The organism is Paenibacillus herberti (assembly GCF_002233675.1).
GTDB lineage: Bacteria > Bacillota > Bacilli > Paenibacillales > Paenibacillaceae > Paenibacillus_O > Paenibacillus_O herberti.
The window spans coordinates 1-57671 of record NZ_NMUQ01000004.1; the positions used below are offsets into that span (position 1 = coordinate 1).

The 57671-nt window shown below is 50.5% G+C and carries 43 protein-coding genes (1 of these 43 running past the window's edge); 16 read left to right on the top strand and 27 right to left on the bottom strand.

Annotation, left to right across the window (positions count from 1 at the left end; all coding sequences use genetic code 11):
* Positions 1-204: 204 nt before the first annotated feature.
* Both CGZ75_RS22595 and CGZ75_RS22600 read right to left on the bottom strand, forming a co-directional pair.
* Complete coding sequence (locus CGZ75_RS22595) at positions 205-1056, bottom strand: aminoglycoside phosphotransferase family protein (protein ID WP_089526567.1); 852 nt, start codon at positions 1054-1056, stop codon at positions 205-207.
* 92 nt (positions 1057-1148) lie between these two features.
* Positions 1149-1637: a hypothetical protein gene (locus CGZ75_RS22600; protein ID WP_089526569.1), complete on the bottom strand. Its 489-nt coding sequence runs from the start codon at positions 1635-1637 to the stop codon at positions 1149-1151.
* Between the two features lie 174 nt (positions 1638-1811).
* On the opposite strand from CGZ75_RS22600, the gene CGZ75_RS22605 reads away from it, so the two are divergent.
* Complete coding sequence (locus CGZ75_RS22605; RefSeq protein ID WP_089526571.1) at positions 1812-2435, top strand: FMN-dependent NADH-azoreductase; 624 nt, start codon at positions 1812-1814, stop codon at positions 2433-2435.
* Between the two features lie 262 nt (positions 2436-2697).
* On the opposite strand, the gene tnpB is transcribed toward CGZ75_RS22605, so the two are convergent.
* Positions 2698-3795 carry an IS200/IS605 family element RNA-guided endonuclease TnpB gene (gene tnpB, locus CGZ75_RS22610; protein ID WP_089526573.1) on the bottom strand — a complete coding sequence of 366 codons (1098 nt, stop codon included), beginning with the start codon at positions 3793-3795 and terminating at the stop codon, positions 2698-2700.
* Between the two features lie 160 nt (positions 3796-3955).
* Here tnpB and CGZ75_RS22615 point away from each other — a divergent pair, with 160 nt between their 5' ends.
* The gene (locus tag CGZ75_RS22615; RefSeq protein ID WP_089526968.1) at positions 3956-4993 is read left to right on the top strand and encodes a CdaR family transcriptional regulator; all 1038 of its coding nucleotides are present in this window, start codon (positions 3956-3958) and stop codon (positions 4991-4993) included.
* 212 nt (positions 4994-5205) lie between these two features.
* Complete coding sequence (locus CGZ75_RS22620; protein ID WP_089526575.1) at positions 5206-5847, top strand: copper amine oxidase N-terminal domain-containing protein; 642 nt, start codon at positions 5206-5208, stop codon at positions 5845-5847.
* 152 nt (positions 5848-5999) lie between these two features.
* Here CGZ75_RS22620 and CGZ75_RS22625 read toward each other — a convergent pair whose 3' ends face one another.
* From CGZ75_RS22625 to CGZ75_RS22650, 6 genes are all read right to left on the bottom strand, one after another.
* A complete protein-coding gene (locus CGZ75_RS22625; RefSeq protein WP_089526577.1) occupies positions 6000-7142 on the bottom strand; it encodes a glycerate kinase in 1143 nt (380 codons plus the stop codon).
* Between the two features lie 24 nt (positions 7143-7166).
* Positions 7167-8465: a GntP family permease gene (locus tag CGZ75_RS22630; RefSeq protein ID WP_089526579.1), complete on the bottom strand. Its 1299-nt coding sequence runs from the start codon at positions 8463-8465 to the stop codon at positions 7167-7169.
* 174 nt (positions 8466-8639) lie between these two features.
* The gene (locus tag CGZ75_RS22635) at positions 8640-15425 is read right to left on the bottom strand and encodes a pullulanase (RefSeq protein ID WP_089526969.1); all 6786 of its coding nucleotides are present in this window, start codon (positions 15423-15425) and stop codon (positions 8640-8642) included.
* Positions 15426-15705: 280 nt separating this feature from the next.
* Entirely contained in the window at positions 15706-16668 is a 963-nt protein-coding gene (locus CGZ75_RS22640) for a 2,3-diaminopropionate biosynthesis protein SbnB (RefSeq protein ID WP_089526581.1), read from the bottom strand.
* Entirely contained in the window at positions 16665-17660 is a 996-nt protein-coding gene (sbnA, locus tag CGZ75_RS22645; RefSeq protein WP_342745711.1) for a 2,3-diaminopropionate biosynthesis protein SbnA, read from the bottom strand. The genes CGZ75_RS22640 and sbnA overlap by 4 nt, the downstream gene beginning before the upstream one ends.
* On the bottom strand, positions 17638-18867 hold the full coding sequence (locus CGZ75_RS22650; protein WP_245851084.1) for a phenylacetate--CoA ligase family protein: 1230 nt from the start codon (positions 18865-18867) through the stop codon (positions 17638-17640). Before CGZ75_RS22650 ends, sbnA begins: the two co-directional genes overlap by 23 nt.
* 185 nt (positions 18868-19052) lie before the next feature.
* Here CGZ75_RS22650 and CGZ75_RS22655 point away from each other — a divergent pair, with 185 nt between their 5' ends.
* The 4 genes from CGZ75_RS22655 to CGZ75_RS22670 all read left to right on the top strand — a co-directional run bounded on the left by CGZ75_RS22655 (position 19053) and on the right by CGZ75_RS22670 (position 23113).
* Complete coding sequence (locus CGZ75_RS22655) at positions 19053-19856, top strand: YheC/YheD family protein (RefSeq protein ID WP_089526585.1); 804 nt, start codon at positions 19053-19055, stop codon at positions 19854-19856.
* A 179-nt stretch (positions 19857-20035) separates the two neighbouring features.
* Entirely contained in the window at positions 20036-20173 is a 138-nt protein-coding gene (locus tag CGZ75_RS25505) for a hypothetical protein (protein WP_245851086.1), read from the top strand.
* A gap of 53 nt (positions 20174-20226) precedes the next feature.
* On the top strand, positions 20227-20865 hold the full coding sequence (locus CGZ75_RS22665; RefSeq protein ID WP_089526590.1) for a carbohydrate-binding family 9-like protein: 639 nt from the start codon (positions 20227-20229) through the stop codon (positions 20863-20865).
* 529 nt (positions 20866-21394) lie between these two features.
* Positions 21395-23113, top strand: coding sequence for a DUF4127 family protein (locus tag CGZ75_RS22670; RefSeq protein ID WP_089526592.1), 1719 nt, complete (start codon positions 21395-21397; stop codon positions 23111-23113).
* Between the two features lie 196 nt (positions 23114-23309).
* Here the strand turns inward: CGZ75_RS22670 and CGZ75_RS22675 are convergent, their stop codons facing one another.
* Genes CGZ75_RS22675 through CGZ75_RS22685 form a run of 3 tightly spaced genes read right to left on the bottom strand, consistent with a single transcriptional unit; the run spans position 23310 to position 26351 of the window.
* Positions 23310-24185 (bottom strand): carbohydrate ABC transporter permease, encoded by an 876-nt coding sequence (locus CGZ75_RS22675; protein WP_089526594.1) that lies wholly within the window; start codon positions 24183-24185, stop codon positions 23310-23312.
* Between the two features lie 12 nt (positions 24186-24197).
* On the bottom strand, positions 24198-25082 hold the full coding sequence (locus CGZ75_RS22680; RefSeq protein ID WP_089526596.1) for a carbohydrate ABC transporter permease: 885 nt from the start codon (positions 25080-25082) through the stop codon (positions 24198-24200).
* Between the two features lie 30 nt (positions 25083-25112).
* On the bottom strand, positions 25113-26351 hold the full coding sequence (locus CGZ75_RS22685; protein ID WP_089526598.1) for a sugar ABC transporter substrate-binding protein: 1239 nt from the start codon (positions 26349-26351) through the stop codon (positions 25113-25115).
* A 370-nt stretch (positions 26352-26721) separates the two neighbouring features.
* Between CGZ75_RS22685 and CGZ75_RS22690 the strand changes: the two genes are divergently transcribed.
* Positions 26722-30279, top strand: coding sequence for a GH36-type glycosyl hydrolase domain-containing protein (locus tag CGZ75_RS22690; protein ID WP_342745712.1), 3558 nt, complete (start codon positions 26722-26724; stop codon positions 30277-30279).
* 2 nt (positions 30280-30281) lie between these two features.
* On the top strand, positions 30282-31262 hold the full coding sequence (locus CGZ75_RS22695; RefSeq protein ID WP_089526599.1) for a LacI family DNA-binding transcriptional regulator: 981 nt from the start codon (positions 30282-30284) through the stop codon (positions 31260-31262).
* A 623-nt stretch (positions 31263-31885) separates the two neighbouring features.
* Here CGZ75_RS22695 and CGZ75_RS22700 read toward each other — a convergent pair.
* Complete coding sequence (locus CGZ75_RS22700; RefSeq protein ID WP_089526600.1) at positions 31886-33781, bottom strand: PrkA family serine protein kinase; 1896 nt, start codon at positions 33779-33781, stop codon at positions 31886-31888.
* A 245-nt stretch (positions 33782-34026) separates the two neighbouring features.
* Between CGZ75_RS22700 and CGZ75_RS22705 the strand changes: the two genes are divergently transcribed.
* The gene (locus tag CGZ75_RS22705; protein ID WP_089526602.1) at positions 34027-34764 is read left to right on the top strand and encodes a DUF2161 family putative PD-(D/E)XK-type phosphodiesterase; all 738 of its coding nucleotides are present in this window, start codon (positions 34027-34029) and stop codon (positions 34762-34764) included.
* Positions 34765-34848: 84 nt separating this feature from the next.
* A complete protein-coding gene (locus CGZ75_RS26310; RefSeq protein WP_281255133.1) occupies positions 34849-34983 on the top strand; it encodes a hypothetical protein in 135 nt (44 codons plus the stop codon).
* Here CGZ75_RS26310 and CGZ75_RS22710 read toward each other — a convergent pair.
* The gene (locus CGZ75_RS22710) at positions 34980-36017 is read right to left on the bottom strand and encodes a hypothetical protein (protein WP_089526604.1); all 1038 of its coding nucleotides are present in this window, start codon (positions 36015-36017) and stop codon (positions 34980-34982) included. The two genes, CGZ75_RS26310 and CGZ75_RS22710, sit on opposite strands and share 4 nt — an antisense overlap.
* 75 nt (positions 36018-36092) lie before the next feature.
* A complete protein-coding gene (locus tag CGZ75_RS22715; RefSeq protein WP_089526605.1) occupies positions 36093-37430 on the bottom strand; it encodes an ABC transporter substrate-binding protein in 1338 nt (445 codons plus the stop codon).
* A 353-nt stretch (positions 37431-37783) separates the two neighbouring features.
* On the opposite strand from CGZ75_RS22715, the gene CGZ75_RS22720 reads away from it, so the two are divergent.
* Positions 37784-38218 carry a hypothetical protein gene (locus CGZ75_RS22720; RefSeq protein WP_089526607.1) on the top strand — a complete coding sequence of 145 codons (435 nt, stop codon included), beginning with the start codon at positions 37784-37786 and terminating at the stop codon, positions 38216-38218.
* A 153-nt stretch (positions 38219-38371) separates the two neighbouring features.
* On the top strand, positions 38372-38830 hold the full coding sequence (locus CGZ75_RS22725) for a hypothetical protein (RefSeq protein WP_089526609.1): 459 nt from the start codon (positions 38372-38374) through the stop codon (positions 38828-38830).
* Positions 38831-38884: 54 nt separating this feature from the next.
* Here the strand turns inward: CGZ75_RS22725 and CGZ75_RS22730 are convergent, their stop codons facing one another.
* From CGZ75_RS22730 to CGZ75_RS22740, 3 genes are all read right to left on the bottom strand, one after another.
* Positions 38885-40138, bottom strand: coding sequence for an ABC transporter substrate-binding protein (locus tag CGZ75_RS22730; RefSeq protein WP_089526972.1), 1254 nt, complete (start codon positions 40136-40138; stop codon positions 38885-38887).
* Between the two features lie 244 nt (positions 40139-40382).
* A complete protein-coding gene (locus tag CGZ75_RS22735) occupies positions 40383-41213 on the bottom strand; it encodes a carbohydrate ABC transporter permease (RefSeq protein ID WP_089526612.1) in 831 nt (276 codons plus the stop codon).
* Positions 41213-42094, bottom strand: coding sequence for a carbohydrate ABC transporter permease (locus CGZ75_RS22740; RefSeq protein WP_089526614.1), 882 nt, complete (start codon positions 42092-42094; stop codon positions 41213-41215). Before CGZ75_RS22740 ends, CGZ75_RS22735 begins: the two co-directional genes overlap by 1 nt.
* Positions 42095-42328: 234 nt before the next feature.
* On the opposite strand from CGZ75_RS22740, the gene CGZ75_RS22745 reads away from it, so the two are divergent.
* Both CGZ75_RS22745 and CGZ75_RS22750 read left to right on the top strand, forming a co-directional pair.
* Complete coding sequence (locus tag CGZ75_RS22745) at positions 42329-44191, top strand: cache domain-containing sensor histidine kinase (RefSeq protein ID WP_089526615.1); 1863 nt, start codon at positions 42329-42331, stop codon at positions 44189-44191.
* On the top strand, positions 44188-45792 hold the full coding sequence (locus CGZ75_RS22750; RefSeq protein WP_089526617.1) for a helix-turn-helix domain-containing protein: 1605 nt from the start codon (positions 44188-44190) through the stop codon (positions 45790-45792). Before CGZ75_RS22745 ends, CGZ75_RS22750 begins: the two co-directional genes overlap by 4 nt.
* Positions 45793-46193: 401 nt before the next feature.
* Here the strand turns inward: CGZ75_RS22750 and CGZ75_RS22755 are convergent, their stop codons facing one another.
* A complete protein-coding gene (locus CGZ75_RS22755) occupies positions 46194-46442 on the bottom strand; it encodes an AbrB/MazE/SpoVT family DNA-binding domain-containing protein (protein ID WP_089526619.1) in 249 nt (82 codons plus the stop codon).
* Positions 46443-46641: 199 nt separating this feature from the next.
* Positions 46642-47106 (bottom strand): tRNA (uridine(34)/cytosine(34)/5-carboxymethylaminomethyluridine(34)-2'-O)-methyltransferase TrmL, encoded by a 465-nt coding sequence (gene trmL, locus CGZ75_RS22760; protein WP_089526620.1) that lies wholly within the window; start codon positions 47104-47106, stop codon positions 46642-46644.
* Between the two features lie 115 nt (positions 47107-47221).
* On the opposite strand from trmL, the gene CGZ75_RS22765 reads away from it, so the two are divergent.
* Positions 47222-47944: a response regulator transcription factor gene (locus CGZ75_RS22765; protein WP_089526622.1), complete on the top strand. Its 723-nt coding sequence runs from the start codon at positions 47222-47224 to the stop codon at positions 47942-47944.
* Between the two features lie 83 nt (positions 47945-48027).
* Here the strand turns inward: CGZ75_RS22765 and serC are convergent, their stop codons facing one another.
* The 7 genes from serC to CGZ75_RS22800 all read right to left on the bottom strand — a co-directional run.
* Positions 48028-49116 (bottom strand): 3-phosphoserine/phosphohydroxythreonine transaminase, encoded by a 1089-nt coding sequence (gene serC / locus CGZ75_RS22770; RefSeq protein ID WP_089526624.1) that lies wholly within the window; start codon positions 49114-49116, stop codon positions 48028-48030.
* Between the two features lie 258 nt (positions 49117-49374).
* Complete coding sequence (glnA, locus tag CGZ75_RS22775) at positions 49375-50799, bottom strand: type I glutamate--ammonia ligase (RefSeq protein ID WP_089526626.1); 1425 nt, start codon at positions 50797-50799, stop codon at positions 49375-49377.
* A 334-nt stretch (positions 50800-51133) separates the two neighbouring features.
* Positions 51134-52195, bottom strand: a complete 1062-nt coding sequence (aroF, locus tag CGZ75_RS22780) for a 3-deoxy-7-phosphoheptulonate synthase (RefSeq protein ID WP_089526628.1) — start codon at positions 52193-52195, stop codon at positions 51134-51136.
* A 471-nt stretch (positions 52196-52666) separates the two neighbouring features.
* Entirely contained in the window at positions 52667-54811 is a 2145-nt protein-coding gene (locus tag CGZ75_RS22785; RefSeq protein WP_245851090.1) for a glycosyltransferase family 39 protein, read from the bottom strand.
* A gap of 177 nt (positions 54812-54988) precedes the next feature.
* Entirely contained in the window at positions 54989-55528 is a 540-nt protein-coding gene (locus CGZ75_RS22790) for a DUF2062 domain-containing protein (RefSeq protein WP_245851092.1), read from the bottom strand.
* A 14-nt stretch (positions 55529-55542) separates the two neighbouring features.
* A complete protein-coding gene (locus CGZ75_RS22795) occupies positions 55543-56493 on the bottom strand; it encodes a 4-hydroxy-3-methylbut-2-enyl diphosphate reductase (protein WP_089526629.1) in 951 nt (316 codons plus the stop codon).
* 70 nt (positions 56494-56563) lie between these two features.
* Positions 56564-57671 carry the 3' portion of a sensor histidine kinase gene (locus tag CGZ75_RS22800; protein ID WP_089526631.1) on the bottom strand. It continues 368 nt past the right edge of the window, so the window shows 1108 of its 1476 coding nt (coding positions 369-1476); the start codon falls outside the window, past its right edge; the stop codon is at positions 56564-56566.

Genomic DNA, 57671 nt, shown 5'->3' on the forward strand with positions numbered 1-57671 from the left:
ACCAGGGAAATTCAGAGCAATCCTAAGAACAAGATCGAATAAGAGGTGTCTTGTCCATAATAAGGGGTTTTAACCGGTAAAAGCATTTCGTTTTGTTTATTCACTACGATCATGCAAGCTCCTGCCATTATCAGCGGCCTTGATCCTACAATTTGCCTTAAATCATGTATGTACCCCATTTTTCTCCCTCCTATTGAGTTACTTTCAAATCAATGTTTCATTCAAATGTACATTGTTCTTCAGTATATTTTGTACTCTAGCGATTGTCTCTTTTCCTTTAGGCAAAACAGCAATTCTATTGAGTAATACCCATCTTAAACATGCTATTGCCTCAAATAACTCTATTTCTTCTTTAGTATATCTACTTAAAAATGCTGAACGATAGACATCGCCGTATCTTTGACTAACATATATGCTGATTAATACAATTGACCAAGCAATATCATATCTTGGATCGCCCAATTGCCCATTCGTCCAATCAATGATTGTATACCTTCCTTCAATCTCTAAAATGTTCCCTAGATTATAGTCACCGTGAATTAGTTTATCTTGTTTCATATGACTAATATCCACAAGTTGTTTAATTAATAAATGAATGTCTTCATGCTCTTCAATTTCTGAGTAAAAATAATTTATAAAATCATGCTTATTGAATAGCGTATCCTCTAAACAATTCAATGGGAAATCATGAATGCTAGTTAGAATCTTTGCAAGACTAATTAGTTTAGACTCGTTTATTTTTGTGACAGCTGCTCCATTAAAACTCATTAACAACACTGAATTAGCTTCTTTATCTAAACCCCATCCATATGGTTGTGATACTGGTAGGCCTTCATCATATAGTGTTTTCAATAACTTGAATTGTTGTTCAATATTTGGTTTTGAAGACCTGTTCCATACTTTCAATACAAAACAGCTTTCCTCTAAACAAACTTTTGTTACCTCTGCCTCAAGCCCTGAATCTAAAGGAACTAAGATTAATTTATTTCTATTTTCTAAAAGTGTATTCACCACCTTGCTTTTAACTTTCCAATCAATTTCACTAATTGAATTCATGTTTTGCCGCCCTTTCGTGGCCATGATTCCACAGAGTTAGTTAATAAGTCAGCTTTTCATTTCAAAGTGCCTAGTTATATTCATCTCAATAATTATTCCACTTCCACCTTAAACGCGTAAGAAGCAGAATCTCCTGATGCCCAGCGGCCACTAAATTCATAATAATAGACGCCCGGTTTATCCGGCATTTGAAAAATCAGGCCTTTATTTGAAGATTTCTCTGGTTTATTTTCTCTAAACAGGGTCAGCCCGATCTCTTTTGGGTCTTTTCCAGGAAAGCTCGCGGTCAGCTCCTCACCCTTCTGTACGATGTCAGGCTCGTTATCTTTAAGCATGGTATCCGGTACGGCATAATCCGCACAAACATTCCCCCAGCAGTAACTACTTTGGTAAACCTTGATGATTCCACTTTCCGAGCTGATCTGGGGCAAAGGTGGCTCACTATCTCCTCCAAGCACACTCATCGAGCATGCAGAGAAAAGCACTACGGCGAGAATAAGAGCTACTGTTAATCCAAGACAACGTTGAAACTGCTGAGACCTGTACTCATTCGGATCTGCTGCCTTTTTTCCTATTCCCATGCTAAGCCCCCTCAAGTTCCAAAATTTTCCCTTCTACTAAACGAAATTTTCTTACTTTAGGTTGCTTGATGAATTTCTCATTAACTCCATAAAAGTTAGTTGCACATTTTTTGTTACCGGGTTATACTGTGACTATTCCAAACACACTTCAATTTTCGAGGAGAGATTATTCATATGTCTAACATTCTTTTTGTCAAAGCAAACGACCGTCCAGCAGAGCAGGCTATCAGCGTACAAATGTACAACACCTTCCTTGACGCATATAAAAGTGCCAACCCTACAGACACTGTAATTGAGCTTGATCTTTACACGGAAATCCTTCCTTTCTACGGCAATACGGCTATCACTGGCATGTACAAAGCCGCTCAAGGATACGAACTGACAGCTGAAGAGCAAACAGCAGTTGAGCTCGTTAACAAATACGTGAACCAGTTCCTCGAAGCAGACAAAGTTGTTTTTGCTTTCCCGCTCTGGAACTTCGCAGCTCCAGCTCCACTGGTCAACTATGTGGGCTACCTGGCGCAAGCCGGCAAAACGTTCCGTTACACAGCTGAAGGTCCACAAGGCCTCGTAACTGGCAAAAAAGCAATCCTGCTTAACGCTCGTGGCGGCGTCTACTCCGAAGGTCCAATGTCCGAAATCGAAGCTGCTATCCGCCCTCTCAAAGGCGCACTCGGCCTGTTCGGAATCCAAGCTGAAGAGCTTGTTATTGAAGGCCACAACCAATTCCAAGACCGCACGCAAGAAATCCTTCGCGATGGTTTGGACAAAGTTAAAGCAGTAGCAGCAGCATTCTAAGCTAACGCCCATACGTTTCGAGAATAGCCCTGCGGTCCTAGCGACCGAAGGGCTTTTTTCGTCCGTTTTAAGCGGGAAACTTTACACAGTTGACGATTATTGGTTACATGATAGAAGGGATCGCTTTTTCACATAAGTCATAAATGAGACAGGCATATTGAACACTCCCACCACCTATAGAGGTGGGGGATTCTTGCGAACAGAGAAGCAACCCTCTCTTTTTTAGCAAGCGATCTCTGCGGTTCCCGCAGTTCAGTTGACGTCACCCAACAAGCAAACGAAGACCTTCTTGCAGGATGTTCATACTGGCATTATGATCTCGGTCATGCTGCTTGCCACAATCGGAACAGCTCCATTCCCGTATGCCCAGCTGCTTGACTTCGGGATTGCGGAACCCGCAAACATGACACAGTTGGCTGGATGGATAGTTTTTCGCCACGACACTTAACTGGCGGCCATACCAAGTTGCCTTATAGGTCAACATCGCGCGGATCGTTGCCCAACTGACTTCCGCGATCGACTTGGCTAGCTTATGATTTTTCATTAAGTTCGTTACTTGCAAATCTTCCAAACAGATCGTTTGGTTTTCACGAATCCATTTGGTCGAGAGTTGGTGCAGAAAGTCCTGCCGACAGTTGGTGATTTTCTCATGTATACGAGCGATCCTTTGCTTCGCTTTTTGATAATTCGATCCGCCTGGTGTACGCCTAGATAAGCGACGTTGCCAAAACGCCAGTTTCTTTTCGTACGCGCGGAGGTGTTTGGGATTCGAAATGACCTCTCCGTTACTACAAACCGCAAAGGATTTGATGCCTAAGTCAACGCCAAGGACGGTGTCCAATTCCGGAAGAGGTTGTATGTCCACTTCGCATAGAATCGAAACAAAGTAGTTGCCGCTTGGGTTCTTCCTAATCGTAGCCGATAGGATTCGGCCCTTCACCTGTCTGGACTTAGCAAAGCGGATCCATCCCAGCTTCGGCAATTTTAAACGCTCGCCTTCAATGGCGATATTACCGTTTGTATATTTAGTGGTATAGCTTTGTACAGGATTCCGTTTCGATTTAAACCTTGGGGCCTCGTTCTGTTTCTGGTGAAAACGTGAAAAGGCATCCGCCAGATTCCGAACGGAGGATTGCAAGGCAATGCTGTCCACTTCTTTTAACCAGGGAAAGATGCTCTTAAGAGGCGGAATTCCCGTGGCGCAAGCGTGGTAAGATCGTGCTTTCCCTATCTCGGCTTGATTCCACTTATCCAGGAAATGGTTGAAGACGAAACGGGCGCAGCCAATCGTTTTCTGGATGAGCACGATTTGCTCTTGAGTCGGATAGATGCGGAAGCGAAAAGCTTTATGATGGTACAACCACCTTTCACCTCCGGTCCTCGAATTTGTTTTTATTTTAGCACGTATGTTCGGTTTTTACATCAAAAAAACACCGTTTCAACTCCCCCTTGTAGAAGAGGGAGTTGAATCGGCTATTTCAAGATAAAATGTGCAGCCACAGCACCTGAAAGGACTCCATATGTATCTGTTATCCCCAGCATTAGCTCAAGATATTGTCGATCGTATGATGAAGGACATTCCGTATAACATCAACATTATGAATGAACGCGGGGTTATTATCGGCAGCGGCAATGCAACACGCATTGGTACGGAACATAAGGGCGCCGTTAAAGCATTAGCTAGCGGTCAAATGGTTGAGGTGTGGGAGGATAAACAGAATGAAAAGAGGGGCACCAATGAGCCGATTGTAATCGGCAATGATCGGATCGGCGTTATTGGCATTTCCGGTAACCCGGAGGAAGTGCGTCCTTTTTGCAATATTGTACGAACGACCGTGGTGCTGCTGATTGAACAGGGACTGGCGCTGCAGACGATGCAGAACGAAGCCAATCGCAAAAGAGCTTTTCTTGAAGTTCTGCTCCATCATCAGGGGCCATATACACAAAAATTGAAAAAGGAAGCTCTAGCTTACGGGCTCGATCTATTGCTTCCCACGACAGTGGTATACGCCCAAGATCTCGATGTTTCCAATCTTCTTCAACCCAATGTACTCCTTTTGCATCCTGCCTTTATGATCGAGGACGATTGCTGCATGATCCTGGTCCAGGACGTCAAAGAAGTCAAAACTGTGCTTAAACAGCTGCTTCAAACTTACTCGAAAGTTAAGATAAGTGTATCCCGTCATGAAGTTTATATTGCCGACGGCTACGATCAGGCGAGAGGTGCTATGAATGTATGCCGCGCCCTTAAGCTGCCTCAGAAGATTACTTTATATGAAGAAACTGAATTCCTCGTGGAGCTGAGTCAGTCGGAGTTGTCGGGCTCTGTGCAGCTCATTACGAAGCTGGAGGATAAAGAATCAGCCGATTTGCTGGACACATTAAGGACATTCATTTATCACAATGGAAGCATGTCTGCAACCTCTGCTGAGCTAAATATTCACCGGAATAGCCTGCAGTATCGGCTCAAACGAATTCATGATTTAACCGGGAAAGATCCCCGTAATATGCTCCAGTTATTTGAATTAATGAATGGAATTCTAATGCGATATAAATAAAAAGAAAAAGCACTCACGGCTTTTTATAATACTATCCCCTTACGGTAGACAGTGAAAAAAGAGTTCATGTGATCATGGATCCCACACTGTTGAACAGAGGGGATTTTATTATGCCTCCACCCCCACCAACTACCATTATTAGTTATAAATAGAAACAAATTGGATTGAGAATGCGTCTAACCTATCATAATACAAGTGGAGGTGCATGATTGATGAAACGTGTCGTAAAAATCGGTTTGGCAGGTTTACTGCTCACATCTGTATTTGGTGCCGGCGCTTACGCTGCAACAACTGCCCCAAAAATGTTCGTACACGGCAATCTGGTTAAAACGGATGCGGCCCCTAAAATAATTAACGGAACTGTTTATGTGCCACTTCGCGCAATATCGGAAGGGCTTGGGGTCGATATCCAGTGGGATAATAAAAAGAAGACGGTTTATGTTAACTCCGATCCCAACTTTCAAAAGGAGACGAGTACTGATCTTTATGTAGGTGATCGGAATCTAGCTTTCCGATGGATTATGGGGTATGACGAAAGGGAATATAAGGATATTCTAGCTTTAGTCACACCTGATTTCAAAACAGATCTTTACGATCATCCTAGCGGCCTCCCTACTGGAGCATGGGGTAGCGTAAGTATTGTAGATATACGTCCTTTTGAATCGACAAATACTACTATGACCGTCCGTATTGTAAAGCGAGTCCCCTTCATGGATGAGTATAAAGTAAAAATGGAGGATTGGAAGTTTACATTTTCTGGACCAAATAAAATTAAGTCTGTCATGATTGTGCCGAAATCAACCAAGTATTTTGACCGATACACGTTATTCCCGGGAGCAACATTCGGAATATAGGTATTCATAAAACGGAGAATTACCGCAGCACCTCTTCGGAGTGGACGCTTCCAGAAAAAATGCGGCGACCGCTCACCGGTTGAGTACCGAATCGCAGTCGCCGCATAATTGCTGCTCTTATTATACGGTCTAATTGACGGGAGAAAGATCATTCAACAACTTAGTTTTATCAATCTACCAACATTCTCGGCTGCTCTTTCTACGTTTTTCGGCCCTTCTTTCAGTAGCTTTTCAAGATCCGAAGCGCCGGGTACGATGCCGAATATCGCATCAATTCCCTCCTCATACAGAACCTCTGCGCCTTCACCGATATAACCTGCCAGGGCAATGACTTTTTTGCCTTCCTGCTTAGCGGCTTTTGCTACGCCATGGGGCGTTTTGCCGAATTTGGTCTGAGCGTCCATCCCGCCTTCACCGGTCAGAACGTAATTTGCGGAAGTTAGCTTTTCGCGAAGCCCCGTATAGTTAATTATAATATCAATGCCCCGTTGAAGAGTCGCCTGCGTGAAAATAAGCAGTCCGGCACCAAGGCCCCCCGCTGCGCCAGCGCCTGGAACATCGCGGACATCTTTGTTCAACTGTTCGTTGACGACAGCTGCGTAATGGGCCAAGCTGGCGTCCAGCTTAAGCACCATCTCGGGTGATGCACCTTTTTGCGGGCCGAATATATGGGATGCTCCCGTTGGTCCGCATAGCGGATTCGTAACGTCGCAAGCAACGATGATTTCAACTTCGGCCAACCGAGCATCCAGTGCGCTAATATCCACCGTTGCCAGCTCTCCAAGACTGCCGCCTCCCCTTGGGAGCGTGTTGCCGCCCGCATCCAGGAACTTGGCGCCAAGCGCTTCTGCCATTCCAGTCCCGCCATCATTTGTAGCGCTTCCGCCAATTCCGATGATGATCTTTTTGATGCCTCGATGGAGACATTCCTTGATGAGCTCCCCTGTGCCATACGTAGACGTGATCAGCGGATTCCGGGTTTCCTTCGTGACGAGTTGAATGCCGCTTGCCGAAGCCATCTCGATTGCAGCGGTCATTCCGTCGCCCATAATGCCGTATTTAGCGATGACTGGCTGGCCGAGCGGTCCCGTGACTTCCTTTTCCAAAAGCTTGCCGCCGGTTGCATCAACAAGAGACTGGACCGTACCTTCACCGCCATCTGCCATAGGGACATGGATGTAACTCGCTTCGGGGAACGCTTTGCGAAGACCAGCTTCCATGGCCACACAAACTTCTTTTGCCGTCATGCTTTCTTTGAAGGAATCGGGTGCAAGTAAAAAGGTTGGTTGTGTCATTAAATCACCTCATAATAGAATTTATTAGAGTAAAAATCCGTAAAGCAGCGTCGAAACGACCGTCATTGTTCCACCGACGATGGCTTCATATGGAACGAGTCCCATCCGTTGTTTGATCGTCATATACATACTGCCTGCCGATACGTGGAAGTAGTTGCCTTGCGGCAAGGAGTCGATTACGGTAGCTCCGGTGTGTACCATCGCTGCTGCTGCGAGCGGTGCTGTGCCCATGTTCAAAATGGCTTCGCCAAACGATCCCGTCGCAAGAATAACTCCCGTAGAAGTGGACGCTGTTGCGGCGGCCATCAGGATGCCCGCGATTGGAGCCAGGAAAGTGCCGGAAATGCCGGCTGAGTCAATGATACTTACAACTTGTGTAGACAGATCCGAATTAGAGATCAGGCCGGCAATTCCCCCTGCGCCAAGCAGGATGAGCACGGTTGCAGTCATTTTATTGAGACCAGACGCGGAGTAATCTAGGATTTTGCTGGCTTTGCCCATTGCCAACATCCCGATGATGCCTGCGATTGGCAGAATGAACATGGCGTCTACTTTAAAGCTTTCCAAGAAGCCTATGCCGAGAATAGCTCCAATCGGGTTAAGCATAAGCAGTACAACCGCTACAAGTGGTGCAACAATCGCTGTTTTGAGCGGAGGATGCTTGGATGCATCTTCCGTTTCCTGATTCATCGCTTCTTCGTCGGTGACCATGATGCCTTTCTTTTTGAGCAAAGAAGCTACGAGAACGGTTACAGCAAGTCCGAACACCGCCGGAATAAAACCCGCCATCATCACCTGGCTCAGTTCAAGATTAAATCCGTTTGCTGCTGCAATTGTATTGGGATTTGGAGAAATAATATTACCGGCTTTGCCGCCTCCTGAAAGCGCAAGCAAAAGTGCGATCTTGGATATACCCATTTTGTTACCAACAGACAAGGCAATCGGCGCTACAATGAGAACGGCTACAGGAATAAATACTCCGACTGCGGTAATGATCATAGTTGCTAGCGCAAGCGCCAGAATGGCTTTGCCGCCGCCGAATTTCTTGACGATTGCTTTTGCTATCGTTTCGGCCGCTCCTGATTCCATCATCACTCCCGCCAGTACACCGGCTGCGAGCACGCGCAATACAGTACCCATGACACTTTGAGTGCCGCTGATTAACACTTTAATCGTTTCATCCAGGTTAGCTCCGCCGATCAATGCCCCGACGATTGCTCCTAGAAATAACGCATACACTGGATTCAGCTTTCTCAAAATAAGGATGATCGCAAGGGCAAGTCCAGCAAGCGCCCCGATCCAACTGATTGTTAATCCGTCCATGATGTCTGACCTCCTCGGCTAAACTGTATCTCGAAATCTTGAATACGCTTTCAGTATAGATAGATTTACAGAAAAGATATATTGAAGATCGGACGATATTTATTGTGCAAATGCACAAAAAGGCTTCTCTCAACCGGACTGAATCCGGAGAGAGAAGCCTTTTGTTGAGTTCGATTACAGTCCGAGCTTGCCCATCAGATTGAATACGGCTTGAGCGCTCTCCGCACGGTTCGCGGATGCATCAGGAGCAAACTTGCCGCTCTCATGCCCCTTCATCAGGCCGAGGGATAGAGCCTCTTGTACTTCTTTTACCGCCCAAGCGGACACTTCTTTTATGTCCTTCAGTACCGGAGCAGCGGCAGAATTAGAGGATCCCTGCTGCGCTCCGTAAGCACGAACGAGCATAAGCGCCATCTCTTCGCGGGTGATCGTAGCATTCGGCAGGAAGGTTTCCTTTCCTTTGCCCTTCACGATTCCGTGATAGGAAGCTGCCCCTAACGCGGAAGCGTACCAGGAAGCTTCCGGCACATCTGTGAAGCTATTCGCAGCATCTGGAGCTTCAAGTTTCAATGCACGCACGAGCATTGCAGTGAATTCCGCCCGGGTCACTGGTTGTGCCGGGGTGAACAATGATGCGCTCGTACCATTAACGACCTGCTTGGCCGCGAGCTCCTTAATTGCAGACTCGGCCCAGTGGCCGCTCAGATCAGTGAACGATTTATCCATTTCTAACACGGCATACTTGCTGAAATGACCCACTTTGGTGGTCATTCGACCGTCCGCCAGCTTGCCGCCGACATACTGGAGCCCTTGCTCCGAAATGAAATAGATTCCAGACAGCTTGCCGTTCAGCGTGCTGTCAGCTTGGAATGTCAACTCGACCGGTGTTGCAAAACGGTCCAGTTTATATTCTTTGTCACTTGCAGACAGTGCCGTAAGCTTGAACTCCATCATCTTGCTGCCCAGCTTCAGCTTCGCGTTCTGCTTGCTTCCCGTCTGGGACAGGAGCGTTGCTGCAGCCTGTGAAGCAACTTCCGCCAGCTTGAAGGAGATAGATGCTCCGCTAGTTTCCCCTGCTGGCACTAGTTGTTGCAGAGCTTTAAGCAAGGCAGATGGCAATAGCACCGTAACACCTTCCCGAGTCAGCTCAAGCGGCTTGTTGCCCAGGATTTCGGAAGCATTCAGTGGCAGACGTACTTCGGTATCTGTAACGCCTAGCGTGACCACCGCTTTGTCTTGACCAGCACGCAACATTTCGTCGGTGATTGTTTTAGTGCTCGTTGGCCCTGTACCCGTGTTACCGCCGGTGTTGCTGCCAGGGTTGCCACCGGTGTTGCCGCCAGGTTGGCCGCCATTATTGCCGCCAGGCTCTACAGGCTCGCCGCCGTTGTTGCCCTCGTCAGGCTTAACTTCGGCCAGAACAACGGTAGCACCATCGGCCATTGCTGGCAGGGTGAAGGTCACTTTTCCGCTTCCCGATACGGTAAATGTTTTACCGCTGTAAAGATCCTTAACGTTGCTGCCGGCAGCGAACGGAACTGCCAGTGTAACTTCTTGCGGGGCCGTCTTGACGCCGATCGCCGTAACGAGTTGCTCCTTCTCAAACTTGTTGATGAAGGCCATATAACCTTTGTCATTCGACGCCTCAATGGAGATGCGCTCGCCCTTGGAATAAACCTTGGAATGCTCAGCGCGAATTCCCATCAGCTTCTGGTAATGAGAGAGCAGCTTCTGCTCCTCGTCCAGCTTATCCCAAGGCATTGGGCTGCGATTTTCACTGAACTCGCCCTTTTTCATATCTCCAGCATTTTTGCCGGAGCGGCCAAGCTCCTCGCCGTAGTAGATGACCGGCTGGCCTTTAGCTGTAATTTGCAGCGCCGCTGCAGCCATCAGCTTCGCCTTATCACCACCAACAAAGTTGGACAGGAAGCCGTCTTCGTCATGGCTGCTGAGGAATTGACCCATCATCCGCGTGTTATCGAGCTTCGTCGCACGCTCGGAGAGATAAACATCAACCGCCTCCACATCGCCTTCTACGAATTGTTTGGCCCGGTCGTTGAAGCTGAAATCGAGCAAGCTGTCCATTTGACCGCTCTGCAGCGTACCAGCATCACTGTCTGCTGTAGCGCCATAATATTCGCCGAGCAGCTTGAAGTTTGGATCGAGTTCAGTCAGCTCGTTTTTGAATTTTTTCCACGTTGTTTCTTCCACATGTTTGACCGTGTCTACACGGAAGTAGTCGATCGTATCGCCGCGACTCGTCTTAGCGCGTTCCAGCCAGCCGGTCTGCCAGTCGATTATCTGTTCACGAACCTGTGGATTCTCGGTGATAAAGTCCGGAAGGCTCGCCAGCTCGCCCTTGATGGCATCCGTATCCGCGGAAAGTCCATCCGTACGCAGCATACCCGCGAAGCGCGCTTTATCCTCTTCCGTAACACCCGGATTCGTGTCCCCTGGCTTCAGGCCGTAACCTGTATGGTTGAGGACAACGTCGACCATGATTTTGATGCCGCGATCATGCGCCTTATCGATTAGCTCCTTGAACTTTTCGATGTCGCCCAGATGCTCGTCGAGCTTCGTGAAGTCTTTGGCCCAATAACCATGATAACCGTACTGCTTGCCGTCAAAATCAGTGCCTTTGTTGAAGTCGATATTATCAACGATCGGGGTAATCCAGAGCGTATTAACGCCCAGATCCTCGATGTAATCGAGCTTGTTGATCAACCCTTGGAAATCGCCTCCTTGGTACGCTTCCAGATGCGATTTATCCACATTTTCATTGTTGGAAGCATCACCATCCATAAAACGATCCGTCAGCACAAAGTACATACGCGACTCGTCAAAGTCGAAGTCCAGCTTGCCGCCGGCGGTGCTTCTCGTTTTCACCTCGACCTTGGCTTCACCTAAATGTTTGTTGCCGAACTCATCGACAAGCGTCACCGGAATGGATTTAGTTCCGGCCGTTACCGTGTCCTTAACCGCAATCGTCTGTTCGAACAACTCGGTATCTAGCTTCACTTTGGCCGGTCCGCCTACCGCCGTTAAATCCAGATAGGCTTCCCTAAAGATGACCCCTTCAGTAGATTTAACGTTCAGCTTCAGCACCGCATTCTCGCCAGCTGCAACAGCTGCCGGGCTCACGGAAGTTTCGATTGTCACATCAGGAATACTGAAGGATACCGTTGACTTGCCGTTCACCGTATTTTTCGGATCGGTAACCTCTTTGGTGACTCCGCCTTGAGTCACGGCAAAAGAGTATTGGTACGTACCTGGAGCAACTCCAGTCATCGTATAGCGGAACAGCTCCTGTTCCGGCACATAAGTCATCTTCTCCCCCTTGCCGTTAATTTGGAGAAGCACATCCGAAATCAGGTCCATTTTGCCTTCGCGGAACAGTTGATCATCCCGATAATAGAAGGTAATCGTTCCATTATCCAGCACGGGGCCCGTAATGCTTGGCTTAATATCCAGCTCACGCACCATGCTCGTTACATTGACCTTCGTAAATGCCTCACCCGGCTGCAGCTGGATCGTCCGATCATCCGGAATGTCCTGCTTAGCGGTGCTCCAATCCGTTCCTTTGCGCAGAACGAAGCCTACACTAGTCGCTTTTGGAGCAACTTCGATAAGCACGGAAGCAACCCCGTTTTCCACCCCTTCAAAATTGATCTGATCATTTTTCACGCCTGTATTCCATACCCACATATTCCAATCCGTATAATCCTTGTCCGGACGGATGTAATTGAGCTGTACATAACGCTTTTCCGTCTGGGGCTCCTCTTCCGAGTCGACTTTGATAATAACTGCCGTCAAAGGCTCGATCGTAAGTGATCCCGCCGCCAGTGTAAAACCGCTCGGCGTTGCCACGCCAGCCGCCGCCGCCTCGTCATTGTCCGCTACGACTAGTCCGCCCGTCAGATCCTCGGACAGCGTCAGCGACCTTGCCCTGGAATCGGCATTGATGAACACGTAATAAGCGCCGGTGCCGTCTGTTGCCTTGCTTTTATAAGCGATGACCAGGTCTTTTGCGTTCACTTCTGGAATTTCCAGCAGCGTTACGTTCTTGTTCACTAGCTCCTGATCTCCCAAACGGAATGCATCGCTCGACTGGCGAAGCTCGATTATGCCCTTCGTGTAATCTCGAGTGAGGACGTTTTCTGGGAATGCCGTAGCATTCGTCGCCCGCTGCCAGTCGAATTTATTGATGGCATCCGAGGAGTCGTAGGAGTTATGGATGAAATAGCCGAATGGTTCGTTGGCTTCATTTTTGAGCTCATGATAGTCATCCTTCTTCTCCGGAGCACCTTCTGCCATCCACTGCTTCGTACGTCCGTATTCTTGCCCTGCATGCAGGAAACCGGTGCCTTGAGACGTCAGCGTCATCATGTTGCCGAGACGAAGCCGCTTGTGAATTTCCTCGTTGTTGGCCTCAACGGCCGGATCCTTCTTGGTAGCCTGTGCAATGATATCAAACAGCGTCAAGTTGTCATGAGCCTCGGTGTACTGCACTACATCGCCAGGATCATCTTCTCTGATATTGCTTGGTTGCGCCTTGATGTTATTGAAAATGGTCTTAATATCGCGAGCGCCGCCCGTTATGAACCTCGGCTCGCCCTCATTGCCAAAACCGGATTTTAGCTCATTACGGAATTCGTCGGAGAAAACGCCGACGCTATTCGTCTTGTCCATCCAATCCTGGGTAGCTCCCATTCCCGTTAAGGCAGGATCGGATTTATCACCGGCAAATGTTGCCCAGCCCTCGCCGATAAACAGAGCGTCCGGATTGATCGCCGCAGCGGCGTCATACGCGTTTTGTACCGCGCCATAGGTGGCGTCGCCCATCATATCAAAACGCATGCCGTCGATTTTATACTCCTTGAACCAGTATTTTACCGAATCGACCATCAGCTTCTCGGCCATTTTGTGATTGGTAGCCAGATTGTTGCCGAAGCCGCCAAGGAATGCACCGTTTGCATCTTGGAAGGCATAATAGTTCGGCACAATATCGTTAAGGAAATCAACTTTAGACATATGCGTGTAGACAACGTCTAGAATGACACCCATGCCCGCATCATGAATAGCGTCGATCATCGCCTTCAGTTCCTTAATCCGCAACTCGGGATCCTTAGGATTTTCGGAGTAGGCGCCATCTGGCGAGAAGTAGCTATGCGGATCATAACCCCAGTTGTACTCATTCCCTGTATTGGAGTAGTCCTGTTCAAGATTTTTCATCGCCGCCTCGTCCCCGTAATACCAGGCCATAACCGGCAGCAGCTGCACATGCGTCACACCAAGCGATTTGATGTAGTCGACCTTCTCTTTGAACGCATCGTATGAACCCCAGCCTGCGTTGTTCAGATCGTCCTTGATCGACTGATCGGAGGTGAAGTCGCGTACATGGATTTCCCAGATGACCGCATCTTCCCTTTTTTCGTAACCCTTAATATCCGCATATCCGAAGTCGGCCGGATCGGTGCCGGTTAGATCAACGATAGCTGCTTTGCCTACTGTATCGCCATCCGCAGCCTCGCCCTTCGTATTGGCTCTGAATTGGGCCATCGATTTGGCGTACGGGTCAAGCACCCGCTTCGTCACGTCATTATTTGTCACTTCATATTGATAAAAATAATTCTTAAAGTCGCTAACGCCTAGATCACCCGGCTTGAGCTCAACCGACCAAACGCCGCGATCGCCTTTGATTAAGTTGACCTCGCCGAGATGTTTCGTCGCGTCCGCTCTGTCGTATACATTCACCACAACGGAAGATGCTGTTGGCGTCCACAGCTTAAGCACAGCTCCGCCGTCTGCATAAGTGGCGCCAAGATCGTCGCCCTCGTAGGCGTACAGCTCGTCCGTCATCATCCAACCTACAGCGGCGTTGACTGTTTTTGCGGCGTAGGTCAGCTTAAGCGGAGCCTGCTCCACCGTGAATGCAGCTGTTACTTTTACTGCTGTCGGTCCGGCAATTTCCAAATTGCTGATCGTTACGGGCATGCCTGATTTATCCTTAATTTCAAGCTCTCTCTTCAGCTTCTCCCCTTCCAGGCCAGCCGTTTTGCTGAAATTAAGATGCAGCCTGCCTTCTGGAAGCACTTGAGCGGAAAGAAGTGCTGGAGGAGCATCAACCGCTGGGAGTTCTCCAAAAGGAGAGACATACACGGTGTCATCTCCCTGTTTAATAAAGAGATGTTTGTACGGATCCAACGAGACAAAGCGCTTGTCGCCCCCATCCTTGCCGGCATCGCCCCTGTCAGGGTCCGTAATCAAAAAGCCGATTTTCTTCCCTGCTTCAGCCAGTTGGACGTCCATATAGGCGCCATAACTATCGGTTTGCCCGGCTGTGAATTTAATTATATCGGCAGGCCATGAGCTTGAAGGCGTTTTCACGTCATCCCAAAGCCATAAGCCATACGAAGCATAGCTTTGGTCATCCCGCTGGTAATGAATCCGCACCGTATCGGCAGGAAGCTCGACAGGTTGGAAGTTTTGAACGGCGTCAGAACCTTGCTTGAGCCATACCTCATTCATTTTCGGCGATGCAAGGGCAAACTTCTTGTCGCCGCCATCCTTTTCACCATTTGCAGGTTTCAAGGCAATGAGGCCGATATTTTTGGCGTCCTCTTTCAGAGGAATATCAACGTAAGCTCCATAGCTGTCCGTCTGTCCGTCCGGGAACGCTGTTGCTCCTGACGCCCATTCTGTAGAGGGAACGGCTGCATCGTCAAAAATCCAAAGTCCCCACTCTTTATAATTGCCGTCGGTGCGATTGTAGTGTACACGCAGATGGTTTTCCGGAATTGGTGAAGCTGCTGTGTATACCTGTGTTACAACGGTCTCATCGGCCGGAGCCGGTGCTGTCCCCGTGTTTGCCTGAACCGGAGCAACCGTAAATATCGAAACGAGGAGAGAAAAAATCACAATGATTGACCATGTTCGCTTGCCCTTTGCTGATAAAATCATGTCCAAAAGAGAACCCCCTCCGAAATAATTATTACTAACTTCTCATTAAGAGCAAACGTTTGCGCATTTAGAGAAAAATAAATCGCAATGGGGGCGTTCTCCCGATGAAATCAGGATTAGCCTCCCCATGCGACGATAAGGCGCTAACAGGAAAACGTTTGCATTACTCATTTTAGTGACGCTTTCATTTATCGTCAAGCATAATTTTCCATTGGACAGCTCCTGCATCGCAGGAAGAAACGGCCTGGCATCTCAACGAGAGGCAGGCCGCGCCGCTTTTTTACTCCAATCTGATTCCTTGTTCCAGCTGCCGTGCTTTTCGATAATAATAACCTGCAATAGCAATATCGAAGATGCCTAGCCCCATCGGATTGAAAAAAACCGTCTCACCTGGAAACTCCGCCAACGCATCTCGGCATACTAAATCCGCCAGCGTGCGCGTCCCGGACTCGGTTAATCCTTGCCGCAAATGCAGCTGCTCAACATCGGTATTTTCGCGGCAAACTTCCCGCCAGTCGTCTACGAAAACAACCTTCACATCCGCCATGCTCTCTGGTTCATAATCTCGTAGTGACACATTCAATAGTAGACTCCCGACCGGAGGTTTCTCATCAATGTAGCGGTTCTCGGTAACCGTACAAGTGGCGATGACATTGGACTGCCGATACAGCTCCCGCCAATCGGAGGTAATCTCCGTCCGGCCACGCAGAGGTTCAGGCACAGTCGCAAGCTCAACTCCTTGCAGATCATGCAATAAAACGCGCGAAAGCCGATTGCCAAGCAGGGCGGCAGCCATATCCAGATGAAGGCGACCAATCGGCCCCCAGCCGATAATACCAAGCCGAATTTCCTCATCCGGCCGTGAAGCCGCGTAAGCGCGGAGCATCAAGCCGCTCACCGCAGCTGCACGCAGGCCATTCAGCAGATTGCACCGAAGAATGGCAAGCGGCTGGCCCGTGGAGGAATCATTGAGCACAATCATATTGTGCGCACGAGGCAGTCCTTGGCCGATATTGCCTGGGAAACCAGCGATCCATTTGATACCCGCAAGCTCTGTCCCTCCGCCCAAATAAGCCGGTGTCGCAATGATCCGATTCGGCGTTTCCGGGAAGCGCAAATACGATTTGAGCGGACTGGCGCTCTTGCCCCCGTCCCTCGTCCGAATTGCATCATCGGTGAGGTCGATCAGCTTGATCCAGTCTACGCCTAGCTCCCGGATGTGCTCATCATTTAAGTAGATCAGAGCCCCTCACCTCTTTCCCACTGATTGGGATACGCATCAAGCTCACGCCTCACCCACTCATCGTTATAAATCGTATCCAAATACCGCTCGCCGCGATCCGCCAAAATAGCCGCGCATACCGCACCGTCCGGGATGCTGCCGCTCAGTCGGCGAATCGCTGCCACGACGCCGCCGGAGGAAGCTCCCGCCAAAATCGCTTCCTGGCGTACCAGTTCTCGGCAGCCCCATACGCATTCTTCATCCGACACCTGGATGACTTCATCTGCGAGGTCGGCCTCATGAAGTCCCGGCAAAATCGCAGCGCCAAGACCCGGGAATCTGCGAGGCCCGCTCTTGCCGCCGAATAATATACTTCCCTGCGAATCTACGGCTACAACTTTGGTCGAGCCTTGATTGTCCCGAATATAATCTGCGCAGCCGCGAATCGTTCCGCAGGAACTAACTCCGCAGAACAGGTAATCCACGGGACCGAGCTGCTCCGCGATCTCTTTCATCGTCATCTGCTGGTGTGCTCGTGCATTGTCGAGGTTGCCGTACTGATTCGTCCAATAGGCATTGGGGATTGCCTGGAGCAGCCCCTTCACTCTGTTGATTCGCGCAGGCAAGAACTCGCCCGTAGCCGCGTCAGGCTGCGAGACAAGATCAATTTCCCCTCCGTAACAGCGAATGATCGCCTTATGAGTCTCCGTGGTCCGGGGATCGACGACACAAATAAACCGCAGCCCCAAGTAGCGGCATAGCTGAGCCAAACTAATCGCCAAATTACCCGAGCTCGACTCGATGACTGTGCTGCCATCCCTTATGTCGCCGCGTCGGATCGCCTCGCGCAGCATATGCAGAGCAGATCGATCCTTGGCGCTGCCGCCCGGATTCATCCCTTCCAGCTTGGCAAACACCTGGAACCGACTGCCGGTGAACAACCGTTCTAGCCGAATCAGAGGTGTGTGACCGATAGCTGCTGCAATTCCTTCATTCAGGTTCAAGCGTTGCACCCCCGTTATGATAGTAAATTTTTTTCTGCTTGATCGGGCCGCCTTGTGCATCTTCATCAAAACACTCACGAGTTACCTCTATGCCGCTCAAAATACCGCTGCGGATCATCCCTCCGATGTCGGGATTACGCTCCTCGATCTCTTGTCGGATGGAATCCAGCATCGCTGTATCCGCCAAGTTGCTGTCGACGCGCACGCTCAGCGCGTTGCCCGTTACATGGATCCGGATGCGAGCATCCGGCAAATGACGGCTGACTGCATTTTCGATGTCGTAGATGCTGATTTTTTCACCGTGCTTGAGATCCGGTCCGATCCGCTTGACGATGCCACAGAAGCTCTGCCGCAACCGACCGTCTACGGTAATACTCTCCAATCCGCGCACTACGTCATAAGTGACGTACCGAAGAGCAGGGAAGCTGTCGCGAATCGAAGAAGTCAGCACGAGCACCTGCTCCCCTGGGGATAGCGGTTCCAACCCCTCTCCGAGCGATTCGGCTGGTACACCTTCAGCGAACAAACCCTCTGCGAGCAAATACCTCCCATGCTCCGCTGAGTAATGGGCAATCGTACCAATCTCAATTGAGCCGTATGTGTCTGCGATATGCTCAGCAGGAATTGATAGACGTTCAGCCGCGCGCAGGCGCCAGCCGGGCGATGCCATCTCTCCGACGAGCACAACATGACGGATGCCGAGCGCGGAGGGATGATCAGCAGCCGCGAGAATTCGGTCAAGGATGGAAGGCATCGTATATAACACTTCGGGCTTCAGCCCCTGCAAACGCTCAATATGCTCGCGAATCGGCAGCTGATAGGGCAGCGTCTCTACGCTCATGCCAAGGCTGCGGAACACTTCAGCCGCCGTCGCCTCAGCATGGCCCGTACCCATATCGGATGCAGCCGACCGATAACCGAATGGCTCCAGAATAGACCGGAATACATTCAGCTTAATGTTTAAATAGTGCTCCTCATCCTGATCCGAGTAGTAGATCGTTTTGCGGCGACCCGAGCTTGTGCCCGAGGTACGATAGCTGCGCATGCCGCTGCGCTCCGCAAGCGGGTTATCCGAAATATAGTAAAATGCTTCGAGAATCGAAGCGGTCATGAGGGGTAGCCGCTCCCAGTTTGAGTCGGAATCCGTCAACTGCCCTAACCAGGGAAATAGCGATTTCATCCCGCTGGCCAGCTCTTTCCAATCTGCAGGAGGCATGATCCTCTCCCCTTTCCCCATGCAGGCATTATTTTTCATGGTATACCCTATGCTTTTTTGCGGGCTCCTGTGCTGAATCCTCCCAATCCTTCGAGATTGGAGCTACTACGGGCAATCGTCCAAGCTGCGTTGGACTTGGTTACATAGAATATCAAATTCAATTGGACCTGGAGGAGACTTACACGATGTCTAATGACAATGAACCCAAAAATGTCAAGTTAACCGTATCAAACAAAATGAACAGAACCGATATTCTTCTTCGCAGCCAAAAGCTGACGAGGCATATTCCGGTTACCCGTTGGCTGAGCCTAGGAAAGCTGACAACTATGCTCGAAAAGCATCGGATGCTCTATGTAAAGCCTGATAAAGGCAGCATGGGCATCGGTGTTATTAGAGTGGAGAAAACCAGATACGGCTTTCAATATCAAAAAGACACCCGCATCTATCGCTTCGAAACGCTCGCGTCCCTGCACCGTTCGCTCCAGAAGTTTACGGACAAAAAGCCGTATCTCGTCCAGCAAGGTATTCGCGTCCTCAAACATGAGGGCCGCGTTTATGACTTTCGCGTCATGGTTCAGCGCAATTCATCGAAGGAGTGGGAATGCACCGGTACGGCAGCACGGGTCGCTCACCCGGAAAAAATCGTGTCGAACGGCAGCCAGGGAGGGACGATTTATGCTCCTATGGATTTGCTAGGTCCCGTGTGCGGGACGGCCGCGGCCAGGAGGCTTTTGCGGCGAATGGATGAGTTGGCGCTGCTTACAGCCAAAAAACTTAGCGAAGATTATCCCCACTTAAATGAACTTGGACTGGACATCGCCATCGACCGTAAACTGAAACCTTGGATTCTGGAGGTTAATACCCGGCCAGATCCATGTCCGTTCACAAAGCTCGATGACACAAAAATCATCGACCGCATTGTGAAGTACGCCAAAGGGTACGGACGCCACTACAAGCTGAACTGCATGAAAGCAAAAAAAGCGCCCTGAGGGCTCGGTACTCTGGCGCGGCCCGGAGAGGGTGGTTTGCTAGCTGGAGCTGCGAGGCGGAGGGCCATGTAGGTACTGTTCAAAAGAACGTCTCAAAACCGCGTTGCGGATTGGAGACGTTTTTTGTTATGTACGTGCTTGTTCTGGGAAGGGCTTGTTATGCTCGAGCTTGTTGTACCATGGACGTGTTGTTCATGGGCTTGTTGTTCATGGGCTTGTTGTTCATGGGCTTGTTGTTCATGGGCTTGTTGTTCATGGGCTTGTTAGGCAATTTCTTGTGCGCAGCCAGCAAGGTTAAGGCGGTCAATTCCGTATAGCGGGTTGGCTGGTATTCATGCTACTCTGATTGAAGAAAAAGGAGGGGACGATCATGGAGAATAACTATCTGATTCGCAAGCTCGACACCGCTAGTCGCGATGCCGCTTGGGACTTGGCGGATACCGCTGAGATAACCCATTTTCTTTGGATGGACAATGGGTACAGACCGCGTACCGAGGCCGCTCTAACCTATACCGAGCATGACCTGCAACTCGTATTCCGAGTTTTTGAGGAAAATCCGCTCTTACGGTTCCACTCCCCCAATGAACCGGTTTACAAGGATAGCTGCGTTGAATTTTTCTTTCAACCTGCGCCCGACAAAGACCCGCGCTATCTCAATCTCGAAATAAATGCAGCTGGAACAAGGCTGCTAGGCATAGGCACTGATCGAGATGAACGTACTTTGCTCTCCCCCGAAAGCCATCCGCCGCTGCTGATCGAGACGGCCACAGGGCTGCATGATGAAGCATCAGGCCAAACGTATTGGAGCGTGCGTGCCACGCTGCCGTTGCAGTGGGTTTCCGATATGTTTCCGGACTTCCGTCCGGTGCCTGGAGCACGCATGCGGGGGAACTTCTACAAATGCGGAGATGAAACCTCGCTCCCTCACTATGGATGCTGGTCAGAAATTAAGTCCGCCCAGCCGAACTTCCACCTATCGAAATGGTTTGGCACGCTCCAATTCGGTTGAACGAATGCGTAACGAAACTGAGAAGCCTTATTCTAGCTAAATTGAAGGATTTCGAGGTGTTAGAAGATTGAAACCCTGTGTTTGGGGGGAATAAGCTTTCTGAGTTCCGTTAGTATACAAATGGACTGGCTCAAAGGTCATTTTCATGACCTAGAGCCAGTCCATTTTTTTGTATCGCGGCGGTAGGCCCCAACATTTTCTAAAATTAATGCCCCATAGAGGACAATCTATGCTAAGATAAGAAAACAACGAACAGATGTTCTTATTTTAACTGTTAATCGCCCCTGCTTCTCCCTATTTTTAGAAAAATACGATTATAAGGGGGAGTTCCCCAAACGAGAGAGTTCCTTGTACGACATCGTACGACATCGAACCTGTGGTAGCCAGTTTTACTGCGCACTCCGAAAGTAACTGATGGTTCAAGAGCTTTTAAATCGGTTACCTCCACAAGGAGGAATGATTTTATGCAAGCTCTATATATTGAGGGTCGAAGCGACCTAACCCATTTGAAAAAGGGGAATTAATTAGGATGAAAAAAGTACTCTACGTACCGCTAGATGATCGTCCCGTTAACTTGGATGACGTGATTAAGCAAGGGCAATCGGCAGGCCTCAAATTGATTGTCCCTAGCTCAAGCGACACCCGGAACCGCATTGATTCGGTTGCCACCGAATCGGTTGAAGCCGACAAACTTAATCTCATAGGCACTTCTTCGCCTACTTTCGGCAACACCGCAGCCATTCGTAAATTCATCTTAAAAAATGCCGCTTCGGTTGAAGGCTTCATTATTTCCAGCGATATGCTGGCTTATGGTGGGCTGATCGGAAGCAGGCGCTTGCGGACAAGTGGCGGAGGGGATTTTCCTAACTTTGACTCTACTACGACTGATTTGCTTGACGTAATCCGCCAGATTAAAGGGCGCTATCCAAACAAGCCGATCTATGTGCTCGATACTATCATGCGACTGGCAACAAGCGCATTTGTTGAAGGGCTTAATTTTGATGCCTACAACGAATCTCGTGAACTTATGGGGAAAGCACGGAAAACATTCACTGCTTTTAACGATATATTGAATGGATATAATGTTTCCGACAGCGGCACTTCGTATGGAGACACCGTACACTTTAATAAAACCCAGTATTACAATGCTCGGCAACATAAGTTCAAAACAAACTACTATATCTTGGATCAGCTTACTCGGCTCGGTTGCATCGATTTCCTGGCTGTTGGTGTAGACGATGCCAAAACGCAAGGCGTGCAAATAAACGAAATCCGCTTTGTGGAAAGTTATATCAATAATTCGCTTGGCGGCAGCGGAGGCCAAAATCCGAATCGCGCCATCATCCTACCTGATGCAGACGGCTTGGGGCATTCCCTTGTCGCCCGTATGGCTAACCAATTGTATGGATGCGGAGATAAACCAAAATACGCCGTTCAATATTATGGTCCTCACGGCTCCACAATCATCAATGCCTATGAATATATGAATGTGCATGATAACATTTTACGGCATGTGGACATGATCGGCGGCCAGTTCATGACGGGTTCACCCGATATTGAAATTATAGCTATTACGGCGGCTAATCAGGCTGCCAATGCGGTGAGCCGCATAAACACCAATGGAGCGGAACGAAGAGCGACCGTTGTAATTGACTTTGTGGGAGGCGGTACAGCTGATCCTACAGTTACAGATGCGTTAATCGGAAGTCAGTTTACGGGATGTATTTTAGGATACAGCGCTTGGAATACAGCAGGGAACAAAATCGGCATATCGCTTGGCATGGGACAGGCAAGGTATGCATTCCTCGTTACAGAAACGCATACAGCCTCCCTTAACGATGCTGTTAATGCGCATGGCTCGCTACTCTTTAAACGTTTCCTGAAAGACTACAATTATAAAAAAATCGCCATTGCAGAAGTAAGGGCATATTCGAGAGCGAACATGAAGTATGCCAATTTGCCGGCAACGATAGCCGATCAAAATATGCTTCTTTTCAATTCACCAGAAGACTATCAACATATGATTGGTATGTTACGGGATGCAATGCAGGTCCAAACGGCTGAACTTCGTGCCAAAAATGCCTTTCTAGGCGGGAATACAACTGCTGCTCATAATGTAAAACAAATTTGCGGCTCTACATGGAAATTGGAAGATTACCGCAATGCCTCCCTCGTTTATGAGAATCCGAACTTTATTTGGGGGCGTGCATTTGAAATTACGTTAAGCCCTACTGTTGTTCTACATTGATTTCTCTCTATCACACCGCGGGTGTCCTAAAATCCCCAAAACACAAACAAAATTAAACCGCATCAGCAACAACGGGAGGATACTGAGCCTAGCTCAGCATCCTTTCTGTTTGTTTTACAATATGGAAACAGGGCTGTCCCCAGTCACATGCGTGACCTAGGGACAGCCCTGCTCCATTATGGATTTAATCCTTCGTTCACTTGATCCCGGATATATTGTAATTCTCGATAATTTGCCGCTGGAAAAGGATGAAAATAATGAGGATTGGTACGACCATAAAGGTAGCCCCGGCCATTTGTAGAGCAAAGTTGGTACCATTCTGCCCCTTCAATAGCTGAAGTCCGACAGAGAGTGTATACAACTTCTCATCATTGGCGATGATGAGCGGCCACAGGAAGCTGTTCCAGCCTGCGATAAAGGTCAGAATCGCCTGTACCGCCATAATAGGTTTAGACATTGGCAGCGCCACCTGAGCGAATAGCCGATACTCACTTGCTCCATCCAGACGAGTAGCCTCCATGATTTCTTCAGGCAGTGTGCTCATGAACTGCCGGAATAAAAAGATGCCGAAAGCACTGATGAAACCGGGCAGCACAATTCCAATCATCGTATTCGTGAGGCTCATGCTGTTCAGAATCAGGTACACTGGAATCATCGTGACCTGGCCGGGAATCATCATCGTCGCCAGGACGAAGAAGAACATTCCGTCGCGGCCCTTGAATTTGTAACGTGCAAAGCCAAAACCCGCCATTGCATTAAGCAGCAAACCGAAAAACGAGAACAGTGTAATCAACAGCGTGTTGCCAAGATAAACGCCAAAATCCATTTCCGTGAAAAGCATCTTGAAGCTATCCAGATTGAAGCTCTCGGGCCAGAAGGTTGGCGGAATTTGCTTGACCTCGGCCTCTGTTTTGAAGGATGAAAGAACCATCCAGACGAATGGCATAACCATCGCCACGCCGATGACACCAAGTATGATGCCAGCGGTCCATTGGAACGCCTTGCCGCTTGAGGATTTCTTTTTTATTTTGGCCGCTGGTACTGGGGCGGATACGACAGGTTGCTGCTGCATATACAATCCCTCCTATTCCTCGGCTTGCTTCCGCTGAAGCTTCAGCTGGAGCAGCGTAATGATGATAATGAGGAAGAACAGCACGAACGAGCCTGCCGCAGCGAAGCCGAAGCTGCTGAACTGGAAGCCGTTCTGGTAGATGAACAGCGAAGCTGACAACGTACCGTCCAGCGGTCCTCCTTGAGTCATAATGAACGGCTCCTCGAAAAATTGCAGCCAGCCGATCATCGTCGTAATGGTGACAAAAAAGATGGCGAATCGCATCATCGGTACGGTAATATAGCGCATTTGCTGCCAAGTTGTCGCCCCGTCCAGCTGAGCGGCTTCGTAATAGGTTTTGCTGATTCCTTGCAGCGCGGCGATGAATATGATCATATTCAGTCCGATGCTGCGCCAGAGCGCCAGCAGGATGAGCGACAGCTTAGCAACCGTCGGTTCCGTCAGCCAAGGCACGCTGCCAAGGCCAAGCGAGTTCAGCAAATAGTTGAACAGTCCGATTCCGGGATTGTACAAGTACAACCAGACGACAGCGACCGCAACGACGTTGGTCACGGAAGGCATGTAGTAGACAACACGGAACATTCTAAAAATGCGAGATTGGCCCATGTTGATCAGCAGCGCCACGCCGAGTGAACATGCAACGACCAACGGCACCCCGATTAGAACATAAAAGAGCGTATTCAAAATCGCCTTCAGGAACACAGGATCGGTGAGCACATCGATGTAATTTTTAATGCCGACAAACTCAATGTTGGAATAGTTCGCGAGTCCGGCCAAATCCATATCAGTCAAGCTGATGCCTGCGGCTACGAGAATGGGCAGCAGGGAAAATACAGCGAGCAGCAGTAGAGTTGGACCGATGAATACCCAAGGAGCCGCTTTAGAGGAGCCTTTCATCTTGCCACTTCCTTTCCAGACTTATCGGTCTTATCGGTCCAGCAAACGCTGAGCCATGGAGTTGAATTCCTGGAGCAGCTTCTCATGATCCCCGTCCGTACGGAATATTTGCTCAAAAGTCTTCAGATAATTTTGCGAGATTCGATCCCACGGACCGACGATCGGCATCGGTTCAGCTTGTTGCAGTTGCTCGCCTACTACTTTCATATTGGGATCATCGCTCAACTTCGGGTCTTCCCATGCCTTCTTGCTCGCTGGCAGCTCCCCGGTAGCGTCCATCCACTTCAGCTGATTATCCGTTCGGCTGAGAAATGCGATGAATTTCAGCGCCTCATCCTTGTTCTTGGAAAATTCGAACACGCTCAGGTTCGAGCCGCCAAGCGAGCTGATGTTGTTCTCTTTTGCTGGAAGCACAGCTGTCGCCCATTTTCCTTCAACATCCGGAACCTGATCCCTCACCTGTTTGATAACCCACGGTCCGCTGATGAACATCGGCACGATGCCTTTGCCACCAAAGGTTTGCGTCATATCTAGGCCAAGGTCTACCGGAGAGTAACCCTTCTGGATAAAACCGTCCAAGTAATCAACCGCTTCCCGGAACGGAGCTTGCTCGAATTGAGCCTGACCGTCCTGAATCAAACCAGAACCGTTCTGCCGCGCAAACATGAAGCTGAAGGTTGGCTCCTTGACATCTACATTGAATCCGTACATCCCAGGCCCACGCTCGGTCAGCTTGCGCGAAGCGTCCTCCAGCTCCTCCCATGTTTTGGGAGCGCTCTCGTAACCGACGGACTTCAACAGATCTGTTCGGTAAAATAGGACACGCGTTTCCGCTAGCCAAGGCACACCAATCGCTCTTCCTTCATATCGATTGGAGTTGACTGTCCCCTCGAAAAAGTTCTCTGGAGCAAGCTCGGGATACTTGCCAAGCTCATCGGTCAAATCAGCCAGCGCTCCCGCATTACCGAATTCGGCCATCCATGTACTCCCCATCTGCAACACATCTGGCCCCTTCTTGGAAGCAACCGCTGTGACCAGCTTGTCATGCGCACTGCCCCAAGGGATTGCCTGGACCTTCACTGCAATATCCGGGTTCTCTTTGCTGAAGGCTATCGCCATCTCTTCCATTGGCTTGCTGCTGTCGCCCATCGCCCATACATTCAGCGTTGTTTTGCCCCCGCTTTCACCTTCACCGGATGAGCAGCCAGCCAGCAGGCTGCCTGCCATGAGCACACCGATCAAGATAGCGCTGCCTGATTTGATCCGCATTCGTGTTGCCTCCCCGTCTAAAAAATCGACTAATAGAAACGTTTCTACGATGCTTAAAAAAAAATATGAAATCGCATTCAATTTCCATTATACACACTTAACAGGTTATAATGGAGAAGAATTTTATCTTGATACATTAAAATAAGTAGTTTCGCTTCCTCCATATATAATCGTTTTACCTTAAATCGAAACGTTTATATTAAACAAGAGATTCCAATTGGCTTCTGTATTTCACAGCTTCTTATTATCCCTTGCTCTTTGCACTACCCGTTTTTAGTGGAATAAGAATCAGCGTTGAAGCTTTATCTTCTAATCGCGACCTTTCCAGAGCGAAACTATTCTTTTAATTGTATAGAAGGAGGAATCTAATGTGACAAATTATGGGCATTGGAAGCTGGATAACGGAAAAATGTCATTTACGTTTCTGCCAACCGGTGATCTTATGGAAGCGATGGCCGGCGGAATTCAGTTGAATCAGTTGGCCGCACACCCACTCGATGGCTCGCTTAGTGGGCTCTATTTGCGGGTTCGCAGCAAGGACGGATGGGCAGTCCATCCGTTGCTCGGCGCCCGTTCGGGTAGCCTCGTTTGCCGCGAGGACTCACGCTTCACCTGGCGCGGCGAAGCGCAAGGGGTTTGCTACGAGGTCAGCTTTTTGCTGTCCTCCGGTTATGTTTGGTTTTGGGATATTAAGCTCGAAGCGAATGATCCAGAACTGGAGGCCGATCTGGTTTACGGCCAAGACATAGGACTTGCTGTTATGGGCACCGTCCGCAGCAACGAAGCTTACAACTCACAATATATCGATCACAGCGCATATGAGTCGGAGGAGCGCGGATGGGCAGTTTGTTCGCGTCAGAACCAACCGCAAGATGGCCGTTTTCCTTATTTGCAGTTGGGCTCTCTGACCGGCGCCGCTAGTTATTCAACCGATGGATTTTCCTTCTTCGGCCTTAACTTTAAAGACTCACATACCCCCGAAGCGCTGCTAGCCGATCAACTGCCGGCTGAAATCCGTCAGTATGAGTTCGCTTATACCGCGCTGCAATCCCAGCCGCTGAAACCTGCCGCGACTGCTCGGGTCGTATTCTATGGGCTCTTCCAAGAGGATCACCGGGATGCTGTAACCGAGGAAGCATTCAAGGAAGATATACGCCTAGCGTGGCAAGATGTGGACCAACTGCCACCTGCGGCAGGTCCTTGGCTGCCGCTGCCCCGCAGGTCGGACGATATTGGTGAGCCGATTCGTTCGGAGGCGCTAACTTCTGCCGAGCTTATTGAGCGATACCCCCAGCGCTTGGAGGAGGAACGGCTGAACGAGGGATGGCTGAATAGCGAGCGACGGGATGATGAGCGACGGGAAGAGGGACGACTGGATGACGAGCGACTGGATGACGAGCTTCTCTCCTTTTTCACCCCGGAGTATGCTCATGTCGTGACGAAGGCTAAGGAACTGCGAATGGAAAGGCCGCATGGCCATATTCTGATGAGCGGTGCTCCGGACCGGGCGGGCGCAGAGCTACTCAGCTCAACCGCCTATATGTATGGCGTATTCCATTCTCAGCTTGTCGTTGGCAATACCTCTTTTAATAAGCTAATCGGCCATACCCGCAATGCTCTGAATGCGCAGCATGCTTCCGGGCTGCGGCTGTATGCTGAGAGCGAAGGCGTCTACCGGCTGCTCGCGCTGCCTAGCTTGTTCGAGATGGGCTTCAACTATGCTCGCTGGGTCTATCGACTGAAGGACGATACGATCGTCGTTACGAGTTATACGAGCGCTGATCAGCCGCAGGCTGTGCTGCAAGTAACATCAGAGAACGGCCGGCCGCGCCGTTATTTGCTTACCGCCCAGCTCGTCATGGGAGAACGCGAGGGTGAACGTCCCTACCACATGAAGCGAGTAGGCAAAGACATGCTAGAGGTGACACCTGGGGAAGGCTCCCCGATTGCCGAAGTATATCCGCGTCTGGCCTATCGGCTGCAATTGGACGGAACGTCCGCGCTGGTGCTTGACGAGCGCCGGCTCATGCCGGAGCTGCAAGCGACGGACGCCCCGCTGCTCGTACTTGAGACTGAGCCTTCTGCGGACTGGAAACTTGTCATCGACGGCCGATTGGACGGCTTTGGGGGGCAAGGTGAGCTTTCGAAGCAGGACGGGCTTTCCGAGCAGGGTGAGCTTTCTGAGCAGGGCGGGCTTTCCGAGCAGAACGGGCTTTTAGCCCAATCCGCCTCGTCTACCAATTCATTCCCCTCGCTCGAAACAGCTGCAAGGGAGTATCGGACGGGCATGGAGAAGCTGATGAACGGCTTTCGCCTGGAACATCCCGAAGGCAACGCCGCCGTATCTCGCCTGGACATACTGGCTTGGTGGTACACGCATAATATGCGGGTTCATTTTGCATCGCCGCATGGTCTAGAGCAATACGGTGGAGCTGCTTGGGGCACACGAGATGTTTGTCAGGGGCCAGCGGAATACTTTTTGGCCGTCCGGCAGGACGAAGCGGTGCGCGACATTATCCGCCTGGTGTACTCCCATCAGTACAAGCAAAGCGGGGGCTGGCCTCAGTGGTTCATGTTCGACCAATATTCCCGTATCCAGCAAGAGGAATGCCATGGCGACATCATCGTTTGGCCGCTCAAACTGCTCGGCGATTACATCGCAGCTACCGGCGACCTCGACATTCTTGGGCTTGAGCTGCCGTATACGGATTCCGACTCTTTCGAGCTGACGGAGCTGCGGGAGCCGCTGATCCTTCATGTGCGGCGGCAAATGGACTACATGACCTCCCGTTTCCTGCACGGCACCCTTCTTTCGGCTTATGGAGATGGGGATTGGGATGATACACTGCAGCCGGCAAGCCCCGAGCTGAGAGCCAATATGTCCAGCAGTTGGACGGTCGCGCTGACCTATCAGACGTTGGAGCAACTAGGAAACCTGCTGGTTAAAGCCAACGAGAGCCTTGTCGCAGCCTCGGAGATGCGTTTGTTAGGCAAGGAATTGAGAGAGCTGGCAGCTGGGATTCGTGTCGACTTCAACCGCTTTATGAATCCGGATGATATCATTCCAGGCTTCCTGTATCTAGAAGATCCAAGCAAGCCTGCAAAATGGCTCCACCCTTCCGATACCCGAACCGGAATCAAGTATCGCCTGCTGCCGATGACACGTTCCATGATCGCAGGTTTGCTGACGCCGGACCAAGCCGAGCGACACTATGAGCTCATCAAACGTGAGCTTAGCTTCCCGGACGGTGTACGCCTGATGAATAGTCCCGCTCCTTACGAGGGTGGAGTGAGCAAGCGCTTCAAGAGAGCCGAGCAGGCCGCTAACTTCGGACGGGAAATTGGGCTGCAGTATGTGCATGCGCATATCCGCTTTATCGAGGCGATGGCCAAACTCGGCAAAAATGACGAAGCCTGGCACGGGCTTCAGGTCATTAATCCGGTCGGCATCAAAGCGGCGGTGCCAAATGCCGAGCTGCGGCAGAGCAATGCTTATTTCAGCAGCTCCGACGGTAATTTTGCTACCCGCTACGAAGCTGCAGAGAGATTCGACGAGCTGCGCACCGGAAAAGCCTCCGTCAAAGGCGGATGGCGGATTTATTCCAGCGGCCCCGGAATTTACATGAATCAACTCATTTCCAACGTTCTTGGTATTCGTGTTCGAGCTGAAACTCTCGAGCTTGATCCGGCGCTGCCCGGCGAGCTTGACGGCCTTTCGCTGCGGTTCCGCATCGCGAATCATCTTGCGAGGATTACCTATCTGCATAGCGGAGGTCCGATCGTCCGTGTTAAGGTTAATGGACGTGAGGCTCCTTTCACCCCTCTGCAAGGGCCTTACCGGAGCACCGGCGCCAGCCTGTCGCTGCAGGATCTGGACAAGCTCTGGCTGCCGGGGGAACAGCAGAATGAGATTGTGCTGGAGGGATAATGATGGTCAGCATCAAAGATATTGCCAAACAAGCAGGAGTGTCCATTTCTACCGTATCCTACGCGCTCAATAATAGCCCCAAGGTTACACTTGAGACCAAAACTCGTATTCTGGCTGTTGCCAAAGAGCTGAACTATGTACCCAATGCAGCTGCGCGGCAGCTCAAAAAGCAGGAATCACTCATTATCGGAGCTTTTCTGACCGACTTTAGCGGAGCATTCTACGGTGATCTACTGCAGGGTATGAAAGAAGTTGTCAATCGCAAAGGGTACGATCTGATCGTATGCAGCGGCAAACAATCTCATCGCCTGCTGCCGGAGCGTATGATTGACGGTGCCATCATTCTAGATTCCGCCTTCTCCGACGAGGAGCTGCTGGAATATGCCGATCGCGGCCATCGGCTCGTCGTCCTGGATCGTGAGCTGCGCCATGATAACATCAATCAAGTGCTGCTGGATAATAAGGCAGGCGCCAATCTTGCTATGGATTATCTAATTGAAAATGGCCACCGTAAGCTCTACATCGTCTGCGGCCCGCCTGATTCCTATGACTCTAGGCAGCGTTTGACAGCTGTCAGGCAAACCCTTGACCGCCATCCCGAGGTCGAGGCTGTCTTTCTGGAAGGAGATTTCAACAAAGCCTCCGGAGAAGCAGCAGGTAAAAAGATTTTGAGCGAGCTTTCCGGCGAGCCGCCGGGAGTGTTTTGCCTGAATGATGAAATGGCTATTGGCCTCTTTCAAACCGTTCAAGATCATGGCAAGGGGATCGGAGTGGATCTATCGCTGGTCGGCTTCGATAATATCGATCTGACACGCTATTTGAGCCCGAGACTAGCTACAATCGAGTATTCCAAGCATCGCTGGGGCGCTATGGCATCTCAACAGCTGCTGCAGATGATCAGTGGTGAGCAGGTCGAGCATGAGCGAATCTATGTGTCGTTGGTCGAGGGTGAAAGCGTGAGACCGCGAGGAGCGGAATCTTGATTGGTGCGGATGGTAGATTTCCGCCGAGCAGAATCGTCGCATTCAAAGGTACTGGAAGCTTAGCCTCCAAGCATCTTCAAAGTCGGCTTTGACGAGTTTACTGTTCCTTCGTGTTTGAAGGCACTCACTGAAAAAGAACCTGCTTCCCGTGTTATCCGGGGAACAGGTTCTTTTTAGGTTTTACCAGCTCAGCCATGCCATCAACGAAGCTGGCTGGCAGACGACGGTGAGCCGGCCGAACTTCGGCAGGCCAGCACAGCAGGCTGACATTCGGCGCGCTCGTATTCGGTGAATAGGTATCCTCATTCCTTCCTGTGCTCAAAATCTAGTTAGTTATGAGGCTCGATTCGGTCACTGCGCATGGATTGCACGGCTTGCTCGGCTTTAGAGGTTGGAGGGATCGTCGTTTAAAGCCATCTTTGCTCCATTTTCCACTTTTTTAGCATTTAACGACACCACAATACGTAAGCAGCCATACACGCTTTAACTCAATGCCTAATGCCTGACGATTCGTTAGAGAGTGCCAGCCCCCTCCAAAAAGAAAAGGATACTATGTCCGCAATCGAACATAGCATCCTCTGCTGGTTTAGAACGGTAAAGCGGTTCGCTCTGCCTGATCCTAATTAGCGATTCAGCAGGCTTCCCACATAGCGCAAAAGCTCGTTAGCACTCGCGATCGTGTAACCATGCTCATCAACGAGCCGCTTCGTTACCTCGTTCATTCGCTTCAACTGGCTCTCATCCGGCGTTTTGATGGACGTCGTAATCTTCACGATGTCCTTGAGATCGGCGAACAGCTTTTTCTCCACTGCCTCGCGCAGCCGTTCATGGCTCGTGTAGTCAAACTTGCGGCTTTTGCGAGAATAGGAGGAGATGCGGATAAGAATTTCCTCGCGGAAAGCTTTTTTCGCATTTTCCGAAACACCGATCTGCTCCTCAATGGAGCGCATAAGCCGCTCGTCAGGTTCAAGCGCCTCTCCGGTCAGCGGATCCTTGATCTTGGACCAGTTGCAGTACGCCTCGATGTTGTCGAGATAGTTCTCGAACAACGTGCGTGCCGACTCCTCAAAGGAGTACACAAACGCTTTCTGCACCTCGTTTTTGGCCAACTGATCGTACTCTTTGCGGGCCACCGAGATAAAGTTTAAGTAGCGCTCACGCTCATCCTTCGTAATCGATGGATGCTGGTCGAGCCCTTCCTTGAGCGCCCGCAGTACGTCAAGCGCGTTGATATGATCCATCTCGCCCTTGATGAGCGCGCTGGAAATCCGATTGATGACATACCGAGGATCGATGCCCGACATGCCCTCCTCCAGAAACTCGCTCTGCATTTCCTTGAGGTCTGCATCCTTGTAGCCCTCGACTTCTTCTCCGTCGTACATCCGCATCTTTTTGACGAGGTCCATGCCTTGCTTTTTGGACTCCTTGAGGCGGGTGAGTATGGAGAAAATAGCTGCAGTCCGCAGCGCATGCGGCGCAATATGCACATGGCGCAGATCGCTCTGGGCGATCAGCTTGGAGTATATCTTCTCTTCATCCGATACTCTCAAGTTGTACGGGATCGGCATAACGATCATCCGCGACTGGAGCGCCTCATTTTTCTTGTTGGAAATAAACGACTTGTACTCGGACTCGTTAGTATGCGCAATTATGAGCTCGTCAGCCGAGATTAGGGCAAATCTACCTGCCTTAAATTGCCCCTCCTGCGTCAGTGAGAGCAGGTTCCAGAGGAACTTCTCGTCGCATTTGAGCATTTCCTGGAACTCCATCAGACCGCGATTCGCTTTGTTTAGCTCGCCGTCAAAGCGGTAAGCACGCGGATCCGACTCTGAGCCGTATTCCGTAATCGTCGAGAAGTCGATGCTGCCGGTCAGGTCGGCGATGTCCTGTGACTTCGGATCAGATGGGCTGAACGTGCCGATACCGATGCGGTTGTCCTCGGAGAGGAACACTCGCTCGACCATTACATTTTCAATATCATCCGCGAATTCGGTCTTCAAACGCATCTGGCAAGACGGGCAAAGATTGCCCTCGATCCGTACGTGAAGAGTTTTCTCCAGCTCCGGACGCAGCTCATGTGGAATGAGATGAAGTGGATCCTCATGCATCGGGCAACCCTTGATGGCGTAGACCGCCCCCTGCTCCGTGCGCGAAAACTTCTCCAATCCCTTCTTGAGCATTGTAACGAGCGTAGACTTGCCGCCGCTGACAGGTCCCATGAGCAGCAGAATCCTTTTTCGCACATCCAGCCTGCGCGCTGCCGAGTGGAAATATTCCTCCATCAGCTTCTCCACCGCACGATCGAGGCCGAAAATCTCTTGCTCGAAAAACTTATAGGTTTTCTGCCCATTCTTCTCTTCAATACCGTTCGATTTGATCATTTCATACACGCGCGAATGTGCCGTCATCGCCGGTGCCGGATCGTTCCGCAGCAATTCGATGTAGTCCTTGAATGTTCCCAACCAGGCGAGCCTCTCGCCCTCCGACTTGTACTCCGCAATGCGTTTGAAAATATCCATGCTGCGCCTCCTCCCATTGCTTCCGCTTGAACCCTTGTTTGTCCCTTTCGCCCAGGCTGTATCTCTGCTTCCCACTCCCGAATAGCAACGTATTCGAAGTATTAAAGCCTATGCGAAGGGTGCCGATAACTTGACCGGAAATTTTGATGATGGACAGGAATTGCCAGCTTAGCCCGCATCTCCTATAATGAACGGAATGAGAACGTCTGTGCTCTAGAGGACAGGCGTGCGGGGGGATTGCCGATATGGCGGTACGCGAGGAAGCAGAGCTTTACGGGCCGGTGAAGGCCTATTTGGAAGCCAGAGGTTATGAGGTGAAGGGTGAGGTGATGCACTGCGATCTGGTTGCCATGCGCCCGGACGGCAGCGATCTCTTCATTGTCGAAATGAAAAAGACATTCACGCTCGCACTGCTGCTGCAGGGCGTGGAGCGGCTACGGGTGGCGGATCGGGTCATGCTCGTAGTAGAACGCAATCGCTCCAAAAAAGGAGCCGTCAACCAGCGCTTTGGCGAGCTGGCGGAGCTATGCCGTATGCTTGGTCTCGGGCTGATGACGGTAACGTTTTATAAAACGAAGGGGCCAGCGCTTGAGCTGCTATGTGAGCCGGGCGATGCACCGCTGCGCGGACGGCGGCGCTCGCGAGAACGTCGCCTGCTGCAGGAGTTCCGCGAGCGCAGCGGCGATTACAATATCGGCGGCAGCGGGCGTGTGCAGGGCAACACGCTTATGACCGCGTACCGCGAAAAGGCACTCCGCTGCGCCTGGGCGCTGCAAGCGCATGGCCAGCTTTCGCCAGCTCGTGTGCGGGAGCTGTCCGGCTTTGCAGGCGCGGGCGGGATGCTGCGCGCCAACTATTACGGCTGGTTCGCCAAGGTGCAGCGCGGCGTATACAGCCTTTTGCCCGCGGGCGAGGCCGCGCTGGCAGAGCATGCCGCCGTCGTAGACGGCTGGCTGCGCCAGCAGGGCGCGCCGCGCGATTAGCGCGGCTGGGCCGCTGCGGCTGCGCGCTCAGCGCAGGGAGCGCGGCGCTAGCGGGCGGGGCCGCGCAGCTGGGCGGGCCGCAGCATGCTGCTGCTGCGGCCGGGCGCACCGGAAGCCCCAGTAAGTAGGCTGGGCTTCCGAGCGCTGGCTGCGCCAGCTCCGCGCAGCGCAGCTAGGCGCGGCGTGCCGCCGCAGCCTAGCTCTACCGCGCGCTCCTAGCTGCGCGCGGTGAACTCGCGCAGCGCTGCCGCCAGCCCGCGCAGCGCCTGCGCCAGCTCCGCGCCGCTGGCAGCGCCTGCGGCGAGCCGCGCCGCTTCGCGGCGGCGCCCGTTGCCGCTGCCCGCAATCGCGGCAACGGCGACACCAATGCGCAGCCCGCGTTGCCGGGCCGCACGCTGCAAAGCGCGCGCGGCCAGCCCCTCGGGCAGCAGCAGCTCCACCGCTGCGCAGCGCGAATCGCGCCGCCAGCGTAGCCCTTCAGGCATGGAGGCGGCCAATGCCTCCTCCAGCTCCTGCAACGCCGCTTCGCAGGCTTCAGCCGCAGCGGCACGACGCTGCTGCAGCCCTCCCTGGAGAAGCAGCTCCTCCAGGACGCGCAGTTCCCAGCCGCTGATAGCTCCCGTCGCCTGCCGCTCCTCCTGTACGCGGCGCAGCAGCTCCGGCGGACCGCTCACCCATGCGGCCGTAAGCTCTGGCGCACCGCTTGCCAGCGAGCCAATTCGCGCATAGTTGCCGCGGCCATCCCGGCGCAGGCCGTCTGAAGCCGTGTCAGCCGCGCTTTTCGTTCCAGCGGCTCCGACGCTTGGCTGCGCACCGTATGACCAGGCGCTGTCCGCTTGCAGCAGCACTGGCCATACTGCCAATCCCTTCTGCTCTGTAGCCCCGGAAGCGACTATACGGACCTTCTCATATTCATCAAGGTCTGCCGTCTGCTTCCCTTCCCCGGCCTGCTGCCATGCTATGCCTTCATGAAGCCCTGCTGTAACCGCACGGCCCCCGCTTCGCTCCAGCGCCCGCTGCAGCAGGGCTAGCGCAGCGGCAGAGCTACCCGTGATGCAGATCCCTTCACCCGGCAGGGCAGTTTCTTCCGCGCCCAGCCCGCTGCGCAAAAGCGCAGCCAGCCGACGGCCGCCATCCTGCTCCCGATCATGGGAAGGCTTCAACGCCCGGCGGGCCGCCTCCACAATCTCCTCATCAGCAAACAAGCGCAGCTCGGAGCCAATGCGATCAAACTCAATTTCCTTCTTATCCAAACTCTGTTCCCCCTCGCCGTTACGTAAAAACGTCCCAGAAGCATATACGCTTCTGGGACGCCCGTTAGAACGAGATTACTTTTTAATCATGCTGTTCCATTTCGACTCAATGCTTTTCAGCAAGCCTTCCTTATCAACCTTACCGGCAACATAAGCCTGCATTTCAGCGCCGACTTCTTGCGGCAGACCTTCCGGCATTTGGCTGAAGTACCAGCCCGAAGTTTTGCCTTCTTGGCTGTATTTCATGATGTCATTTGCAATTGCGCCAAGTACCTTATCGTCCTTCACTTCGATGGATTTCATCGCCGGGATGAATTTGAACTCCTCCACGATGTAACGTTTGCCTGTTTCGGAAGTTGCCAACCAGTTCAAAAAGTCCTTGGCCGCTTCTTTATTTTTAGAATTTTTGTTAATAACCCAGTTGTTCGGCACGCCAACAAAAATATTACCGCTTTTTTCGCTGTCATCAATCGGCATTGGCAGAACACCGATATTCATATTTTGCGTAATACCGTCAATTTGCACCTGCGTCCAGTTGCCCTGCTGCATCATCGCTGTTTTACCGCTGGCAAACAGGGTGACCTGCGTGTTGTAGTCGGTCGTCAACGGGTTTTTATTGCTGTTTTTCAGGGTAAGATCAAGCAGATTGAACCACTTTTCTACAACCGGATTGCCAACCAGACCACCTTTGCCTTCGTTCAGGTTTTTGATGAGTGCGGCCGGATCGTCCTGATTCGCCAGAGCTACGTTAAAATTGTGGTTGCCGAGCACCCACCACTCCTGATAACCGCTGGAAAAAGGCGTAATACCTGCATCCTGCAATTTTTTAGCGGCCGCCTCCAACTCGGTCAGCGTATTAGGCAACTCAGTAATGCCAGCCTTCTGGAACAGATCCTTATTATAAATGAAGCCGTATCCCTCAATGCCTACCGGCATGCCGTACATTTTCCCATCGAGGGTGATAGGCTCTTTCGCTGCATCCAGCACATCGCTTACCCAAGGCTGATCCGACAAATCCTCTACCTTGTCGATCCAGGTTGTCAGCTCGGCGTTGCCCATATTATTGAAAACATCCGGCTCTTGACCGGAGGCGAACTTGGCCTTGAGACCTGCGCTATAATCTGCTCCACCGCCCATCGTTTCGATGTTAAGTGTAACATTCGGATTTTCCTTTTCGTAATCGGCCTTCAAGCGGGTCATAGCGTCTGCAATTTCAACTTTAAATTGAAAAATGTTCAGCGTTACCTTCTCTTCGCTACCTCCGGTGCTCGTATTGGTCGATGTATTTGCCGCGCTGTTGGTAGTGCCCGAATCGCTGCCGCTATTGCCGCCGGAATTGGAAGTGCTGCAGCCTGCGGCTACAAGGCTGAGTGCAAGGCCTGCCGACAGTACCGTGACTAAGGATTTTTTCATTTGTTTGTCCTCCCTTGTGATTGACCCACCATCATGTATGCGCTTTAATAATGATTTTCCTGAATGCCTTCCCTTTGTATTCGGGAATAACTTCAGTATAGACCTGACATGAAAACGCTGCCACTGAGGATGTTGAACAAAAAGGTTGAAAATATTGATATTTGTCATAGGATCAATATTTTACTCCTCCTACCTCTATTCTTTCACCTCATCCAATACCACTAGAAACTTTCTATCTAAAAAATAGAATACAAACGTTACCACTATATGCGCCGTGACCGTCCCTATCGTTCTTCCATACCATATTAATAACTTTAAATAGATAGAAGGAACGGAAAGGAGGAGATTTCCAAATGAATTACGGCATCATTCTGATTCTGTTCATTTTGCTCGTGATTACAACTCAAGTTTTTTGGAACTGTTCCAGCGATCCGGAAAGCCCGATTGCGCCTGCTGGAACCGCGATTCCATTTTACATTCATAACAATTCAGGCTATACGCTAACCCGATCTAATTATTATGGTCCAGTTTCCTCTTCTCCTTACTCAATTCCAACAGGAACCACGGGAGAAATAAAAGTCACATCCACTACGCTCCCCGGATCTGTAAAGGCTTCAATGAATTATTATTCGTTAAGCGGCAACAGTTTTGTGCACCTGTCATTCGGTATGGATGTTATAAATATTCTCATTGGAATTGGAGGTAAATTTGAGAACGTTTCTACAATGGGAGCCATCTCGGCTAGAATAGGAGAACCAGTAACAAGCTTACTTGTTTATCCTGCCTAGCACAAAATAAATCAGCCCCAGCCGTCAATTATAGACGTTGGGGCTGATCCTATCTGACCCGCTCGAATTACTACTGGCTGGGTAACGATAACACCTTAACACATCTTTCATTCCGTATATCGGCTTTTGCTGCTCAGAAAGGAGACCGTGTAGATGAACAATAAACCTCATGTAAGCATAATTCTCATCCTATTTATTTTACTTGTTCTTGTGACGCAATTAACGCACTCTACGCCACAACCTCTTGACAAGCCAATCGGCGCTGAAGCTGAGCTTGTTCGCGATTTCTTCATTGCAAACGAAACACCGTTCAGTTTAACGAGGTCAAACTACTCTGGAAACATTATTAGCTCCTCGTCGGTAGTTCCCCGGCGCGAGTATGGTTGGATTAGGATGCCTGCAAAATTTGAAAAGACAGTCGCGACTATCAATTACTATTGGCTTGATCTCACTACTTCGCCTTATCAAATACACTTGACACTCGAAATAATCACAGAATATTTTCTTTCCAGCTCTTTTAAAGCTATTTCGACAGTGGGTCCTATCGAAATAGTGGAAACATCAAGTCATGGGGGTCAGGACGGGGTTATCGCCAACTACCGCCCTCGCTAACAAAGAGCAGTCTCCAACGTCATTGCATGACGTTGGAGACTGCTCTCATTTCAGTTATTTTTTAGCCATGTTCGTCCATTTGTCTTGAATGCTCTTGACCAGCTGGTCTTTGTTGCTTTTGCCAGCTACATAAGCTTGCATGTCAGCTCCAACTTCTTGTGGAAGACCTTCTGGCATTTGGTTGAAGTACCAGCCCGAAGTTTTACCGTCTTTGCTGTATTGCAGGATGTCGTTCGCAATTGCGCCGAGCACCTTTTGGTCTTTAACTTCAACGGATTTAAGCGCTGGGATGAACTTGAACTCGTTGACTCCGTAGTTTTTACCGGTTTCAGAAGTAGCAAGCCAGTTCAGGAAGTCCTTAGCTGCTTCTTTGTTTTTGGAGTTTTTGTTCACAACCCAGTAGTTAGGTACGCCAACAAAGATGTTGCCGCTCTTCTCGCTGTCATCTACAGGCATCGGCAGAATACCGATGTTCATGTTAGGTGTAATGCCATCAATCTGAACTTGCGTCCAGTTACCTTGTTGCATCATAGCCGTTTTACCGCTTGCGAACAGCGTTACTTGCGTGTTGTAGTCCGTAGTCAGCGGGTTCTTGTTACTGTTCGCGATCATCATATCGAACAGATTGAACCAGTTTCCGATAACCGGGTTTCCAACAAGACCGCCTTTGCCTTCATTCAAACCTTTGATGAAACTTGTCGGATCATCTTGATTAGCCAGAGCTACGTTGAAGGTATGGTTGCCGAGAACCCAGAACTCCTGGTAGCCGTTGGAGAAAGGCGTAATTTTAGCTGCTTTAAGCTTCTCTACTGCAGCCTTAAGCTCGGTGAGCGTTTTAGGCGGAGTTTCGATGCCAGCTTGCTTGAACAGGTCTTTGTTGTAAATAAGGCCGTAACCTTCGATACCCATTGGAAGACCGTAGTTTTTGCCATCGCGCGTAATGCCTTCTTTGGCTGTATCGATAACATCAGATTGCCAAGGCTCATTGCTGAGATCCTCCAGCTTATCCGCCCATGTCGTCAGGTCGGCGTTACCACCGTTGTTGAAAATATCAGGCTCTTGGTTAGAAGCAAACTTAGCTTTCAGCCCTGCGCCGTAATCCGCTCCGCCGCCCATCGTTTCGATGTTCAGGATGACGTTTGGATTTTCTTTTTCGTAATCAGCTTTCAGACGGTTCAATGCATCGGCGATCTCAACCTTGAACTGGAAAATGTTCAAAGTGACTTTCTCACCGTTGTTAGCTCCTCCGTTATTGCCAGCGGGCTCATTGCCGCCTCCATTGTTCGATGTGCTGCAGCCGGCCAGCATTGCAATTGCCAGTCCCGCAGAAACAGCGCTAATTAAGCTTTTTTTCACAGGAAATTACCCCTTTCGTTCTCTTGCTCCCCTTAGTATGCCAATAAGCAGCAACCTAATGCGAAATCATTGTCTCGCTTAAGTACAGTATACTCCGTATGCGCAAACGTTCGCACAGACGATATTGCTGCAAAAGGGGGAGGATATTGATCTTGCTTTCGCAAGATCACCATCCTCCCCCTAATCTTCTATACCATTATCCTTTAACAGAGCCTGCCGTGATGCCTTCAATAATATGACGTTGAAGCGTCAGGAAGAAGGCAAGAATCGGTAACACGCCCATAACTAGACCAGCAAGCGCCAAATCCCATTGTTTCGTATACTGTCCGAAGAAGGCGTAAGTCGACATTGGAATTGTCCGCTGTGCCTCGCCCAGCATCATATTCGGCAACAGGAAGTCATTCCAAACCCAAAGGCTGTTCAGGATGATAATCGTAACCGTCATCGGCTTAAGCAACGGGAACACGATCCGCCAGAAGACGCCGTAAGGCGAGCAGCCGTCCACCGTAGCGGCTTCCTCAATCTCAAGCGGAATCGATTTGACGAAGCCGTGATACAAGAAGATCGTCATGGATGAACCAAAGCCCAAGTAAGCGAACCATAAACCAGGAATGCTGCCAGTCAGATTAAGCCAAGATGCAACCTTAATCAGCGGAATCATTATCGACTGGAACGGAATAACCATCGCCATGACGAACAGCATGAACAGAATGTTGTTGTACTTGGAAGAATGGCGTACCATCCGGTAGGCACCCATGGAGCAAATAATCGCCAGACCGACGATCGTCGACACCGTAATGACCAGAGAGTTCATGAACGACGCTGGGAAATTCATGATGTCCCAGGCACGTGTAAAGTTGGCAACCGTCCAAGGGTTAGGCAACGCTGCGGAGTCAAGCAAGATGTCTCCGTATTTTTTGAAGGAGTTGCTGACCAGGAAATAGAACGGTACAAGGAACAGCAGCGCAAGCAGAACTCCAATAATTTCCAATAAAAGTGTGGAACCTTTATATGGTTTTGTTTCCATTATGCCTGCACCTCCTTGCGTTTCGTAACCCATACTTGCAGCGATGTAATCAACGCTACGACAATGAAGAAGATCAGCGCTTTGGCAGTACCGAGACCCATATTATTGTTTTGGAATGCTTCATTGTAAATATTCAAGGCGACGGACTGCGTAGAGTTATAAGGTCCGCCCTTGGTCAGCGACAAGATGATATCGAATGACTTGAACGACCAGCTCAGCGCCAGGAACAGCGCAATCGTAACCGCCGGCATGATCAGCGGCACTGTAATATGACGAAGTCTCTGCATTGCTGTTGCACCATCAATGGAAGCAGCTTCGATCAAATCGCGCGGCACATTAATGAGAGCCGAGATGTAAATAACCATCAGATAACCAGATGTACTCCACACCGTTACGATAACAACGCCCCAGAAAGCCGTCGTTTCATCGCCAAGCCAAGGCAGGTTGAACAAGCTCCAGCCCGTTTTTTCGCCAACGGCTGCAAAACCTTTAACGAAAATGAACTGCCAGATAAACCCGAGCAACAGACCACCGATAACGTTAGGCATAAAGAAGATTGTCCGCAGTAAGTTTTTGGACTTCACAGGCTGCGTCAGCAGCAGCGCCAGCATAAAGCCCACTAAATTGGACAGAATTACGGCTGCAATCGTGAATTTTGTTGTGAATGTAAACGAGTTAATAAAGGTTTGATCGTTGAAAATTTTGACAAAGTTGTCTAGACCAACAAAGGTTGCATTATCAGATACGCCATTCCACTCCGTAAAGGAGTAGTACATGCCCATAAAAAAGGGAAGCGCAATAATAATCGCGAACGCAAGCGTAACTGGGCCCGTGAATACGAGCTGCTGGACCCATGATTTGGACCATCCGCTGCTTTTCATCCCGAATCTCCCCTTTCAATAAAATCGTAGTCAGTTTTTCCTGTATTAATAAGAAATATCCCGACTTCCTGTTCATTTTCCTACATTATACGTTCCCTATTCTCCCCCTCCCACTGAGTATGATGACGGGAAAGGTGTAAAATATTGATGCCACTCGTCCATAACGCTATAATCTTAGAAGAGTCTTCGCAGTAAAAAAGCTGGGCTTCATTACGATCAAAGGAGACATAAGCAGTGAAATTTTATTGGATTCGACGCAGCATTCGAACGAAGCTGGCCGTGTTTCTCCTTATGGCTATAGGCATTCCGATGCTGCTATCCATTATTATAACCAATACGCGCACAGCAGCTTTTGTCGAAGAGGATAACATCCAGCAGAACTCCAGCCTGCTGTATCAGGGTAAGACTAACCTGGAGAACTATTTCCAGTCGTTCTTCCAGACCTCGCTTGCGCCTTATTCGGATACAACTTTATATCGCACCCTTGAAATGGGGCGCAGCGACTACCTGACAGATAACCAAATCTTTGTCAGCCTTCAGATTATGGCCACCTCCGTCAAGGAAATTTATCAGGTTTATTTGCATTCTCCTGGCGCCGAGCGTGGTTACTTATATTCCAGAGGTCAGTACAAGCGGATGGATCAAATTGTGAGTACTCCAGGTACGACATTGCCAGAAGGGGTTGGCTACAGCATCCGGCCGCTGCATATGAGCAGCAATTACAATATGACTGTCGCCCCTCCCTTTCTTGCCAGACCAGTCATTACGGTCATTCGGCCCATACTGCGGATTCCGAGCGACCAGCAGATCGGCACGCTTGCCATCGACATTACCCCGGAGGTCATCAACACGATTTGCAGCCAGCTGTATCAGCAGGAACAAGGCGAAGAGGTTTATCTGCTGGCACCAGATGGGACAATTATTTACGGCCCGGATCCAAACCGGCGTGGACTTAAGCTGGACACGGAGTGGGGTGAGGAGTTGCTTGCCGAGTCTGCAAAAGCAACGGCCCTGAGCAGCAACGGCAGCTATTCTGGAGCAACAAGGTTGCAGAACTCCCCCGATCAAGGCGTTTTTGTTTATGAAAAAATATCAGCTGGCAATCAGATGTGGACGTTGGTCAAACGAATTCCAGATTCAGTGCTCCTACGTGCTACAAATGGGGTCACCCAAGTGAATACGGCCGTTTTGGTGGGCTCCATGTTACTAATCGTGCTCGCCATATTATTCATCTCCTTCTGGATTACCCGGCCGATCAAGCAGCTAACCGGTTATGTCAGTCAAATTCAATCCGGTCAGTTGGATACCGATATTCATCTGAATCAAACGGATGAAATTGGTCAGCTGGCGCGCCGGTTCCGAATGATGATGGAGACGATTAACAATTTGGTGCTTCGGGAATACAAGCTGGAACTCGCTAACAAAACGAATCAATTGAAGGCGCTGCAGGCGCAGGTCCATCCCCATTTCTTGTACAATGCTTTACAATCGATCGGCACGACCGCGCTGAAGCGAGGCGTTCCCGATTTGTACAAGCTCATTATGCAACTAGGCAAAATGATGCGTTATTCGATGAATACAGCCGAGGAATTTGTCGTTATTTCCCAGGAAATTGATCATACTCGCTCCTATTTGGAGCTACAGCGTCATCGCTTTGACGATAAGCTGACATACGAGATTTCACTGGAACCAGGTTCAGGCAGCATTCTGATACCGCGGATGGTCATCCAGCCCATTGTGGAAAATGTATTCAAGCACGCCTTTGATCCTGCAGGCGGCGAGGTGCATGTGACGATTAACTGCTTCCAGACAGATGGCTGGATTCATATTGAGATTGCTGACAATGGTCCGGGATTGCGGCCCGACAAGCTTGACGCTTTGCAAAAAAGCTTGATGCAAGCCGATGAAGGAAGCCTCGATATTGGAGATCATATCGGACTGGCCAACGTTTCAGCACGCCTCAAGCTGCATTGTGGGGATACTTCAAGCATCCAGCTTGAATCTGGGCTGGAGCCGCTTGGCGGACTATCCGTTACCCTCCTTATTCCTTCATCCGATAAAGCTGAAACACCTAAGACAGGAGAGACAGAACTATGAATGTGCTAATTGTTGATGACGAGAGCCATGCCCGGGAAGCGGTCAAGTTGCTTGTAGATTGGGAAGCTCTCGGCTTCACAAAAATTATAGAAGCGGATAATGGCGAGTCAGCCAAGCTGCTCGTAGATGAATTTGTTCCTGTTTTGATTTTGACAGATATTCATATGCCGATAACAAATGGAATTCGTTTCATGGAATGGGTCAGCACACATCATCCGCAGAGCAAAATCATAGCCATCAGCGGGTACAATGACTTTGATTATGTGCGCAAAACGATGAAGTTTGGTGGTAGAGACTATATTCTAAAGCCAATTGATCCCGACCAGCTGAATGAAGCCGTGCAGCGCGCCCTTGAGGAATGGAGGCTGGAAACCCAGGAGAAACAGCGCCAAGTCGAAAGTGGAATCGCCTTGAACCAGTACAAGCCGGTTTATTGGAGCCATCTGTTCGGTAAGCTGGCGGCTGGCGCTCAAGAAGCGGAAGCTGCGGCTGCGCAGCTGCGCGCCGAGTTCTCAGGATTCCCCACCCATTCGTTCATGCAGGCCGTATCGTTCAGCCTATTCCCGGTTCCCGATAAGCTGCTCCGTCGCTTCCGTGGAGATCGTGAGCTGCTGGAATTCGCCATGATCAATGTGCTCAACGATCTGCTGCGCGGGGAATGGAAATGCGGATATGCCTTCCGTATTGCGGATGCTTCGGATGAGATCGTTGCCCTAATCTGGAGCGGCCACGAGCGGCTCAAGGATCGCGTCCTTCAGCTCATTGAAGCCGTTTCATTAACATTGAAGGCCGAGCTGCATGCTGGAGTCGGCAAGCTGGTCCCAGACGCCGAAAGAGCTTGGGAGTCTGTGAAGGAAGCAAGGATTTCGCTTCTACAGCGGAATTTGCTGCAACCGCAGGAACGCATCCATTATGCCGAGCGGCAGCCGACAAGCGGCGCCTCCGTACATTTGTCCGTGATCGAGGATGCGCTACGCTTGTCGATTCAGGTCCGTAACTCGGCAGAAGCTACAGCAGCCTTGAAGGACTGGTTCGAAAAGCTGCGGAGCATCGGAATCGTCTCCCCTGCCTCGACTCAGCTGTGGGACCGCCAATTGGAGCTTATGCGTACTCGCATCACCCAGGAGTTCAACCCGGACCCTGCTGCGAATCCACTTCCTCTTGGTGGGCCTCTGCCGCTTGTTTTCAGTGAAGAGGGCAAGCTCATGCTTGATGAGACCGAGAAAGAATGGCGGCTGCAACTGCTCGACTGGCTGGAAACGATCCTTCGCCGCATCCGCCAGGAGCGCAGCATTATTTCAGAGATGACCTCGTATATCGGCTCCCATCTTGAGGAAGACTTAACGTTGCAGACGCTTGCTTCCCGCTTTTTCCTTAGCCGGGAGCATGTCAGCCGACGTTTCAAACAGGAAACCGGACAGACGCTCAGCGAGTATGTCGAGATTTTGCGCATGGACAAAGCCCGCAAGCTGCTCTCCTCCTCCGGTCTTCGAGTCACCGAGATTGCAGCACAGGTCGGATATATGGACGAAAAGTACTTCAGCAAGGTTTTCAAAAAACATACCGGCAGCTCGCCAGGACAGTTCCGCCAGCAGGGCTGACACAGGTTGTTCACAAATTGAATCGTTTTCTTTTTTTATCCATTTGGGTATAATTAAATCAATTCGTCCGGAGGTGCTACATATGTCCGTACAGTTCATCGTCGTCACGCTTGTGTCGCTGCTGTTCTTGACCGCAATGCTTACAGCGGCCTACAACGACGACAAGACCAAAGGTCTGTAAAACGCTATCAGGTTTACGCAAGTACGAGTAATACGGCCTCCATCGTCCCTTGGGCGGTGTCCGTATGCGAAGGATTCTAGAGAAATAGAACAAAGGCCATGCTTCCCGATCGCTCGGGAGGCATGGCCTTTTCGTTGTTCATTCTAGAGTTCGGAAAAGCTCTCGCATTAAACTCGTGTTGAGCTTTATCCAGAACTACTACCTTCCGTTCATGCAGCTATTAACGACGAAGCTGCGACATTCCCGTCATGCATTCCGCACAGAGATGGCGTTCCTTGAAATCCCGTACCTCTTCCATCGATCCGCAAAAGACGCAGCGCGGGCGGTAACGCTCCAAAATAATATGCTCGCCCTGTACAAGGATCTCAACAGGATCCCCTTCATTCATCTGATAACGCTTGCGCAACGATTTAGGTAGCACGATGCGTCCAAGCTGATCAACCTTCCGTACGACTCCAGCCGGTTTCATGGTTGTATTTCTCTCCTTATGTCTGAAAATCTAGTCACAACCAACCCTCGGCGGACATAATTGTCACAGGGTTAATGGATGTTTATTCTAGTGATGTTCGCTTTCCGAATGAGGATTCCTTCCCCATTCGGGATTTTCTTAGAATAGTCCAAGTTTACTTCAATAACATGGGGCAATCTTCCTAAATTGAAAAAAAAGGTCATTCCAAACCGGAAAAACCATTTTGCCTCAACGCTTCAAACAGAATCACCGCAACCGAATTGGATAAATTCATCGAGCGGACATCGCCGGTCATTGGCAAACGGATAGCCGAAGAAAGATTGGCTTCTATTAGCTCAGGCGGCAGTCCTTTCGTTTCTTTACCGAACACAAGCAGATCTCCATCGCGATAAGCGACCGAGTCGTAGCGGTTATGGGCTTTGGTGCTTGCGAAGAAAAATCGTCCCTGCGGGAAGTTATCTCTGACTTCCTGGAAGGAGTCATAATAATGAACTTTAACGGCATGCCAGTAATCTAGCCCAGCACGCTTTAAGGTTCGGTCATCTGTGTTAAAGCCGAGCGGTCTAACTAGATGCAAATGAGCACCTGTAGCCGCACAAGTACGAGCAATATTGCCCGTGTTCGCGGGTATTTCAGGCTCGACAAGCACAATGTGAAACGCCATGAATTATTTCCTGCCTTTCTTCATTACTTTACATTCCTTTTACGCAAAATTAATTCCGTTCGTATGGTAGCGCGATATACTTTCATCAAGACGCGGGAAAAGGAGACCGAATAGCATGACGAAAAAAAAAGTTCTCATCGTTGACGACGAGCCTTCAATCTCAATGCTTCTCGAATTCAACCTAAACCTTGCCGGTTACGAGGTCCGCACCGTGCATGACGGCATGGCCGTTTTTGATATACTGAAGCCATTCCGCCCGGACTTGATCGTGCTTGATTTGATGCTGCCCAAAATGGACGGAATTGAAGTCTGCCGCGAGTTACGCCGCAGAGGCAATGTCGTTCCCATCGTCATGCTCACCGCCATGCAAGATGTGACAGACCGCATCGCTGGCCTGGACAATGGCGCCGATGACTACATGACCAAGCCCTTCAGCCCGCAAGAGCTGATCTCCCGAATCTCCGCTATTTTCCGGCGGATACAAGACTATCCCGGTGTAATTGATGAAGCCCGTTATGACTTCGGCCCTTTGCAGGTCGATCTTGGCACTCGGGAGGTTCATCAGCATGGAGAGCTTGTCGAGCTTACCCCGAAGGAGTTCGAACTGCTTGTGTTCCTTTGCCGCCACCGTGGAAAAGTGCTGAGCCGCCAGCAATTACTGCAAGGAGTATGGGATTATCATTTCCTTGGCGACACTCGTATTGTCGATGTGCATATCAGCCATCTTCGGGATAAAATCGAGCGCAGCGCCCGTTCCCCCGAATACATTATGACGGTCCGCAACGTCGGATACAAGCTCACAGGTCCCAATTCGAAGGATCAGACCGCATTAGCCTAACAGCAGCCCATTGCAGCAGCAACGCCCTTGCCGGGATTATAATCCCCGGCAAGGGCGTTGCTGCTTGTTGATGAAGCTCCTATTCAGCCGTGCGTACGTTGGAATTCCTTCATAAAGTCGGCAAGAGCTTGGCAGCTTTCAAGCGGCACAGCGTTGTAGGTGGAAGCACGCAGTCCGCCCACATCGCGATGGCCTTTCAGGCCGACAAAACCATGCTCCTCCGTCCCCTTAATGAATAGCTTCTCAAGCTCCTCGGACTGGAGGCGGAACGTAATGTTCATCAGCGAGCGGCTCTCAGCCTCGGCAACACCGCTATAGAAACCACCGCTTTCATCGATCGCGCCGTAGATCAAGCCCGTTTTCGCGCGGTTAAGCTGCTCAACTGCGGCTAGACCACCTTTGCCTTTGATCCACTTCAGCACAAGTCCTACCATATATACCGCGAAGGATGGCGGTGTATTGTAGAGAGACTTGGACTTGGCATGGGTATCATAGCGCAGCATGGTCGGAACGCCTGCTTGACTCGAATTGATCAAATCATTGCGAGCAATGACGATCGTCGCTCCAGAAGGTCCGAGATTCTTTTGGGCGCCGGCGTAAATCATTCCGAATTGACTTACGTTGAGTGGGCGAGACATGATGTCGCTGGACATGTCGGCGATAAGCGGCACATTGCCGGTATCCGGGAAAGCTGCCAACTGTGTTCCCTCGATCGTTTCGTTGGAAGTGAGATGCAAGTACGCCGTATCTTCCGGCAAATCAAGTTGGGACAAATTCGGCATAGCCGTGAAACGGGATTCCTCTGCTGATGCCACAACGCGAGTTTCCCCAATCAGCTTCGCTTCCTTGATTGCTTTTTTAGCCCAGCTGCCGCTGTTGACATAAGCTGCCGTCTTTCCAGCAGACAGCAGATTCATCGGCACCATCGCGAACTGGGTGCTCGCGCCGCCTTGCAGCAGCATGATACTGTAATCATCCGGTACTTGAAGCAGCTCGCGTGCCAGTTGCTCGGCTTCGTCATTCACGCCCTCGAACAGCTTGCTGCGATGGGACATCTCCATAATGGACATGCCTGCACCCTTGTAGTCGACAAACTCCTTCTCGGCCTGCTGCAGCACCTCCAGCGGCAAAGCTGCCGGTCCGGCATTGAAATTGTACGCTCTCTTCGTCACGATCTAGCACCCCAGTCTCTGTCGCTTGAACGATACGCTCCAGTAAAGTTATGAGTATCTTACCAAGTTTGCTCCATTCCATCAAGTGACAATTACACGAATACTTATCTTATTTTAAATAAAATTATTCGGATTTAGACGATTTATCCGGCTATTCAATACCGAATTCAAGCCATTATGTTCTCTCTGGGCATACGATACAAAACAAGGCTCCCTGAATGGGAGCCTTGTGGTAAAAAGGGATGAGTGCAGGTATGATTAGCAGTCGAAGTAAAGGCTGTACTCATGTGGATGTACACGGATAGCAACGGCTTTAGCTTCTGTGCGCTTGAATGCAACGTAGTTATCGATGAAGTCTTGGCTGAATACGCCGCTTTCGGTAAGGAATTCGGAGTCTGCTTCCAGAGCATCGAGAGCTTCGTCAAGCGTTCCAGGAACGCTGCGGATTTCTTGCTTCTCTGCATCGGACAGCTCGTAGATGTTTTTGTCATACGGGCCATAACCGAGAGCTGTAGGATCGATTTTGCGTTGGATGCCATCAAGGCCAGCCAGCAGCATTGCTGCGAACGATAGGTAAGGGTTAGCCGTGGAGTCCGGAGTCCGGAACTCGATGCGGCAGCCTTTTGGCGTAACCGCTGCAACTGGAATCCGAACTGCTGCGGAACGGTTGCCTTTGGAGAACACCAGGTTAACTGGAGCTTCGTAGCCAGGAACCAGACGTTTGAACGAGTTCGTACTCGGGTTAGTCAGTGCGATCAGCGCCGGAGCGTGATGCAAGATTCCGCCGATGTAATGCAGAGCCATTTGGCTCAGGTTAGCGTAGCCGTCTTTTTCGAAGAAGAGCGGGCTGTCGCCGTTGAAAATGGATTGATGAACGTGCATGCCGCTGCCATTGTCACCGAAAAGCGGTTTTGGCATGAATGTAGCTACTTTGCCGTACTGGCGAGCTGTGTTATGCACGATATATTTGTAAAGCATCAAGTTATCAGCTGTTTTGGTCAGCGTGTCGAAACGGAAGTTGATTTCCGCTTGTCCAGCCGTCGCCACTTCGTGGTGATGACGCTCGATACGCAGGCCTGCTTCTTGCATCAGGCGGCACATTTCACTGCGGATATCTTGTTGGGAGTCAACTGGAGCAACCGGCACATAACCGCCTTTAACGCCAATCTTGAAACCGAGGTTGCCGCCCTCTTCCTTGCGGCCCGTGTTCCAAGCTGCTTCTTCGGAATCAACCGAGAAGAAGGAGGTATTCATGGAGCTTTCATAACGCACGTCGTCAAAGATGAAGAATTCGGACTCAGGTGCGAAGAATGCTGTCGTGCCAACGCCGGAGGTTTGAAGGTATTCTTCCGCCTTCTGGGCGATGCTGCGCGGATCGCGATCATAGCGTTCGCCGTCAGGCGTATGAATGTTGCACATGATGTTCAAAGTCGGGTGGTCGGTGAAAGGATCTACGAATACCGACTCCGTATCGGGCATCATGACCATGTCGGATTCTTCGATGCCACGGAAACCATGAATCGAGGAGCCGTCGAAAGCGACACCGTTTACGAACGTCTCACCATCCACTTCCGTCGCAGGAAGGGTGATGTGATGAGCACGACCGGCAAGATCCACAAAACGGAAATCGACAAACTGGATGTTATTTTCTTTGATTTTGTCCAATACACCTTGAACTGACATCTGAAATTTCCTCCATTTCCGAACGTTAGCATTGATTGAGACCAAAATTGTTCAACTTTGACCCTGAACCTTGAAGTAATTATAAAACTCCGACATGACACCGTCAATAGCTATGTCAGGTATTTTTGAAACAAGTGTAAGCATTACTCACAAGATTTATATAATATACATCTTTGAATGCCGCTTTAAACACAAAAATCCGTAAATCCTTGATTAAAAAAGGATTTACGGATGTTTTACGAACGTTTGTATGAGTTAGCTTATACTGTCGATATACGAAAGCTTACATAATTATACGAAAGCGTTTACTTTCTCTCTCCTGAATTAATGCCTTTTAACGTTTCCAGACGGCAAAAGCCTCCGCCTGCTCTTTCTTCGTGTCAAATTTCTTACCGACGATTGGAGCCAGCTTCTCCAAATCCTTGAGCAGGTTAGCAAACTGATCCGGGAACAGCGATTGAACGCCATCGCCAGTCATAGAATTGTCCGGATCGGTATGCATTTCGATAATCAAACCATTCGCTCCCGCCGCCACGGATGCTTTGGTCATTGGCTCGACGAGCTCGCGTCTTCCCGTGCCGTGGCTCGGATCGGAGATGACTGGCAGATGGCTCAGTCCCTGCAGAACCGGAATTGCCGACAGATCGAGCGTATTGCGCGTGTAGGTCTCGAAAGTGCGAATTCCGCGCTCGCAAAGCATGACATTGGGATTGCCACCAGCAAGAATGTATTCGGCTGCATTAAGGAATTCGTCGTATGTGCTGCTGAAGCCGCGCTTGAGCAGCACAGGCGTTTGGATCGTGCCGAGCTTACGCAGGAGGTCGAAGTTTTGCATATTGCGTGTTCCAACCTGCAAAATATCCGCATGCTCCGCACAAATATCTACATACTCAGGCGTCATAACCTCTGTAATCGTCAGCAGGCCATGCTTTTCTCCCGCTTCGCGCATGATCTCAAGTCCCTCTACGCCAACACCTTGGAAGCTGTAAGGCCCTGTGCGCGGTTTGAACGCGCCGCCTCGCAGCACTTGCCCGCCAGCCGCCTTGACTAGGCGAGCTATTTCATCGATCTGTTCCGCGGATTCAACGGCACATGGCCCGCCCATAACAACCAGATTGCTGCCGCCGATCTGCACGCCTTTGATGTCGATAATCGTATCTTCGGGGTGGAAATCACGACTGGCCAGCTTGTAGGACTTAGAAATCTTAATGACGTTCTCGACTCCCTTAAGCTGACGAAGATGCTCGGCGAGTGTAGGCTCCGCCTTGCCGATAATGCCGATAACGGTACGATCCGTACCACGTGATACATGAGCTGCTACTCCCGCGCGCTCGATATGAGAGACGATTTCGGCGATCCGCTCGTCGGTAACTGTAGGCTGAGTAATGACTATCATGAATTGCACTCTCCTTTGGGCTTATGGAAGCTTTCTTTGATGTTGTTAATGAAACCTTGTTATGAATGTGGCGATGCTTATGATATGACAGCGTTGATGAATGAGATCATGTGTGTAAAAGAAGCGATGCTTTCGTGCTTGTTCGCTTTTAAGCTTCTATGCTTTTGTGCTTTTATTCAATAAAGTAAATATACCTGATGATCCAATCATCCGTCAAGTTCTTTCAATTTCACTGATTCAATTAATTTGTCTATATAGAGATGAAAATGGGGCTGCCCAGCAAAGCAAGTAGCCGAAGTTACTTGCTTTGCTGGGCGGCCCCTCTCACCTCTTACTAGTAGTGCTATTTATTTCCCAGGGTGCTCTCCAATTCAATTAGGGGGGCTTGAGAGTTAGCTCTTCGCATCCTGTATTTGAAGAGGATTAAGCTCTCTCCGTTCCGTTGGATACCATTATCTTTCTTTTACCATTTTAATCGAGAGTTACTTCATAAAGAACAGCATTACCACCGCGTCCGAAGGAACCGTTAATGGATTTAGTTTGTTCGATAGAACCTGTGGTATATTCGCTGGCGTTGATAACATTGCCATTCTTCTTAATCCATGCTATCAGATCGCTGTTGCTTCCAGTTCCGATAACTAGGAAATACTTCACCCCGCCGGAGCGAACAAGCTCCTCTAGCTTCTCCTCGTCATAAACCGGATCTGAATTCTGGAAGCCATGCAAAATGACAACCTTCTCTTTCTCATCAACGATGTAAGGCGCAGCTGTATTGTAATTCGGAACTGCCAGCAGATATTCAGTCGACTGATTCTTCCGCAAATAATCTAGCAGCCCTTGATCTACTCCGGTATTCCCGCGACCTTGACCCGGCCGCATACCTCCATCACTTGGGAACATACCCATTTCTCCTGGCAGCCTGCCATCTATTCCTCCCGACTGAGCATCGCCGACGCCCCCTTGCTGACTAGGGCGTTCCATACCTATGCCGCCTTGTTGAACCCCACCCATACCCTGCAGAGCAATTCGTCCCATGCCGCCGCCAAAACCGCTGGTTGGTCCTGCAGCCGGGATCATCGCGTCCTGTCCATAAACAATCGGCGTTGCCGACCAGTATGCAGGACCGATCAGCATCGCTGCCAGGCCAGTCAGAGCGGCCACTTTCACAGCGCCGCGCTCTCGGCCATTTTGCACAGCAAGAACAAGCGCGACCAGTAAACCGAGCCCTGCCACTGCGATCGACCAGCCGATGCCAATCGTGCTTTCATAAGTTTGCAAGATGAACCACTGGAACAACGCGGTAATCGCGATAGAACTAGGCAGCAACCAGGCTTGCCAGCTTGCACTTTCCCTGTACTTGGCCCACATATAGCTTGCTCCGGCCCCTGCCAATGCAGCTACAGGAGGAGCGAGCATGATCAGATAATATGGATGGAAAAATCCAGCTATGCTGAAGAAACCGCCGACCGGTACGAGCCAGGCCAGCCAGAAAAGCGTCTCTTTATGTTTCGCATTCATACCGCGCCACCTAAAAGACAATAGCAGCGCCAGCGCTGACAGCAAAGCGAAAGGCAGCAGCCAGCTTGCCTGTCCAGACAGCTCCTGCTGGAAAAGACGGAGCGGCCCAACTGTACCGGTAGCAAACATGCCGCCCCCGCCGCCTCCTGCAGGCGCAGTTCCCCAGCCTCCATTGCGTACACCTGACTCACCGCCACCATCCCGCGGCGCAGTCCCATCGCCAGCCTGCGGTTGGCCAGGGACGCTTGCGCTCGGCGGTTGACCTCCAGCTCCTCCCCTATCACCGGTCAACCTGGAAACGCCATTATATCCGAATGCCAGCTCCATGACGGAGTTCGTCTCGCTGCTGCCGATATAAGGCCTTTTGTCGGCCGGGATGGAATCAACGATAACCGCCCATGAGACGGAAATGAGAAGCATAAGCGCGGTACTGCCTGCCAAAACGGCATACTTCTTCTTTACCTTCAATTGAACCCCCAGTACATACAGCAGATAAAAGGCCGGAAGCACCATATAAGCCTGTAGCATTTTCATATTGAACCCCACCCCGATCAGGGCGAAAGCGATTACAAGGCTGCTGATCCTATTTTGGCGGATGCCTCGCAATAGGAACCAGGCGGCAAGCAGCAGCACGAAAACCAGCATCGCATCGATGTTGTTCGTGCGGGCCACAGCTACGCCAACTGGCGTAAACGCCATAGCGAAGGCGGCGAACCTCGCGGCAAGACTGCCGAATGTCGGCTTCACGCACAGATAAATAAGCGGTACAAGAGCAATGCCTGCCAGCGCTTGCGGCAGGATAACGCTCCAACCATGCAAGCCGAACACGTAGGCAAAAGCAGCTTGAATCCAAAACACCAGCGGCGGTTTATCAATCGTTACCGATCCTGCCGAGTCCAGCGATCCATAAAAGAAGTTTTCCCAGCTCTGGAGCATGCTGCCAACCGCAGTTGTGTAGTAGGTATTCGAGTAAGTCTCATCCCAGATGCCATAAAGATTCAAAAAAGCGGCCATTAATACAGCCGCCATTAGCCATAAGTCCATCCTCAACGGCTGTTTGATTTCATTGCTGGTTTCCGTTCCTTCCATTGACTTCATAAAGGCAACACTCCCCATCCATCAAGTTCTGTGCCTATCCTACTCTTCCTAAATGAACCCAAAATGAACATGTTAACGGAACTCATTATCTATTCAGGATGTATTTCCATTAACTCGTGCATAACAAAAAAGGCCTCCTAATGGAGACCTTAATCAACGTCAATCCCTTATGGACAATCAGTTTCCTGCCATATCACCCACTGGAGTGCCCACGGGGTGACGCTTCAAGCGGCGGCGCTCCTTGCGCTTCGCCGTCAAATAAAGAAGGACCGCGCGAACAGCAATGAACAGCAGCGCGCCTATCCATAGGCCATCCACCATACCGCCGACAATCAGCTTAAGGTTGAGCAGCAGCATATGGTTGATCTTCTCACCGACGAGCGGAAGATGGAGGTTCATATGCGCTGGAAGAACCCAGCCGCCGACAAGTGAGTGCAGGTAAGCAAGCGGCAAATAAATGATTTTGCCAATGACGAAGCCAACAAGAGCTCCAGCCAGACTGCCCCGCAGCAGATAAATCAGTGGAAAGATCAGAAAAAAAGCCAGGCCGTACGTAGGCAGCGTAAACATCTCGCAAAAGAAACCAATGGAGAAGCCCATTGCCACAAACGTTGGTCCACCGGGCGCACGCAGCAATTGCAGCAGCTTGTAGCGCATCCAGCGCTTTGCCCCTCCCGGCCAGGAGCGTAGCTGTGTTCGATTCGTAGTGCCTGCCATTGATTCCGCCTTCTTTACGCGCCTGACTTAATTTTGACTCTTGGCAGCAATTTAGCCATATCCACCGTACGCTTCAGCTCCCAAGTAGAGGGATCGCTCTCCTCGTACTGTTCCAGGAACTGAATCACCTCGCGAGTGAGCGGCGTCGGCGTTGAAGCACCTGAGGTTACGGATACTCGCTGCTTTCCCTTCAACCAATCCAGCTGCAGTTCAGACAGATCTGAGATCCGGTAAGCTGGTACGCCTGAAATCTCCTCCGAAACCTGTGCCAAGCGATTGGAGTTGTTGCTACGAGGATCACCAACAACAATTGTCAGCTCAGCTTGGCCGGCTTGCTCCGCCACCGCTTCTTGACGTACCTGGGTTGCCAAGCAGATCTCATTGTGAATCTCAGCATGCGGATATTTCTCCAGCAAGCGGCTGATTAGAATACGAATATCCCATTGTGACATCGTTGTCTGGTTCGTAATCAAGATATGTTCACCAGTCACATTCAACTGCTCGATGTCTGCCTCACGCTCGATAAGATGAACTTCATCCGGCGCAACGCCGACGGCGCCTTCCGGCTCCGGATGGCCCTTCTTGCCGATGTAGATGATCTGATAACCCTCGGCTGTTTTTTCGCGGATCAGATCATGCGTTTTGGTCACATCGGGACATGTCGCGTCCACGACAGTCAATCCTTTTTCCTTGGCACGCTGCCGCACCTCAGGGGAAACACCATGCGCCGTAAAGATAATCGTGCCGGACTCCACTTGCTCCAGAATTTCCAAGCGATTCTCTCCGTCTAGCGTAATGATGCCTTCTTCCTCGAAAGCATCGGTAACATGGGAGTTATGGACGATCATGCCCAGTATATATATAGGGCGGGGCAAATCGAGATTGCGAGCAGTCTGCAACGCCAGAACCATCGCATCGACAACCCCGTAGCAATAACCCCGCGGCGATATTTTCACTACTTCCATCGTATTACCTGCCTTCCTGGCCGCCACTTGGTGAGATCGACGCTCGCAGCCGTATTCACCTCAGTATACTCTAATTCTCCTGTACGGAAAAGGCGACTGGCAGCCAGACGGTAAATGTCGTTCCCGCACCCGGACTCGTATGAACTTCGGCTGAGCTGTTATGCTCGTCGAGAATCCATTTGGCGATCGACAGGCCAAGGCCGGTGCCGCTCGTTATGCCCCTGGACTCATCCGCCCGGTAGAAGCGCTCGAAAATATGCGGTATTTGCTCCTCATTCATACCAAGTCCAGTATCCTGAATTTTGATGCCGACCTGGTTGTTTTTCACAACTGCCGTCAGCCGGACACTTCCATCCGGTGTATACTTGAAGGCATTCTCGATGAAAATGAACATCAGCTGCCGCAAATAATCCGCGTTGCCCATCACGCCTACACCTTCCAGAACGGAGAGGTCGCTAGGCAGCCAGGCAGAAGTACGTGGCAGCAGCGCTGCACGCCGCACAACCTCCTCCAGCAGCGGCAGCAGCTCCACCGGCTTCTTCTCCATGACAAATCCGGCATCAGCCCGAGCCAGCGCCAGCAAATCATTGACCAGCCGAGACATTCGTCTCGCTTCGTCGCCAATGTCTTTCATCGCTTCGCGCGACATCTCCTGGCGCAACGCCTCCTGCTCCGAAATCTGCACAGAGCCGCCGGTTCCCTCTTCCAGCGCGGGAACCCAAATTTTTTCCAACAGATCAATATTGCCGCGAATCGTCGTAAGTGGCGTGCGCAGCTCATGCGAAGCATCGGAGACGAATCGCCGCTGCGCGTCGTAAGCCTCGTCCAGTTCGTTGTACGCTAGTTCCATGCGCCCCAGCATGCCGTTCAGCGTATTCGTTAGACGACCTAGTTCATCGTTCGGGCCATTCCAGGCGATCCTCATGCTAAGATCAGAGCCTTTATCGATTTGCTCTGCGGCTTGGATGACAACTTCAATCGGACGCAGTGACTGCCGAGCCATAATAAGCCCAACCGTGAATGCAAGCAACAATCCCAGAATGGAGGAGATTATAAGTATCGTACGAAGCTGTTGCAGCAAATTTTCCTGGGTACCAACGAAAGAGCCGACTTGCAACAGCCCTACAACCTCTTCCCCACCGCTGGTCATGATTGGAATCTGATAAACATAAAAAGGA

Excerpts from the sequence above, each read along its gene's own strand:
- CGZ75_RS22700 (WP_089526600.1), bottom strand. The coding sequence starts at position 33,781 with ATGGATATTTTCAAACGCATTGCGGAGTACAAGTCGGAGGGCGAGAGG.
- CGZ75_RS22720 (WP_089526607.1), top strand. The coding sequence starts at position 37,784 with ATGAATTACGGCATCATTCTGATTCTGTTCATTTTGCTCGTGATTACA.
- CGZ75_RS22680 (WP_089526596.1), bottom strand. The coding sequence starts at position 25,082 with ATGAAAGGCTCCTCTAAAGCGGCTCCTTGGGTATTCATCGGTCCAACT.
- CGZ75_RS22600 (WP_089526569.1), bottom strand. The coding sequence starts at position 1,637 with ATGGGAATAGGAAAAAAGGCAGCAGATCCGAATGAGTACAGGTCTCAG.
- CGZ75_RS22665 (WP_089526590.1), top strand. The coding sequence starts at position 20,227 with ATGGAGAATAACTATCTGATTCGCAAGCTCGACACCGCTAGTCGCGAT.
- CGZ75_RS22790 (WP_245851092.1), bottom strand. The coding sequence starts at position 55,528 with ATGGCAGGCACTACGAATCGAACACAGCTACGCTCCTGGCCGGGAGGG.
- CGZ75_RS22655 (WP_089526585.1), top strand. The coding sequence starts at position 19,053 with ATGTCTAATGACAATGAACCCAAAAATGTCAAGTTAACCGTATCAAAC.
- CGZ75_RS22625 (WP_089526577.1), bottom strand. The coding sequence starts at position 7,142 with ATGACACAACCAACCTTTTTACTTGCACCCGATTCCTTCAAAGAAAGC.
- CGZ75_RS22730 (WP_089526972.1), bottom strand. The coding sequence starts at position 40,138 with ATGCTGGCCGGCTGCAGCACATCGAACAATGGAGGCGGCAATGAGCCC.
- CGZ75_RS22650 (WP_245851084.1), bottom strand. The coding sequence starts at position 18,867 with ATGCCTCCTGCAGATTGGAAAGAGCTGGCCAGCGGGATGAAATCGCTA.
- CGZ75_RS26310 (WP_281255133.1), top strand. The coding sequence starts at position 34,849 with ATGCTGCTGCTGCGGCCGGGCGCACCGGAAGCCCCAGTAAGTAGGCTG.
- CGZ75_RS22695 (WP_089526599.1), top strand. The coding sequence starts at position 30,282 with ATGGTCAGCATCAAAGATATTGCCAAACAAGCAGGAGTGTCCATTTCT.
- CGZ75_RS22765 (WP_089526622.1), top strand. The coding sequence starts at position 47,222 with ATGACGAAAAAAAAAGTTCTCATCGTTGACGACGAGCCTTCAATCTCA.
- CGZ75_RS22675 (WP_089526594.1), bottom strand. The coding sequence starts at position 24,185 with ATGCAGCAGCAACCTGTCGTATCCGCCCCAGTACCAGCGGCCAAAATA.
- CGZ75_RS22630 (WP_089526579.1), bottom strand. The coding sequence starts at position 8,465 with ATGGACGGATTAACAATCAGTTGGATCGGGGCGCTTGCTGGACTTGCC.
- glnA (WP_089526626.1), bottom strand. The coding sequence starts at position 50,799 with ATGTCAGTTCAAGGTGTATTGGACAAAATCAAAGAAAATAACATCCAG.
- trmL (WP_089526620.1), bottom strand. The coding sequence starts at position 47,106 with ATGGCGTTTCACATTGTGCTTGTCGAGCCTGAAATACCCGCGAACACG.
- CGZ75_RS22595 (WP_089526567.1), bottom strand. The coding sequence starts at position 1,056 with ATGAATTCAATTAGTGAAATTGATTGGAAAGTTAAAAGCAAGGTGGTG.
- CGZ75_RS22740 (WP_089526614.1), bottom strand. The coding sequence starts at position 42,094 with ATGAAAAGCAGCGGATGGTCCAAATCATGGGTCCAGCAGCTCGTATTC.
- aroF (WP_089526628.1), bottom strand. The coding sequence starts at position 52,195 with ATGATAGTCATTACTCAGCCTACAGTTACCGACGAGCGGATCGCCGAA.
- CGZ75_RS22685 (WP_089526598.1), bottom strand. The coding sequence starts at position 26,351 with ATGCGGATCAAATCAGGCAGCGCTATCTTGATCGGTGTGCTCATGGCA.
- CGZ75_RS22725 (WP_089526609.1), top strand. The coding sequence starts at position 38,372 with ATGAACAATAAACCTCATGTAAGCATAATTCTCATCCTATTTATTTTA.
- CGZ75_RS22755 (WP_089526619.1), bottom strand. The coding sequence starts at position 46,442 with ATGAAACCGGCTGGAGTCGTACGGAAGGTTGATCAGCTTGGACGCATC.
- CGZ75_RS22795 (WP_089526629.1), bottom strand. The coding sequence starts at position 56,493 with ATGGAAGTAGTGAAAATATCGCCGCGGGGTTATTGCTACGGGGTTGTC.
- CGZ75_RS22620 (WP_089526575.1), top strand. The coding sequence starts at position 5,206 with ATGAAACGTGTCGTAAAAATCGGTTTGGCAGGTTTACTGCTCACATCT.
- CGZ75_RS22705 (WP_089526602.1), top strand. The coding sequence starts at position 34,027 with ATGGCGGTACGCGAGGAAGCAGAGCTTTACGGGCCGGTGAAGGCCTAT.
- CGZ75_RS22750 (WP_089526617.1), top strand. The coding sequence starts at position 44,188 with ATGAATGTGCTAATTGTTGATGACGAGAGCCATGCCCGGGAAGCGGTC.
- CGZ75_RS22670 (WP_089526592.1), top strand. The coding sequence starts at position 21,395 with ATGAAAAAAGTACTCTACGTACCGCTAGATGATCGTCCCGTTAACTTG.
- CGZ75_RS22615 (WP_089526968.1), top strand. The coding sequence starts at position 3,956 with ATGTATCTGTTATCCCCAGCATTAGCTCAAGATATTGTCGATCGTATG.
- CGZ75_RS22605 (WP_089526571.1), top strand. The coding sequence starts at position 1,812 with ATGTCTAACATTCTTTTTGTCAAAGCAAACGACCGTCCAGCAGAGCAG.
- CGZ75_RS22735 (WP_089526612.1), bottom strand. The coding sequence starts at position 41,213 with ATGGAAACAAAACCATATAAAGGTTCCACACTTTTATTGGAAATTATT.
- CGZ75_RS22635 (WP_089526969.1), bottom strand. The coding sequence starts at position 15,425 with ATGATTTTATCAGCAAAGGGCAAGCGAACATGGTCAATCATTGTGATT.
- CGZ75_RS22715 (WP_089526605.1), bottom strand. The coding sequence starts at position 37,430 with ATGAAAAAATCCTTAGTCACGGTACTGTCGGCAGGCCTTGCACTCAGC.
- CGZ75_RS25505 (WP_245851086.1), top strand. The coding sequence starts at position 20,036 with ATGGACGTGTTGTTCATGGGCTTGTTGTTCATGGGCTTGTTGTTCATG.
- CGZ75_RS22785 (WP_245851090.1), bottom strand. The coding sequence starts at position 54,811 with ATGAAGTCAATGGAAGGAACGGAAACCAGCAATGAAATCAAACAGCCG.